Consider the following 56129-nt stretch of genomic DNA (forward strand, 5'->3'; position numbering starts at 1 on the left):
TTCAGAGGCCGCACGCCAAGCCTGCTACCCGGACTTCATCGAGCACTACAATCAACGCAGGCCACACACCGCACTCAAAGGCGCCTCACCCATCAGCCGCGTCACCAACCAACCGGGATAGTACACCTAGTGGCCCCGCAAGCACGCGAAAAAGGGACCGGTTCAGTTGAACCGGTCCCTTTTTGTGTGCAATCGCTCAACGCTCTCTCACTTCCCACCCCCTAAAACCCGGACGCTCTCTCACTTCCCACCCCCTAAAACCCGTACGCTCTCTCACTTCTTTCAGGCAAGTGAGAGAGGGAGCCGGGAATGGGGGTGGGATGTGAGAGAGGGAGTCGGGAATGGGGGTGGGATGTGAGAGAGGGAGCCGGGAATGGGGGTGGGATGTGAGAGAGGGTTACTTTTCGTCGGGTCCCAAGTCAGGCCCGACGGCGAAACTCACCTCGCGCGTCGCGCTTCCGTGCAGTTCCAGGATGGCGAGTTCGTTGGCGCCTTCCCGGATCAGCGGACCAGGAACGTAGAGGGTGCGCTGCGGACCACGGCTCCAGTAGCGGCCGAGGTTGAAGCCGTTGATAAACGCATTGCCTTTGGTCCAGCCATCCAGCCGGAGGAAGCGGTCTCCGGGGCCGTCGGCTTCGAAGGTAGCAAACGAGACTGATGGGCCAGCCACTCCCGCGGTGGTGCCGCCAACAGGCAGCCCGGTCGCCGCCTCCCGGAACGCCGCCAGAGAATCAAGGTCAACAGCACCGATTTCCCAGTCCAGGACCTCCACTCCGTTCAGCAGCGCGGGCCCCATCAGCCCCTTGGATTCGCCGATCCTCTGCCCATAGTTCACGCGGCCTTGGTCCTCGAGGAGAATTTGCAGGCGGCCCCCGGCGGGCACGGCGATGGTGCGCTCGCCCAGCTCCCGGCTCAGCGTCCCCAGGGGAAAGCCATCCAGGAAGAACTGCGCGCGGTCCCGTACCTCGGAGAAGGACAGGATACCGCCGGTCTCCAGTGACGTCTGGTACAAGGAGAATCCGCGGTAGCGCCCCGTCACTTCCACGGGCGGGATCGGCCCAGGAACCTGAGATGCAGCCACGGCAGCAGAGAGCAGGTGCACGGACTCGGAGACGGTCACCACAGAAGTTGGCAGGGGAACCCGCTCAGAGGGGACCTCCTCCGGTACCGGGAAGTGTTTGGCGATCACGTCCCGGAAGGCGAAGTACTTGGCTGTGGGGTGTCCGTCTTCGGACAGTGGGGCGTCATAGTCGTACGAGGTGATGGTGGGCTCGTAGATACCTTTGTCGTTGGCACCGTTGGTGAAGCCGAAGTTGGTTCCGCCGTGGAACATGTAAATGTTTACCGAAGCACCGGCGGTCAGCAGGGCGTCCAGTTCGGCGGCGGAAGCAGCGGCACCGGTGGTGTGGTGGTGGGTGCCCCAGTTATCGAACCAGCCGTTCCAGAACTCGGCGCACATCAACGGCCCGGTAGGCTGCCGCTCGCGCAGGAAGGCCAAGCGCTCCTCGGCGCGGGAACCAAATGTTCCGGTCTTGTGCAGTTCAGGCAGGGAGCCGTCCTCGATCATGGTCCCGAAGGGCTGGTCGCAGGTGAACAACGGAACGTCCACACCCGAGCGCTTGGACAGGTCCACCAGATGCTGGAGGTACTCCTTGTCCTTCCCGAAAGCGCCGTACTCGTTCTCAATCTGCAACAGGATGACCGGTCCACCATGGGTGATCTGCCGCGGCACCACCACTGCCAGGACGGCCTCCAGGTAGGAGGATACGGCCGCCAAGTAGCCCGGCTCGCTGCTGCGCACACCGACGGTCGGGTCGCTGAACAGCCAAGTCGGCAACCCTCCGTTGTCCCATTCGGCGCAAATGTAGGGGCCGGGACGAACGATCGCCCTCATGCCCTCGGCCGCCACCAGGTCCAGGAAACGGCCCAGGTCCAGTCCGTCGTCGGTATGGAAAGAACCGGGAACGGGTACGTGCTCATTCCAAGGCACATACGTTTCGATGGTGTTCAATCCCATGAGCCGGGCCTTATGGATACGGTCAGCCCACAGGTCCGGGTGCACACGGAAGTAGTGGATGGCTCCGGAGAGGACGCGGAAAGGTTCGTCGTTCAGGAGGAAGTCCTGATCGCCGATTGCGAAGGTGTCCAAGGAATGTCCTATCGGGGATTACGCGGAGCGGAGCACGGCGTGGAAGGCGTACGAAGCATTGCTCCAGATCACGAACAACAGCGGTGCGGGGGCCAGTGCGATGCCCAGGACCGGCTGCATCACGGCGGCGGACACGATGATTCCCAGCAACACCAGCATGGCCAGGCTCAAGTACCAGCGCTGCACAGCCAAGAACAGTGAGGCCTTCAGGATGCTTTTCATGCTCGCTTCGGGAAGGAGCACGACGCCGGCGATCGCCGTGACGGTGAGGCTCACCGTCACGGCGGCTACTACCACAATCAGCGGCACCAGAAGTGCAGCACCTGGAACGGTCTGGGCATTGCTCTGGAGCACGGCCAGGTCCACACCGAGGAATAGCAGCACGGCCACGGCACCTGCCCCGAGCAGTGCGGCTTTCGCGAAACTGCGCTTGTACCCCCGAAGGAAAGCGGCAACCGGCTTGACCGCGCCGCCGTCGTCGTTCAATGCGCGGAACGCGGCGAAGATGCCGGCGAGTGACGGCGCGATGGTGACCGACAGCGCCAGGAAGAACGGCCAGGCGGCCGCGGGGTCGGCCACCAAGGCAAGGCAGAGCACCAGCGGAGCATTGGCCACGGCAAGCAGGACGTTCCCGGCCAGGAAAGTGTAGATGAATCCGAAAATGCTCCCGAAGGTCTCGAATCCTGGCCCGGCCCACCGCCGCGGTTTAGCGCTCACGGAACTCATCCTTTCATTCCGCTCGTCGCGATGCCCTGGATGAAGTAGCGCTGGCCGATGAGGAAGATGATGAGGATCGGGATCACGGAGATTACCGAGCCGGTCATGATCATGGCGTACTCGGCGTCGAACTGCCCCACGAAGGACCGCAGGCCAAGCTGCACCGTCCAGAGGCGGTTGGACGTGAGGTAGATGAACGGACCCATGTAGTCGTTCCACGTGTTCACGAACGTGAGCAGTGCAAGGCTGGCGAGGGCCGGCTTGGACAGGGGCAGGATCACGCGGGCCCAGATGCCATACTCGCTGAGGCCGTCAATGCGGGCTGCTTCGCACAGCTCGTCGGGGATGGTCATGTAGTACTGGCGCATCAGGAACACACCGAACGCGCCAAACGCCTGCAGGAGTATCAACGCGTTGAAGCTGTTGGTCAGGCCAAGGTTCTGCATCATGATGTACTGCGGCACCATGTAGGCCTGCCACGGAACGGCGATGGTGCCGATGTACGCGAGGAACAGCACGTCACGGCCCGGGAAACGGACCTTGGAGAAACCATAGGCAGCCAGCGAGCCCGTGAGGACCTGCAGGCAGGTGATGATCACAGCGAGGTACAGGGAGTTCTGCAGGTAACCCATCATGGGGATACGGGTCCAGATGTCCGTGTAGTTGCTCCACACGAACTCCTGCGGAATCCACTGGATGGGAACCGTGAGGACCTGGTTGTTCTCCTTCAGCGATGAGGACAGCATCCAGATGAACGGCACCATGAGCGCCACCACCAGAACTACCAGGACACCGTAGATCACGATGTTCGCGGTGCGCTTCTTCTGCTCGCGCGGGGACCGCTTGCGGTCAGTACGACGGCGGTCTTCCGCGTTTGGTGCGCCGTTCGGGAGCGGGGCTGCGTCCCTCACATGAGTGGCTTTGAGGTCTTCGGCCATGTTGGTCATCAGCGTTCCCTCCGCTGTTGGATCTTGAACTGCAGGACGGTAACCGTCAGCACGATGATGAACAGGACCAGCGAGATGGCCGAGGAGTAGCCGAACTTACCCTCGCCGATGCCTTCCTGGTAAATCAGCTGGGACAGCACCGTAGTGGAGCGGCCGGGGCCACCGTTGGTCATGACCACAATCAGGTCGAACACCTTGAAACTGGAGACAGTCAGCATGACCACCACAAAGAACGTGGTGGGACGCAGCGACGGGATGGTGACGTTCCAGAAGCGCTGCCAGGCGCTGGCGCCGTCCACTTCAGCGGCCTCGTACAGCTCAGTGGGGATCGCCTGCAGGCCGGCCAAGTACAGGACCATGTAATAGCCCATGTCCCGCCACACACTGGTGATGATGACCGCCGGCATGGCCCAATCAGAGCTGGAGGTCCAGCCGGGCGGGTTGGCGATGCCAATGGCACCGAGGAACTGGTTGATGGGGCCGCTGTCCGGGCTGAACAGCATGTTCCAGACCACGGCGACAGCAACCAAGGACGTGATGTACGGGAAGAAGATGGCTACCCGGAAGAAGCCGATGCCCTTGAGGTTGCGGTTCAGGAGCATCGCAAGAATGAGGGCGAGGGCCATGGTGAGCGGGACGTGGCCAAGTGCGTAGACCACCGTGTTCCGCAGGGCGATCCAGAAGGAGTCGGACGCGAACATGCGCTCAAAGTTGGCCAGGCCTACCCACTTGGGGGCACTGAATGAGGTCCATTCCATGAAGGAGAGCGCGAAAGCGGCCACGACTGGAATGAGGGTGAAGGCCAGGAAACCAAGGAAGTTCGGAAGAATGAACGTCCAGCCGATCAGCGTATTACGCCGGGCTTGCTTCCTGTTGCCGCGGCTGTGCACGGGGGCAGGCGCCTGGGTGATTGTTTCTGTAGTCATGATTGACCGCTCCCGGGGCGGGGGCGTTCCTCCATTTCAGGATGAGGAGAGTTCAGGTCCGGTTCCGGTGCCGCATCCAGGACGCGGCACCGGAACCAGGGGAGCAGTGCCGGGCGGCTCTTACTTGCCCAGGACTTCGCCCGTGACGCGCTTGCCCATCTCAGCGATGCCATCGGTGACGGAGCGCTCGCCGACCATGATGAGGTCGTGCTCCTGGTTGAGGATCTTGTCCGTGGCGGCGGACTTGTCGCTGACAGGCATCTCCAGGGCTGTGGTATCCGGAGTGAAAGCCTTCTTGGAAAGCTCGTCGGTGGGCAGGCCGTCAAGCTTGAAGTACTCGGCGGTGACGGACTCGTTCTGCAGGGCGGGCACAACACCGATCTTGGAGATGGCCTTTGCGCCCTCTTCTCCGGCTGCCCATTCGATGAACTTCTTGGCCTCATCGGAGTGAGTTGCGTTCTTGTTCACGGCGAACGCCGTGGGCGAACCGAACGTGGTGACCTTGCCGTCGTCGTTCTTCTGCGGCAGGGGAGCCAAGCCCCAGTTGACGGTGGTCTTGCCGTCCTTCTTGGCCTGCAGGATACCTGCGGTGTACCAGGTCCCCATCGGCATCATGGCGGCCTGGCCGGTTTCAAACATGGTCCGGTAGCTGGTCTTTTGGCTCTTGGCCGTGCCGAAGTCCAACGTGGCGCCGGACTTCTGCAGATCCAAGGCGGTGTTGTATTGGTCCTCGAAGAAGCCGTAGTCGCCGCTGTTCTGGTCGGCGCCGTTCTGTGCAGCTGCGATGGCCTGGACCACCGAGCGCCAGATGTGGTGGTAGGTGCCGTAGACCTTCTTGCCGTCAGCTTCCTTTGTGAGCTTCTTGGCGAGCTCCGAGTACTTCTCCCATGTCAGGTCCTTGGGCTCTTCGATGCCGGCAGCCTTGAAGAGGTCCTTGTTGTAGTAAAGGAGCCAGAAGTCCTGACGGTACGGAGCCGCGAAATACTTGCCGTCCATGTCGAAAGCGTCCAGGCCGGCGAGGTTGTCCTTGCCCACCTTGTCCACCACGCTGTTGATCTCCTGCAACTGGCCGTTGTTGGCGTAGCGCGAGTAGTCAATGACGTTCTTCATGGTCAGGACGTCAGTGGTGTCTCCACCGGCCAGCATGGTGGTGACCTTCTGGGGATAGTCGTCAGCAAGGATGTCCACCGGTTCAATGTCCACGGTGGGGTTGGCGGCTTCGTAACCGTCAAAGAGGGCCTTGAACTCCGGGGTGCCCTCGTAGTTCCAGACCGAGACGGTCAGTTTGGTTTTGCCGTTGGCCGCCGGTTGTTCGGCGGGACCGGCTGCGCCTGCGCAGCCAGTGAGTCCAAGCCCGGCAGTCACCGCAAGGGCGATTGCGGCGAGGGTTGTGCGCTTCATTGCGTTCTCCTTTAGTACTGGGTTTCAAGTTTGCCGCAGGTGCGGCGTGTGACGTGGTGGACCTAGGCGCTGAGGCCAAGGTCCGCGTGGACTACCTGGGCCAGGAGGTCCTTGCCGGCGAGGTACCGTTCAAGGTCGTCCAATGCGGCATCGGACATCCGGCGGGTTTCGGTCCCAAGTGAGCCAGCGATGTGCGGGGTGAGGATCACGTTGGGAAGGTCGTACAGGGTAGATTCCGCCGGCAGCGGCTCGGGTTCCGTAACGTCCAGCAGGGCGGTGATCCGGCCGGTGGCGCATTCCTTCTCGAGTGCTGCCGTATCAACCAGCGAACCGCGTGCGGTGTTGATGAGCGTTGCGTGGTCCTTCATGGCGCTCAATTCAGCCGTACTGATCATGTTGCGGGTCTCAGGCAAGGCCGGGGCATGGATGGTGACGACGTCCGAGACCGGCAAAAGCTCTGGGAGCGTTACCAAGGTGCCGCCCGCAGCCGCCACTTCCAGCGGATCAGCGTATGGATCACTGACCAGGCACGTGACGTCCTGGAGTTGCTGGACCAGCTGGACCACGCGACGACCGATGCGGGAGAAGCCGATCACGCCCACAACGCGGCCGATGTTGCCGAGCTCGCCGCGATCACGGATGTAACTCCAGTCTTCGCGGAAGGTCCGGGAATCGTTGGCCAGGACGTGGGCCTTCTTTCCTGCCAGGACTATCGACGCGAAGGTGAACTCCGCTACCGGGATGGCGTTGGCATCGGCGCCGTTGGTAACGGTAATGCCGCGATCCCAGAGTTCTTCGCTGACGAAGCTGCGCACTGTTCCTGCGCAGTGGAACACTGCCCGAAGCTTGGGCATCCGCTCCAAACGCTCGGCGTTGAGCTGCGGAACTCCCCAACTGGTGAGGAGGATTTCCACCTCCTCCAAACGGTCGGCAAGCTCGGGGGCATCCAGGGAATCCGTCCACGGCTCGTCGCCGAGGTCGACCAGTCCAGCCAGCCGCTCCAGTCGCGTGGAATCGAACTGGTCAGCAAAGGTTCCGCTATTCATGACCAGCAGTGCCTGGGGCTTGAGCGACATTGAGGGGATCCTCCCTTCGGATTTTCGTCGGCCTGTTCGACCGTGATTTATGTGTTGCATCACATCTAATAATCAGTACATACTCATAAACAAGACAGTTCATTCAACTCAATCGAGCTTGATCTGAAACGTTCAAACTCGAACAAATGAGAGAAGAATCCCTATGGCTACCGGCACCGCCGCCGTTGAAGCGCCGCCCCTCTCCACCGCTTGGGGCGACAAGGCCCAGGCGTCCACGTTGACGGATTCGCTCCGCGGCTCCCGGGACCGCCTCACCGTTCGTCCAGCCTCCGACGCTGGATGGCGCCGCACCGCCGCCCGCCCCCTGTGCGCGTTGCGCACCCAAGCGGAAGAAGAGAAGGGGCACCCGTGGCCCCAACCGCTGGTCTCCCACTACGCGCGCTACTTCCGCGACGGCAACCGCACGGAGTACGAAGGACTGGTGGCGGGTCGGCAGCAGCGGCTGACGCGCGCCGTCGTGATGGCTGCCCTGGCCGAACGTGACCAAGAGGACTGGCTCGACGAAGTGGTCGACGGCGCCTACCTGCTGTGTGAGCAGAGCTCATGGAGTTGGGCCGCTCACGACGACGTGTTCACCCGCAGCGCCCACGTGGTTCCGGACCGTACGCATCCCTATGTGGACCTTGGCGCCGGGGAAGTCGCAGCGCAGCTTGCCTGGTTGGATTTGTTGCTGGGGGATGCCCTGGAGGAGAGGGCGCCCGGCCTCCGCAAACGGCTCCGCGAGGAAGCCCACCAACGCGTCATCCGGCCGTTCCTGGACCGACTCGACTGGCATTGGCTGGGCCTCAACGGGGACGTCCACAACTGGAATCCGTGGATCCACTCGAACATCATCGTGGCCGCGCTGTTGCTGGTTGATGATCCAGAAGTGCAGGCACAGACGATTGCCCGGTGCATCGAGGGCCTGGACCGGTTCCTGGACTCGATTCCGGCCGATGGCGCCATCGACGAAGGGTTCGCCTACTGGTGGAACGGGGCTGGCCGTGCGCTGGAAGGGCTTGCTCTCTTGGAGGAAGCCACTGGCGGTGAACTGAACGCCGACCTGCCGGTGATCCGCGCAATGGTGGCCTTCCCGCACCGCATGCACCTCGGCCACCGGTGGTTCCTCAACGTCGCCGATGGCCCTGCCCGAGCGCATGAGGGACTCCCGTGGAACATGCTCCACCGCTGGGCCGTCCGGCTGGGAGACTCCGAGGCAGCAGCGCATGCCGCAACCTTCATGGACGCCGAGCCCGATCCGGATTCCCGCTCCGGGCTGGGCCGTGTCCTCACCTCCCTCACCCAAGCAAGTAGCAGCACAGCGCGTTCTGAGCCCTCAAAACGCGTTCAGCTGCGACCTGGTTGGGGGACCTACCTGTCGTCGGTCCAGATCATGGTGGCGCGCCAGACCCCGGGTTCCACGAACGGGCTCACGCTGGCGGCCAAGGGCGGGCACAACGGCGAACACCACAACCACCGGGACGTCGGCTCCGTGGTGGTGGCCGTGGAGGGGGTACCGCTGCTGGTCGATGCCGGCCAGCCCACCTACACGGCGCAAACGTTCGGACCTGATCGCTACCAAATCCGGGCCATGCAGAGCGCCTGGCACAGTGTCCCTGCGCCGTTCGGCCTGGAACAGGGGACCGGTCCCGGGTTCACGGCGGTTGTTCTCCAAGAGCCCACTCCCGAAGAACCCACCCTCGCATTGGGGCTCGGGGACGCCTACGGCCTGGGCCACCCGGAGCAGTGGATCCGCACGTCGCTGCTGAACAGGGAACCGGGCAGCGTCGTGATTGATGACCGCTGGAACCTTCCAGCGCCCCCGCCCGAGGGAACGCCCGACGTCGACATCACCTACCTGGTTGCCGGCACCGTCAGTATCGGGCAGGATGCGACGGCGGCCATCACCTCTGCCGGAAGTCCGACCGTCAGCAGCCCTGTGGGACTGCGCCTGCGCTGGAAACCGACCACCGCCGTCGTTCTGGTGGACGAATGGCACCTCGACGATCCGCTCCTCAGCGATATCTGGGGCGACAAGCTCACCCGGCTCCGATTCCGTATGCCCGCAGAAAACCGCGCCTCCGGCGCGTTCACCCTCACAGTGGAGGCAACACCATGAGTTCCGAACAGACACCGGAAACGGGTGGCAAGTCGTTGTTTTCGCTGCAGCGTCGTGAGCGCCTCATGGAGGAGTTGCGGGCACACGGCGCCATCACCGTGCGCGACATTGCGGCGAAGCTGGGCGTCAGTGAGCTGACTATCAGGCGCGATGTGAATACCCTCGCCGACGAAGGCCTGGTGTCCCGTGTGCACGGCGGGGCGACGCTGCCCAGCCCGCTGGACCGCTCCGTGGCAGTGGGGAGGCCGTCACCACACAGCTACTCCATCGGCATGGTGGTTCCCTCGCTGGACTACTACTGGCCGCAAGTGATTTCGGGAGCCCGGGGCGAGGCGGAAGTTCAGAACCTCCGCATCCTGGTCCGTGGCTCCGCGTACGACGCCGCCGACAATCGCCGCCAAGTCCAGGCGCTGCTGGACACCCAGAACATTGATGGGCTCATCGTGGCTCCGGATATGGGGGGCGCGCACGGCAAGGAGCTGCTCCGCTGGCTCAACGCCCTGCCTATTCCAGTGGTTATGGCTGAACGTCGGGCACCGTTGGAGATCCCGTCGCACCGCCTTGAATGGGTGGCAACGGATCATTCTTTCGGCGCGGGCATGGCCGTGCGGCATCTCTGGCAGGAGGGGCACCGGATGATTGGCTGCCTCACGGATTCCACCAGTCCCACCAGCCCGCATGTGGTCCGCGGTTGGAAGCAGGCGCTTGCTGCGTTGAAGATTCCGTTGGACGCATCCATCCACGAGGACTCGGCCAAGCTGGACAACGGGGACCGCGCCAAACACTTCGACCATGTCCTGGAGCTATGCCGCGCATCGGGGACCACTGCCATGTTGGTGCACTCCGATACGCAGGCTGTTGCCTTCGTGCAGCACTGTGTGGACAAGGGCGTGGACGTTCCCGGCAGCATGGCGATTGTGGGCTACGACGACGAAGTCGCCTACCTGGCCGAGCCTGCCATCTCCGCCGTTCGGCCTCCCAAGAGCTACGTCGGCAAGGTAGCGGTTCAGCTCATGGCCGCCCGCCTGGCCGAAGGAAGGATGCGTCCCGTGCATCGCATTGACCTGAACCCTGAGTTGATTGTGCGTGACTCCTCGCTGGGTGCACCCGCTTTGCCCACCGACAGCGTCCTGGAGGAATCGCTCTGATGGCCCTCGTTTTGCCGCCGCTGGACTACACGTTGTCGCCCTACACAGGGATGGCCCGCGAGCACTGGTGCGCCTACGCCGATTACCTGCTGCGTTCCGCTCACCGGTTTGGCACGGAGGACCACGCCAACATCCACTTGCCGGGCGCCAACAGCCGTTACGGGCCCAGGAGTGATTCGCTGGAGGCCTTCGCCCGCACGTTCCTGTTGGCATCGTTCCGGATCGCGGGGGATCCCTCAGCTACGGGGTGGATCGCTGAGTGGTACGCCGACGGACTCGACGCCGGAACCAACCCCGCGAACCCGGACCGGTGGCCGACGCCAGGTGAGCTGGGGCAGGCGAAGGTGGAAGCGGCGTCGTTGGCTGTCGGGCTGGCACTGACCCGCGACGTGCTGTGGGAAAAGCTGCCCGGGCGTGTGCAGGAGCAGCTTATCGCGTGGTTCGAGACCGTGATCGGCGAGGAGTACCCGCCCATCAATTGGGTGTGGTTCCAGATTGTGGTGGAGACGTTCCTGGCATCCGTTGGGGGTCGGTCTTCGGACGAGGATATCGACGCCGGGCTTGCCGTCCACGATGCCTTGTACCGGGGCGGTGGCTGGTTTGCGGACGGTCCCGAACGCGCGTACGACCATTACGTCGGCTGGGCCTTCCAGGTCTACCCGCAGCTGTGGGCGCTGATGGCGCCGAACGATCCGCGTGTAGCGGCACGCAAGAAGCTCGACGGCGACCGGTTGGCTGAGTATCTGGACGACGCATCGCATCTTGTGGGTGCGAATGGTGCACCGCTCATTCAAGGGCGCAGCCTGATCTACAGGTTTGCGGCCGCAGCACCGTTCTGGGTGGGGGAACTGTCCGGGCATTCTCCTCTGTCGCCGGGCCTGAGTCGGCGTGCTGCTTCCGGGATGCTTGGCTACTTTGCCCGCTACGGCTCCATCACTGACGATGGGTTGCTGTCCATCGGCTGGCACGGCGAGTTCGCTGGGATGAAGCAGGCCTATTCCGGTGCCGGTTCCCCGTACTGGGCGGCGAAGGGCATGCTGGGCTTGGCACTGCCGGCGGATCACCCGGCGTGGACGGCTGTGGAGGCTCCATTGCCTGTTGAAGTCGCGGACACGCAGCGGCTGATCGCGGCTCCGGGGTGGCAGATTGACGGCACGGTCGCTGACGGGGTTGTCAGGATCCGGAACCATGCCACGGACCACGCTGTGGTTGGGGCCTTGGTGGCGGACTCGCCGTTGTACGCACGGATCGGGTACTCAACCCACACATTCCCCGACCTCTCACCGGAGTCTCGGGACAACGCGGTGGTCTTCGTTGATCCCTCCGGCCGGTTGACGCATCGGACGGGTTTTGAACACCTCGGTTCCTTCTCCGAAAGCGGTGTGCAGGTGGGCGCTTCCCGCTTCACTGCACACTGGATCGAGCCCGACCCCGACGCCGGTCCCGACCACGGCAGCGGGGTGTCCGGCACCGCGACACCTGGTCCCTCTGTGACGGTGGTGTCGATAACGCGCGGTGCCATTGAGCTGCGATTGGTCCGGGTCCGTTCTGAAGGCCCGGCCGCTCCACTCCGGATTGGTGGTTGGCCGGTTGATGCTTCCTCGTCCGTTGTCAGCTCGGTCCGGGCTGTTCCTGGGTTCGGCCGGCCCTTGGACACTTCCGGGACGTTCGTCCGCTCCGGTGCCCACCCCGTGGGTTCGGAGCTCACCATTCCATGGGTGGGAACCTCGGGAACCGCGCACGACGGCGACTACGCCGCCGTCGTGGTCCTCGCCGGTGACGGAGGTGCTTCGACGGACGCAGGTGTCACGTATGCCGATGGCCACTTCGAATTCCCCGACGGCACGTCAATATCACTGGAGCAGCTCGCTCGTTTCCACGGGTAGCTGAGGGGTGGACGGCAGTACCAGGCTGGGTGTGCTGTCCGGATCGGGGTCTTGCTGCGGAACGAGCCGTGCGCACGGCACATTGCGCAGCAAGCCATCGAATCGGGTGACTCCGGGGTTGAAGTAGGCTCGCGGGATGAGCCAAACCGAACGAGCACGCTTCCTCGCTGCCTACGACGAGAACCTCCGCACCGATGCCGAGACCCCAAGCGCACTCAAAGTGACCAGGCTCGGACCCCTGCGCTTGGTGACCTTCATGGAGGGGCGGGGCTTCGTCACCTACCAGAATCTCGGTGATGCGGACGCAGAGGGCATCCGCCGGCTTGTTGCCGAGGCAGTCGCCTACTTCCGCGCAGAACCCAACATCACCAGGGTCGAATGGAAATCCCGTGGCCATGACCACGCCCCGGGGTTGCATGGGGCCCTCATCGAAAACGGCTTCACCAAGGATCACCCCGAGTCGATCATGATTGGTGAAGCAAAGGCTTTGAGCACTCCGGTTCCGCTTCCCGACGGCGTGACGCTGCGGCAGGTGGAGGAGGAAACCGATGTGCGGGCGATGAGCGCGATGCAGGACGAGGTCTTTGGCGAGCCGGTCTCAGATGAGATGGCTGATGCCCTGCTGCGTCGGCTGTCGCTGGGTGACGGGATGCAACTCTGGGTGGCCGAAGCGGAAGGCCGGATTGTCAGCGCGGGACGCTTGGAACCAGTTCCCGGCACGATTTTTGCCGGCATCTGGGGCGGTGCCACAAGAGAAGAGTGGCGCGGCCGGGGGATTTACCGGGCGTTGACGGCACGTCGCGCGCACGTCGCGCTTGAGTTGGGGAAGACCCTCATCCACAGTGACTCCACCGAGTTCTCCCGCCCAATCCTGGAGCGGTCGGGATTACTCAAGGTTTCGACCACCACCCCGTACCGCTGGGTGCGGAGCTGAGAAGCTCAAGCGACTTTACCGGCCAGCCGCCGGTTGAGCCGACTTCGGTGAACAAGCGGCCTTCCCGTGGGGGCCGGCCCGAGGATTTCCATGCGCAGGCCAAGGTGGCGTGAGGCCCCTCGGGACGAATCCCAAGGGGCCTCACTAGCTCACAAAACCTCTACTTCCCTGCCGCGAAGTAGCTCACGCACTGTCCCTGGTTCTTGAACACGGGCTGCGGGCTGGTCTTCCAGCCGTCGTTCTTGCACGCGTCCTTCCCCGTGGACACCGCAACGCGGTACTCCTTGGTGGTGCCGTCCGGTGCGGTCACGGTGACTACCGCCGTCGGGTTTTCTGCCGTTGGCTGTTGAACCGTCACCTTGGCGTTCGCGTCCAGCGGGTAGCCGACGACGGCGGGACTCGCTGACGTTGACAACACCCGGTAGTCGGTGGTGGCCGGGGCGAACCCCACCACGGAGGACTGGTTCACGAGGAGCCTGCCGAGGTCGGCGAGGCCGGCATCAGCCAAACGTGACCCGGCAATGGCCACCTCCGCGATCTTGGTGTACGAAGCCGTGGTCGCAAACGAAACCCTGATGCCACGGGTCGTGACGGGGTCGAAGCGCACGGTGACCGGTGTCGCCGTCGAAAGTCCCGTGACGGTTCCCGCAGCGGTGTCCTTCCACGCGCCGGCGGCATCCTGGTACTGGACCTTGAGGCTCTGGGCAGCCTTCTCAGCGGATGTCACCGTCACCGAATCCACGGTGTAGTCGCGGCCGAAGGCGTAGCTCAGACTGTCGCCGGCACGGCCTCCACTCACCCAGTTGGACCAGCGTGTGGAGGTGTTGGCGTCGCAGGTGTTCTTTGCGATGTAGGAGCCCTCGGTGTAGCTGGCGGTGGCCGTGGTGGTGGGATCGTCCTTGCAGATGTTGGCTACGGGAACGCGGTCAACCACAATGACGGTCGTGTTGCCGGGAGTCCGTTGGCGGTTCCCTGCACCGTAACGGTGCCCGGAGTTTGCAGTGAGGAATCCGAGACTGAGGACCAGTCCCAGGTCACCGCGAGCGGGTTCCGGGCTGGGCCGTCCGCTATCTGGCCGGGAACGGTACCCGGAGCCGCAGCTTGTGCGGGAGCCACCGACGATCCAACGCCAACGGTCACTGAAGCCGGGTCTGTGGCGATGTAGGAGCCAACGGTGACTGTCAAAACGGCTTCGAATGTTTGGCCGTAGGGGTCAGCGCCGGAACCGTACACGGTTACTTTGCCGGCCTTTTGCCAGGAGGCAGGATCGACGGGAGTCCACGTTACAGCCAGTGGTTTGCCCGGACCGGCCTCGTAGACGGGGGTGACAGTCGCGGGCAGGGCCGGTGCCGTACCTACGGGGGTGCTCAGTTCAACGGGAGAGACTCCCAGGAGCTTCAGGTCTGCGATGTCTGTGAAAGCCCACGCCTGGTGCGGGTTGGCCGATGCCGTGGCCGTGGTTCCGGTGGAAGATGCCAAAGCCACGGACGTTCCAGTCGCGGTCTGGTTGCCCGAAACCTGCAGGGCAATGGCCGCGGCGGCGTTTACCAGGGTCCACTGCCTGCCGTTCTCGGTGGTCACTATCCACTGTGCAGAGGGAGTGGTCTTGGCCTGATCCAAGGTCATGGATGTCAAAGATGCCGCGCCCGACTGGCTCCCGTTGAGCACACCGCCGTTGCCGGTGAGCACTTTGCCGTCCTTGTTGCTCAGGACCCAGCGGCGATCGTTCGCGAATTCGTCCTTGCCGTTCACCGCAGTGAACGTCCACATCTGTGGAGCGACACCTGCCGCGTCCGTGCCCAGTTCTTCGATTGTCGCTGCACCATTCGTCCCGGCAGTCAGGTACTTGCCGCTGGCTTCACCTGTTAGGTGATAGCTGTGACCGTCCTCCACCGGTGCGGCATCGTCCGAAACTCCGCTGACGCCGTCGACGACGAATGTCACCACTGATGCGGCAGGAACGTCGAGGGTCGCGGACTTGGCCGCAGTGTCGACGGCGACCGGCGCACCTTTGACGAGGGCATTCTTCTCGATGTCCTCCAGCGGCGATTTGGTGGTGACCACAGGCGTGACCTTGGCGCCGGGGGCAATCTTGCCGAAGCGGCTGAGGTCGATCGTGACCTTTTCCGCCGTCGGGGTGTCATTGAAGTGGACCAGCGTGGCCCCGTTGCCGTCGGCTCGGAGGGCGCTGGCGGTCTTGGCGTTGTCGTTCTGGATGAGGAAGTCGCCCGGACGGATGTAGTGCGTGAAGTTCCGGGTGGTGTTGTACTTCTGGTTGGTCAGGACCTTGCATTTGGCCTGATCCTGCGTTGCGCCATCGTTGATTCGACGGTTGGAGAAGCCCTCACGTCCTTCGTAGTTGCAATCGAAGTCAACGTAGATGGAACCCCAACCCTTGTCGGCCTTCTCCTGCTTGTAGGTGTCCTCCACGGGCTGCCAAAACACCCAGGCGTTGGGGTCGAGTTCGCGGAGATCGTTGACCATGCGGCTGGCGATGCCCAGGCCGTTGGTGATGTTGGAGCGGTCCCAGCCACTGGTGGAATCACCGAACACCGGGTTGCCGGGCCAGAATCCGCCCACTTCGCTCATCCATAGCGGCTTGTCCGTGGAGCTGGCCAGGTCGCGGACCCGGCGGCGATCATTCGTGCCGTACGTGTGGACGTTGAGCTGCGCAACGGCGTCCTTGGCTGCCTGGCTGTAGCCATTCCAGTTGGTCATGAACTTGGTGGGATCGGTCTCGTCCATCGCGGAGATCACGGCGTCCGTGGTGCCTTTGGCGAGTTCCGCAGCCAACAGCTTGGTCACCCGGTCCTGGGCTGCCGGGTAGATCAGTGCGCCCTCCTGCTTCTGTGTGTACGTGGTGGGTGGCTTGCCGGTGGCGGTGTTGATGTCCGTGCCCCAGTAGCCGGAGTTGGGTTCGTTGAACGGATCGACGGTGTCCACCGTGATGCCGCTGCCCTTTTCGAGAAGCTCGACGGCGTTCCTCATGTACGCGGCGAACTTCGCCTCCGCTTCGGGCAGGAGGTTTTCGCCCTTGGCGGTGTTCACTTGGCCGGAAACATAGCCGCTCTTGGTCATGAACCAGGGCGGGGAGTTGCTGAACGCTTCCCAGTGGGTGATCTGCTGGTCGGCAGCGAGGCGCTCCACCCACCAGCGCTGGTTCTGGTCGGCGTCGGGATTGTAGGACGCGGGATCGTCAGGGTTCCAGGCGTTCAAGAACGCGAGCTTGTTGGCCTGCGTTTTATCGACGGTTCCGTCAGGGTTGTAGAGGTTCGACGCCGGTTGGCCGGGTCGCGCCTCGGTGACAGGTTTCCACCATCCCTCCACAGCGCTCCCGTCGTTGAGGTAGTCAGCAACATCCGACGCGTTGCCTCCGCCCACGTTGTAGCGGGCGATGTTGAGGTTGAGCCCATCCTCGCCGAAGACCTTCTGGTACAGCTCCTCACGCAGCTCGGGGGAGTATCCCGCCGTCGCATTCGCGAACCACACCAAACTGGTGCCCCAGCCTTCGAACGCTTCACCACGGCTGGCGGGGTTCGGAGTGATAGTGACGGCAGTTGCGTCAGCGGCGTTTGCTGGTGGGGTTGTTGCGGGCATGAGTGCCAGGCCGGCTGCGGCTGTGACAGCTGCTGCCAGCACGGCCACTGGCTTTCGGATTCTTCGCGCGGTAAACGCCATGGGTGGACCTCATCGTCGGGGTTCGGTGTGATGGTGCACGGTCTTCGCGGGAAGGCCCGAGCAAGCCGAGACTATGAGGCGGGTCAGGGTGTCACAAGGCACTCGAACAGGGTCGAACGGGCTTGGTCGTAAGTGGTCGCTGCCGTAACAAGATTGCCCGCCACTTCCGTAATCATGTATAGATGTATACAAGTACACCTTTTCTCGGCAGGGCGGCATCACATGGCAGATCCTCAATCACGCAACACCGGGGCTCACTTGGTCTATGGCGAGTTGAAACGCCGGATCCTCAGCCTCGAACTCAAGCCGGGTGAGCGTATCTACGAACCCGCCATGGCGACTGCACTGAAGGTCAGCCGCACTCCACTCCGTGAGGCCATCCGTCGCTTGGTTTCGGAGAGCCTGCTCGAACAGCAACCCACCGGGGGAGTGCTGGTACCGGCGCTGGATGAGAAGGTGATTTCAGAGCTGTACGACGTCCGGGCCGCCCTGGAATCCCTGATGGCTCGCGAAGCGTGCGCCAATGCCACCGCGGCAGATCTCGACGAACTGAACGGCATCGTGGCCCGCAACGCAGCGATGGTGGAGTTTGCCGACGAAGCCATGAAGTACGGGGTTGCCCTGCACGCCGCGATCGCCCGAATCGCCGGAAACTCTTGGGCCCACCGCTTCCATGAGCAGATCGCCAGCCAGGTGGAACGCTACCGATACTTCACCAATAACGCTCCCGAACGCCGCGACGAAGCACTCGCCAATCACCGGCTCCTGGTTGAGGCCATCGCTTCCAAGGATCCGGAAAAGGCAGCAAAGATTGCCTTTGACCACGTCATCGGTGCGCGGGATGAGACCCTGCGAGTCATCTCAGGCACCGGCCTCGTCATCGGATGATCGGCGAACTCGGACGGCGCTCGTCCACCGCACTCCTGGTCCACTCGGCGCTCATCCAGGCTGTGACGTTCCTGGTCCGGCCCGCCACCACATACCGCGCGCTGGAACTGGACGTCCCGGGATTCGCCCTTGGTCTGCTGGCAGCGAGCTACGCCGTGTTCCCGCTGCTGCTCGCGCTGCCCATCGGCGGACTGGTGGACCGCCTCGGTGAGCGTCGGCTCATGGCCTTCGGGGCCGCCGTCGTGCTGGGTTGTTCTGCGTTTCTGTTGTTCTGGGGAACGTCAGTCCCCGCCTTGGTGGCCGGTACAGCGCTCCTAGGCGCAGGGCAGCTGGCGTGCGTGGTGGGGCAGCAGGCTGTGGTGGCGAACAACGCTGCGTCATCGCGTCTGGACTCGGCTTTCGGGTACCTGACGTTCGCTGCGTCGCTGGGGCAAGCGCTCGGTCCGTTGGCGATTTCCTTGGTGGGTGGTGCTGCTGTACGCCCGAATACCCAAGCGATCTTCCTGCTCGCGACAGCAATGAGCTTGGTGCTTTTCCTGGCGACGTTTGTGATCTCCGGTCGGGTGAGCGGCCGGAGAAGCAAGGCCAACGCCAGCCCCAAGGGTGGCGCAATGTCGCTGCTGAGGACGCCCGGCGTCGTCCGCGCATTGGCTACGAGCGCTACCGTTCTCGCGGTGGTTGACCTGACCGTGGTCTACTTGCCGGCGCTCGGCGCCGAACGCGGACTTACCGCGGCAACCGTGGGTCTCTTGCTGACAGTCCGTGCGGTCTTCTCCATGATTTCCCGGCTGGGGCTCGGCAGCGTGTCCCGCAGGCTCGGGCGCATGAAACTGCTGATCCTAAGCCTGGCCATCTCCACAGTTGCCTTGGCTGTGGCCGCAGTTCCGATGCCGGAATGGTTGCTGTTCGTTGTGATGGCCTTCCTCGGCTTAGGGCTCGGAATCGGCCAACCACTGACCATGTCCTGGCTCTCAGCCCAAGCGCCTGAAGGACAACGTGGCCGCGCCCTGGCCCTGCGTCTGGCCGGAAACAGGGTGGGCCAGGTGGTGCTGCCCAGTGCCATCGGCGTGGTGGCCGTGGGGCTAGGTGCGGCGGGGGTGTTCCTGGCATCCGCGGTGGCTGTGGGCGGAACCATGCTCCTGCTGCGTGGAGTGCGGCTGGACGACTAATCGCCCCAACTGACTGGCAGTAGTGGTTGTTCCCAGCGCTGAGAACAACCACTAATGCGAGCTAGTTGGGCGTCCTGCTCCGCCAGGTGTGTTACTCGGAGAACAGCGCCGCCAAATCCTCCGCAGTCAACGAACCACCAGCCAACGCGTCGCCCTCCATCACATCCGCGAATAGCTGCGACTTCTTGGCCTTCAGCGCCATGACCTTCTCTTCGATGGTGTCCTTTGCCACCAATCGGTAGACCATCACGTTCCGGGCCTGCCCAATGCGGTGCGTACGGTCAACGGCCTGCGCCTCGGACGCCGGGTTCCACCACGGATCCAGCAGGAACACGTAGTCGGCCTCTGTCAGGTTGAGCCCAAAGCCGCCGGCCTTCAGGGAGATGAGGAACACCGGTGCTGAACCGTTCTTGAACTCGCTCACCACGTCGCCGCGGTTCCGGGTGCCGCCATCGAGGTAGCAGTACTCCACGCCCTCAGCATCCAACCGCTCCCGGACCTTGCCAAGGAAGCCGGTGAACTGGCTGAAGATCAGGGCGCGGTGGCCCTCGGACACCAGGTCCTCTAATTGCTCGAATAACACGTCGAGCTTGGATGACCGCACGCCAGACAACGAAGAGTCCACCAACGAAGCATCCAGGCTCAACTGCCGGAGCAACGTCAACGACTGGAAGATCGTGAAACGGTTCTTGTTGACGTCGTCGATCAGCCCGAGGATCTTCTGGCGCTCACGCTGCAAGTGCGTTTGGTAGACCTTCTGGTGCCGCGGGTTCAGCACCACTTCCAGGATCTGTTCCTGCTTGGGCGGCAGGTCCTTAATGACCTGCTCTTTGGTGCGACGCATCATGAGCGGACGGACACGACGGCGGAGCTTACCCAGCTGCGCGGAGTCACCGTTCTTTTCCACCGGCTTTTGGTAGTTCTCGGCGAACCGTTTGGGGCTGGGGAACAGTCCAGGCGCCACAATGGACGTCAGCGCCCAGAACTCCATGAGGTTGTTTTCCAGGGGCGTTCCCGTGATGGCCAGCTTGAACCGGGCAGGGAGCTTCCGCGCACACTGGTAGGCCTTGGACTGGTGGTTCTTCACGAACTGGGCCTCGTCCAGCATCAGCCCGGCCCACTGGAAGGACGCGTAGGCATCGTAGTCAATGCGGAACAGGGCGTAGGAAGTGATAACGACGTCGGCACCAGCCAACGCGTCGACGGGGGACAGCCCGCTCTTGGCGAAGGTTTCACCGACGGTCCGGACCACAAGCCCAGGGGCAAAGCGCTGCGCTTCCGCAGCCCAGTTGCTCACCACGCTGGTTGGCGCCACCACCAGGAAGGGAGCGCGCGGCGCCACCCCTGCCGAGGCGCCCTGTGCGGCGGCAGCAGTCTCAGCGGCCAGGTCCTTCGCGGCACAAATCAGGGCAATGGCCTGCACTGTCTTACCCAGGCCCATATCGTCAGCAAGCACGCCGCCAAGGCTGTGCTTATACAGGAAGCTCAGCCAGTTGAACCCCTCCAACTGATACGGACGCAGCTCAGCGTTAAGGCCGGCCGGAAGCGGCAGCCCGGTCACGCCGTCGTCGAGCAGTCCGCCCACAGCTTCGCGCCAGGCGGCGGCCTGTTCGTCCACGATCCCCAGCTGCGCCAACTCGTCCCAGAGCCCGGCCTGGAAGCGGCTGATCTGCAGAGTGCCGTCCGTGTTGTCCGGGTTGTCCTGGAGGGACCGGGCTTCGTCGATCAGCGCGCGCAGTTGGTGCAGCTCCGGCAGGTCCAGCGAGAAGTACGCGCCGCTGGGCAGGAGCATGCGGCTCATCCCGGCGGCCAGGGCAGAGAACACGGCTGCGAAGGAGACCGGTTCACCCTCAAGCGTGATGACGATGCCGAGGTCGAACCAGTCGCCGCTGGCCGTTTCCTTGGTGGAGATGGACACCACGGGTGCTTCGGCGGCCTCGCGGTAGTCGGCGATGTCGCCGGACGTTTCCACCACGACGTCGGGCAGGTCCTTGAGCGCGGGCAGCACCTCTTCTGTGAAGGCCAGGGTATCCAGGCCGCCGAGTTCCACCGAGGCAGCCAGCCGTGGGGCGCCCCAGCCGCCTGTAGCCGATTCGGCCAGCGCTGCAACAACATCCCATGGCCGTCCGAGCGACTCCAGGATGCGGGCTTCCTCGGGATCGTCGCGGTAGCCGCGGTCGTCCGGGTGCCGCCAGAGCGGTTGCGCTGTGACCAGTGTGCCGGACTTGTAATGCCACTCCCAGTGCAGCCGAACCTTGTGGTCGTTGCCGTAATTGGCCAGCAGGGACAACGTGGGGACAGCCAACGTGGGCAGCTCCACGGACTTATCCGCGGCCTGCACTGGCGTGGACTGCCGCAGTTTGGGGTAGAACGATGTCAGGAAGCGGCTCTCGTCCTCGGCCGGGATCTGCAGTGTTTGGCCGTCCATGACGAACTCCAGCAGCTCATCGGTGATACCGCCCTCGATCGGTGCCAGGGTAATGAGGTTCTTCTGCTGCGGCACGCCCGGCAGGGTTTCCCCGGAATGCGTGAAGAAGATCCCGTTGGCCGGCTTGCCCAGGAAGCCCACCGCCGCAGCATCAACCGGCTCCCCGCCCACGGTGACGGACGGAGCAAGCTGCAGGCCGGCGTCGGACGTTGTGTCTTCGGTTCCGTTCGCGTCCAGGCGCGCCAAACTCAGTCCGACGACGGCGGGTTGGGTCTCGACGCGGACCGGCTCGCTACCAGCCGAGTGGATGAGTGGGATGCCGGCCTTGGTGGCGTCGGAAAGGAGGGTCCACAGGTTCTTGGCCGCGAAGTCGTTGAGGCTCAGCCACATTGCCCCCGAGGGTTGCTGGCGTCCGTTGCTGGAACCGTGGGCCGCGAGGAACGTCTGAAGCCATTCAACGTGAACTTCGTTGAATTCGCGCCGGAAGCTGACGTAGCTGAGGTTGTTCCATGAGACGTCGCCGCGGATCCACTTGCCCTTGGCGCCCATCATGACGGGTCGGGCCTTGAGTTGGCGGACGCTCCGCATGGGGTCGCGGCGGCCTGTGTAGGAGAAGTGCGCGGCGGGCTCTTCCACCTCGAATTGAAGCGCTAGCGGGATGCCCGCAGTGGTCGGCGCGATGCCGGGCTTTGCGATCAGCCTATTGAGGGCTTGTTCCCAAGCAGGCCGTGCCGAGCCGCCTTGTTCGGTGGAACCAAGGCGGGACGTCTGGATTCCAGGCGCTTGCGACAAGAGCTGGGCACGGATGGTGGGGTGGTCTTCGGCGGTGAAGAGCAGCGCGGCCACATGCTTGCAGTCCTTGCGGACCGGGCAACTGCAGATACCCACAGTGCAGCTCCAGCCGCTGGACTTGCGGACCAGTTTTGCCGATGTCGAATACGGCTGCGCACCGGTTCCGCGGACCTTGCCCATCAGGAGGCCGGTGGCCGAATCGAAGGAAATCCCGCTCACGCGGCTGCCCATGGCATAGGCCAATCCGGCCGCCAGGGAGCGGTCGTTAATGGCAGGAGTCTGAATGGCCAGTTCCCAGGTTTCGTCTGTGTGGGACGGCATGCGTCGGGCTACTTTCGGCAGGAGGTTATCTGCTCAATCTTAGTCAGCAGAAAACGGCTCCCAAACTTCGCCCTCCGTTAACCTCTACCTCGATTGCCGCGCCGCTCCCACGCGTACGTTGAAAGTGTCCGGAGCACCATCAGCTTTCAGCAGTGAGGATTTCCCATGACTACCAACGAGTACCCCGTCGTCCTGAACAAGACCAGCTTCGAAGCCGGCAATGCGGATGTTGTGGATTCCAACGTCAACGTCGTGAACCAGATGTACCAGGAGCTCCTCAACAGCGACGAAATCGCAGGCGCTGCGCTCAACAGCTTCTTTGTGGACTTCTACCTCACCCAGGCGTTGGCCGGCGGTTTCGCCCAGTACGTCTTCACTGCACCGGAGCGTGAAGAAGTTGACGCCTACGTCCGCGCCGGCCTCGAAGGCATGGGCGCCGAACGGCACCTGGACCTCTTCAACCGCACGGCAGCTGCCTTCGATGCCCTGGCCGAGGACGAAGCGGAGGCCTACCTCGACGGCGAACTGGACGAGTCAGAGACTCCCCTTCCCGCTGTTGTTCTTTTGGACGAGCTGGATGGGGAGTTCGAAGCCTTGCTGGAAGAGGAGGACATCATCGACCTCAACGCCGCCTACCTTCGCGATCAGTCCGAGCTGCTGGTTCTCTCGGACGAGGAGATCGAAGCGCACATCGCCGAGCGCGTGGCCCTGATCCCGGACCTCGCCGAGCGCCAGGCAGAAGCCGACGAAGAAGCGCTGGCCAACGCCCCCGAGTTCGAGGTCATCATCCGCGAACTGTGCGACGTCGCCGGTTACGCCCTGGAGAAGATCACCATGGGTGACCCCAACTACGAACACGACGGCGTCAAGACCCTCGCCTGGCACTTCTCCACCGACCACGGCGACTACATCATGGTGGAAGACGACGACGAAGCCTTCATGATCCACCCGGAGACGAAGGAAATCATCGCTGCCGTGGAGTTCGAAGAGTCCGAGGAATTCGTGGACGCTTAAACCTATCGCCGAGATCGCCGGAGCGCTGCGGGATCGCCGTGGCAATCCGGCGATCTGGACGTGTTCCGGCGGCCTGGACGTGTTCCGGCGGCCTGGGGCTAGGTTGTCCTGGCCCGGCTGAGCTTGACGAAGCCCCAAACGATGGACGCCTGCCAGCAGACGAGCAGGGCAATCCAGATCCAGTCAAAGCCGCGGTTTGCTGCGTTGATGACCATTGCTATGACTCCCAAAGTCCAAGCGACCTCCTGCAATGCAAGGAATCCCAGGTTTGGCGGTCTCTTAGCAGTGTCTTTCAATGCCATCTCCCCTCCCCAATGAGTAACTGGCAGTCTAACGGACGGGCGAAACCGCGCCGGCCTCAGTATCCGGAGGCCGCAGCGCCTTTGATCATCTCCCCAGACGGGCTCACGAGGTACCAGACGCCGCCCACGCCCTGACCGGTGACATCGCCGGGGGCCTTGTCCTTGGCGTAGTAGTACAGGGGCAGGCCGTTGAGCGTCACCTGCTTCTTCCCGTCCGGGGAAGCGATGGTTCCCACAGTTCCGGTGACGCCTTCAACGGCGGGTGCGTCCGACGTCGTGGTAAAAATCGGCCAAGCGTCCAGGCAGGCGTCGACGCAGGCGCTGGTCCCCGAGTCCTTGACGTCCTTGGTGAAGAAGTAGAGGCTCATCCCTTTGCTGTCTACTGCGATCTGTCCGGCGCTGGACGAGGCAACCTTCATCTCGGCACCTGCGGCGGTGCTGGCCGCGACACTGGGCGTGGTGGTTGTGGGTGCTGCCGAGGAGTTAGTGGCAGGGCTCCCGCCACATCCCGCCAGGGTGGCCGCGAGGACCAGTGCACCGAATCCAACACTCAATGGCTTCTTCATGTCTAGCTCCTTTGACGAGCCGGCCGGAACGGACCGGCGCTAACCCGTACGACGCCGGCAGGGGAAGAATGGTTCATACAGCTGAACCTTTTACCGGCGCCCGTCGTCGTATAGGCGAAGGGCCGCGGAAAGAGTACGAGGGAGGTGGCTATGCCGTTGGACGAAGACGTGGTGGCAGCGATCTACCGCGATCACGGCACGGCCCTGAAGCGTTTCGTGCTGAGCTGCACTTCGGATGCCCACCAAGCAGACGACGTCGTGCAGGAGACCATCCTCAAGGTGTGGCAGCACGCTCCGCAGATCACGGGAAGTTTGCGCAGCTACCTCTTCAGGACGGCCCGGAATGTCATTATCGACAACTACCGGAAGGCTCAACGGCGCCCCACGGAGTCAGGTGAGCACGACCTCCCGGACCACGCAGCAAAGGAACGCGTTGACGAACTCCTGAACCGGGTCCTTATGGAAGAAGCGCTGCTCCGGCTTAGCCACGAACACCGACAAGTGCTGGTGGCCCTGCATTACCAGCGGTTTACCGTCGCGGAGGCGGCGCTGCATTTGAACATCCCCGTCGGCACAGTTAAATCCCGGGCTTTCTACGCTGTGAAAGCCCTCCGAACAATCCTCGATGAAATGGGGGTGGAACGATGAACGGCAACTCCGTCCACCAATTGCTGGGCGCCTACTTGCTGGGTGGGCTGGAACCGGACGAAGAGCGCGCCTTCGAGGACCACCTCGCCGGCTGCGCGGAATGCCGCAGGGAACTTGAGGAACTCGAAAGCCTGCCGGCCTTACTCGACGCGGTTCCGCCGGCCGATGCCGTCGCCCTGGCGGTCGCCGGCGGCGCGGAAGCCCTCTCACCACTGGAGTCAAAGGCGGACGCGCTCCCGAAGAAGGTCCTGGTGGACTTGTCTGCCCGCAGGCGGAAATCACGACGGCGCTGGGCGGCTTTGGTGGGTGCGGTGGCCGCTGCTTGCCTGGCTCTGGGCTTCCTCGCCGGGCCGTTGGTGAACCAGCCGCCGAAACCGGACGCCAGCTATTCAGTGCAGTCGGACAACGGTTTGCAACTGACCGTAGGAATGGTGAAGAAGAACTGGGGAACTGAGCTCGAGGTTGAGGGGCGCAGCATGCCGCTCCAGGGCACTCTCTACCTGTGGGTGAAGGGCCGTGACGGTGCCGAGGAACGGACCTGCGGTTGGACAGCTACGGCGAGTGGCCGGATCAAGATCACCGGCGCCACTCCGGTGCAATTAGCGGGCATTGCAGGCGTTGAGCTTCGCGACGAGTCGGAGAAAACGGTGGCATCGATTTCGGTGCCGTAGGGGTTAGTGCTCCGTGACGCCCGTGTCCTGCGCCTTGAGTTCGGCCACCAACGCAGGGTCCTCACAGGCCCGGGCGAACGCTTCGATCCGTCGCTCGATCTCGCGGCCCAGCAGCAAGCTCCCCATCCGCTCTGCCACGGGCTTCAGGAAAGCCGGGCGACAGGAAAAGGTGTACTTCCAGACTGCCCGGGTGCCGCCGTCGTCGGGAGTGAATCGCCAACCGCCGCCGAAATTCTCAAAGAACCACGGACCGGACACCATGGTCATGCCCACATTTTTCGGTGGCACGTAAGAGACGTATTCGCTGACCATCTTCAGTCCCAGGCGCGAGACCGTGCGGGTGCGAACACCCTTGCCAGCGGCCCGGGCGCCATCCAGGAAACCTTGGGATGAGATGAACGGGTCCCACTTGAGCCGGAACTCTCCCGTGGTTTGGGACAACGCGAAGGCGGTGGCTGGGTCGAGCCGAATGAAACGCTCCGCGCGGACTTGCGGCATCAGAACCCTTGTCCGGAGCCGAGCACCAGGAACACCATGAAGACGATCCCAAAGATGTTGACCGCCATGATGGCCAGTCCGATAATGCCCGTGATGCGCCCCGCATTCATGCGCCCGGCACGAAATACAGCAATCAGTCCGCAGACCACAGCGACGATGGCCAGCAATACTGCGACTCCTGCCAGCACCAGGGCGCCAATCCACCAGGCGTCGTTGCCCTGGTTGTAACGGCTCATGGCCGAAGCGACGGCAGCGATGCCTAAGGGAATGCTGACCACTGCCGCTATTGGTGACAGGACGGCGGCCACGATGCTCGTGATACCAGCGCCCAGGCCACGGTTCCCTGATCGCTGAGGCTGCTGGTAGTAGGCCGGTGGCTGGTAGCTCATGGTTCCCCCAAAAAGTCCTTAGCTAAATCTTGCGGTAGGTGAGGTCGAAGATCATGCGCCCGGCCTCGTGGGCTTTGTTCTCGAAGCTGGTCCGGATGCGGCCCTCGAAGCGGGGTGCCCATCCGCCTTCTTGGTCCACGCCTTCGTTCGGTCCTGTGTGCTCCGTGCTGACGGGGGCGCGGCCTTCCCTGACCGGCGCACCGCCCACAACGGATTCGACGCCGGACTGCCACACTTGCGTCAGCGGGCTCTCCTCGCCGCTGCGCTCGCCGTCGTGCATGTTCTCGAACTCGGTGGAACCTGCCAGGACTTCGCGGACGTGGACAGCGTAGTTGGACCAGTCGGTGGCGATGCGCCAGTAGCCGCCCTTTTCCAGTGCCTTCGCGGCAACGGATGCGAAGGCCGGCTGAATGAGCCGCCGCTTGTGGTGCCGGGCCTTGTGCCACGGATCCGGGAAGAAGACCCAGAGTTCGCTGACCGAACCCTCGGGAAGCATCGACTCAAGAACTTCAGGGGCGTTGGCTTCCACCACGCGCACGTTGGTCAGCCCACGGCTGTTGATCTTGATGATGGTGTTGGCCAGTCCGGGGGTGTAGACCTCCACTGCAAGGAAGTCCTTGTCCGGGTTCTGCTCGGCAGCGTGAACTACGGCGTCGCCCAAGCCGGAGCCGATCTCGACGATCAAGGGAGCCTTGCGCCCGAACACTGCCTCGGCGTCGAACGTGTAGTCCGGGTGCACGGAGGTGTTGGCCACATGCCGTGGGACCTGGATAGCCCAGCGCTCGGCGTGCTCCTCCCAGGCAGCCTGCCGGCGTCCCTGCAGGCGGGTGCCGCGGCGCACGAAGCTGACCGGCCTGCCACCGTAGGTTCCGAAGGAAGCCTGGGTGCCGGGCGTGACTGGGCGCGGGGAATCTGGGTTTTCACTCATCACTTCCAGAATACTTTGGTTCGCTGTGGCGCAGGCTCCCGGAAAAACAGCGCCAGTCTGACAGGTCTTCAAAGGATGACGCCGCCCGACGCGGACGTCGGCAACTCCAGATGGTGCTCCGGCACCGGGGACGGTTCAGGCTTTTGGTTCATGCTTTCAACGGTATGGAGCGCGATACGGCGTCGGCAGGGGGAACCAGGCGTATGTGGATAATCCGAGGCACGAGGCGGGGTCACATCCTGCCCAGGATGGGCTTCCAGGACCCGGCTGACAGAATAGGACGTGTGACCTCCTCCAAGACGCCCGGCTACCAAGAGAAATCAGTCCTCCCCGAAATAGCAGTCGACGCCGAGATCGACGATGAACCGGCGGCGGACCCCACGCAGCTGAGGGGCAAGAGGGGCCTGGTCTACCTCGCCATTTGCCTGGTGCTGATCGGCTTGAACCTCCGCACGGTCTTCTCCAGCTTCTCCGCAGTCCTGCCGGAAATAACGTCCGACGCCGGTCTGCCGGGCTGGTCGCTGGTGGTCCTCACCACCGTGCCGGTCACTTTGCTGGGTGTCTTCGCGCCGCTTGCTCCCATCCTGGCCCGCAGGTTCGGCGCGGAACGGGTTCTCCTCGGGGCCATGGCCGTCCTCACCGCAGGTTTGCTGCTGCGGCCCCTGGAGGTCGCCGGAGCGGGACACCTTCCCACGCTTCTCGCCGGAACGGCAGCCTGCGGTGCTGCCATAGCTCTTTGCAACGTGCTCCTGCCGGGCGTGGTTAAGAGGGATTTCCCGCACCGCCTTGGCTTGATGGGTGGTCTCTACACCACCGCGATCTGTGCATCAGCGGCCTTGGGAGCAGGCTTTACGTATCCGGTCTTTACGGCAACCGGCCACTGGACCTCGGCTCTGTGGTTCTGGGCGGTGCCTGCCGCCGTCGTACTTTTGCTTTTCCTGCCGCTGGCAATCCGCCAGCCATCTGTGAAGCATCAGGCCGTCCATGGTGGCGCGAATGTGTGGCGGTCAGCCGTCGCCTGGCAAGTGACGATGTTCATGGTGCTGCAGGCGATGATGTCGTTCAGTGTGTTCGCCTGGATGGCCCCGATCCTGCGCGACCGGGGGATTGATGGCAGCACGGCCGGGCTGATCGTGTCGGTGTCGATCGTGCTGCAGATGCTGGGTTCGCTGTTTGCCCCGGCGCTGGCCACGCGTTTCAAGGACCAGCGGATCATCAACATGGTGGTGGCCTTGATGACGGGCGGCGGTTTCGCGTTGACGATCTTTGGCCCCACCGAGCTGATCTGGATCTGGACCGGGCTCAACGGGTTGGGACAGGGATCGCTCACCGCGGTGGCCCTCACCATGATCATGGTCCGCACGCGCGACTCCCACACGGCCGCGCACCTGTCGGGAATGATGCAGGGCGTCGGGTACGGAGTTGGGTCGGTGGGCACGTTGTTGGTGGGTCAACTGCACCAAGCCACCGGCGGGTTCGAGGCAGCCGGAATCCTGTTCCTGGTGGTCGGCTCGCTCGCAGCGTTCTTCGGGTACCGGGCCGGCCGCGACCGCTTCGTTTAACGTTGTGAGGCCCACTCTGCGTCCCAAAAACCCAGGGAAGAGCGCAGAGCGGGCCTCGCAACGAGATAGCTAGACCGTCAGGTCCTTGCCCTTGGTCTCCGGGATGGAGAAGGCGAACGCGATGCCCACCAGCAGCAGGATCACTGCGTACACGTTGAACAGTTGAGCCTGCCCAATGCTGCCCAGCCACGTTTGCAGGTACGGAGCCGTGCCACCGAAGACCGCGACACAGATGGAGTACGGGACGCCGACACCAATGGTGCGGATGTGCGTCGGGAAGAGTTCCGCGTAAACGGCCGGAACGATTGCAGCGCTGCCGGCGATGAAGAACAGCATCACGGACATGGACACGGCGAGCTGCCATGGTGAGTCCCTGAGCAGCCACGTCATGGGGAAGTGCAGCAGGGCGGCGCCCGCAGCTGACACGATGATCACGGGCCTGCGGCCGATGCGGTCGGACAGCTTGCCCCAGAACGGCAGGGCGGCGATGAACACCACGTTGGCGATCACACCTGCCCAGAGCGCCTCGCCCCGGTCCATCTTCAGCGAGGTTGCTGCGTAGCTCGGAGCCACCACACCCCAGATGTAGTACACAACGGTCAGGCCAACGGTGAGGCCAATGACCTGCAGGGCCTGCTTGCGGTACTTGACGATCTGCGGCCAGATGGGCAGGCGCTTCTCGTTGGGGGCTTCGGCCTCGAAGGCTTCGGTTTCCTTCATTTTGGCCCGCATGAACAGGGCGTAGATACCCAAGGCGCCGCCAATCAGGAACGGGATCCGCCAGCCCCAGGCGTTCATTTCCTCCTTGCTCAGGACCCCCGTGAGGATGGCGCCCAGCAACGTACCGGCCAGGATTCCGGCGGTGCCGGAGGTGTAAATGAGGGTCGCCCAGAAGCCGCGGTGTTCCTTGGGTGCCATCTCGGACAAATACGTTTGCGACGACGGCAACTCACCACCGTGCGCAAGGCCCTGGATGAGGCGTGCCACCAGCAGCATCACCGAGGCAAAGGCGCCCACAGCGGCGAACGTCGGCGCGATACCGATGAGGAGGCTGCCCACGGCGCCCAGTGCCACGGCTACGGTCATGGACGTCTTGCGCCCGATCCGGTCGCCAATCCAGCCGAACACGAACCCGCCGAACGGACGGGCAACGAACCCGACGGCGAAGATCGCCAAGGTGGACAGCACGGCGGACGTGGGGTCGGCCTGGCTGAACAGGGCGCTCGCGATGAAGGGCGAGAACGTTGCGTAAATCGCCCAGTCGTACCATTCAACGGCGTTGCCGATGCCGGTGCCAACCAGCGTGCGCATGTGGGACTTATGGACCTTGACGTCGGGTGACGTTCCTACGGTGGCGGTCATGTGTTTCTCCAAGGTGGGGCGGGCTGGGAGGGGTCTAGTTGCCGGCGAGGGCGGCGATACGGGACACGGCGAGTTCGGCGTAGAGCGCGGCCCCGTCGGTGAGGACGCCGTCGTCGAACATTGCGTATGGCGAGTGGTTGAACGGCGACGTCGTGTGGTCGGCGCCGGGGGCAACGGCGCTGAGCCCAACAAAGGTGCCGGGGACTTCGGCGAGGACCCGCGAGAAGTCCTCCGAGCCGCTGAGGGGAGTGGCCATCCGGGTGTGCCTGGACTCGCCGAACATTCCGGCGATGACCTTTTCCGCGGTGGTGGTCTGGTCTTCGTCGTTGATGGTGAGGGGGTATTCCTCTTGGTAATGCACGTCCGCCTCCAGACCGTGGGCTGCCGCGATCCCGTGGAGAAGCCTGGGTACTGCTTCCATCATCTTCCGCCGGGACTCTTCGGAGAAGGTCCGGATGGTGGCTTCGATGCGGGCAGTTTCGGGGATGACGTTTCGCTTGGTTCCGGCGTGCAGCACACCGACAGTCAGGACTACGGGATCGAACATGTTGAACTGTCGGGTGACCATCACCTGGAGTGCGGTGACCATCTCGGCGGCGGCCGTGACGGGGTCCTTGGCGGAGTGCGGGGCCGAGCCGTGGCCTCCGGCACCGAGCACGGTGACCACGAGTCCGTCGGAAGAGCTGAGCATGACGCCCGGCTTGGTGACGAACTGGCCATGCGGTTCCAACGAGGAGAACACGTGCATCCCGTAGGCGGTATCGGCGCGACGGCCGGCGGCATCCAGGACACCTTCCTTGATCATGTAGCTCGCGCCGTCGAAGCCTTCTTCTCCGGGCTGGAACATGAGGATGACATCACCGGCCAGCTGATTGCGACGTTCAGCAAGGAGGGTGGCGGCGCCGGCCAACATGGACGTGTGGAGGTCGTGGCCGCAGGCATGCATAGCGCCGTCCACACGGGAGGTGTAGTCCACGCCGGTGCTTTCCTGCACGGGGAGTCCATCCATGTCCGCCCGCAACAACACCACGGGCTTCTCAGCCGAAGCGTGAGCGGCACCGCCGCGCAGAACCGCGGTGACCGACGTCGTTTCCTTGCCAAGGGTGATCTCGTACGGAAGCCCGTCCAGCGCCTGGAGCACCTTCTCCTGGGTGCGGGGGAGCTGCAGCCCGATCTCCGGTTCGCGGTGGAGGTCGTGGCGGAGGCGGACGATGTCGTCCCGCAGTTCCTTGGCGTCGGCAGCGATGGTCATGGGTTCTCCTGGTCTTTCCGGGAATGGGTTCCTCATGCCATTCTGGGGTGATGTGATTCACATGCCCGGAAACATCTTGAAATATGCATTTTTTTCTCTCAGGCGCACGATTCATGCACTGTTCTGAGATAATCGGCTCATGGAGCTCAGCGAAGAGGACTTGCGCCTGGTCAACGCCCTGCAGATTTCGCCCCGGATCAGCTGGTCCGATGCCGGGGAAGTCTTGGGCGTCCATGCCACCACTCTGGCGTCGCGGTGGGAGCGGTTGAGGGGTGCAGGAGCTGCCTGGACCACCGCCCACCTCATGGGCGATCCGAAGGACATGTGCCTGGCCATGGTGGATATCGACTGCGAAATGCACCTCAGGCCAGATGTCACAGCCGCAGTGGCGGAACTCCCCGAAGTCATCACCGTGGAGGAAGCCGCCAGCAATCGTGATCTCACCCTGACGGTCATCACCCAGGACCTGGAGCAGTTCAGTACGCACTTGCTGCCGCAGCTCAAGGAAATCCGCGGGCTCACCAAGTACCACACAGCACTCTGCACACGCATCCATACGAGCGGTTTTGCGTGGCGGCTCAACGTTCTCAGCAAGGCCGAACAGCAGGCACTCCGGGCGCTCGCAGGTCCGGAATCGGCTAACCCCTCAGCGCCGGACGCGATCGTGGTCCCGCTCCCGGAAAGCCACTTGGCGCTGATACCTTTCCTCGCCCGGGACGGCCGCGCCACGGCGGCGGAAATTGCCCGGGCACTGGGCAGGAATCCTGCCACGGTCCAGCGCCAACTCGGGCGGGTCCTGAACAGTCGGATGTTGTCCTTCCGCTGCGAAATCGCCCAGCAGTTCTCCGGTTTCCCCATCACCGTGCAATGGTTCGCCAACGTTCCCGCCGGCCAGCACGAGGCCGCCGCCACGGAACTGAGGGCCATCCGGAACGTCCGCTTCTCCGCGTCCACCACGGGCCGGACCAACTTCACCATGATCATGTGGCTGAGGTCGCTGGCCGACGTCATGGAAATGGAGCTGACCATCCAGCAGCGGATTCCGGGCATCGAACTGGTGGAAAGCGTGGTCATGCTCAACACGGCCAAGCGCGTTGGGTGGATGCTGAACCCGGACTCCACGGCTACGGGAACAGTGGTGCCGCCCTACGGAGAGTTGCTGCCGGCTGGAATCTAGGCGTGCTTGGTTGCCCTTAAGACGGTGTCCAGAATCTTGGACTGCTCACCATCGGGTCCAGTGACGGTGCGCTCCCGGTCGGTCAGGACGTCCACGAACCACGGTTCGCGATCCAACCGGAGGGCGCCCGCCAGCTGCTCCGGGCTGAAGAACATGCCGGTGTCGTGGTGGTGGCTCCATGACGGCAGGCCGTGGGGGTGGTGCCCGACCACCAGCAGGGTCCCGCCCGGAGCAACCGCTGCTGCCGCCGAGGCCACGGAATCCCGCCACGGCAGGAGTGGGGAGTGCAGGAACTGTGCAGAGACCAGGTCGAACACCGGCTCAGGCGTCCACTCAGTGAGGTCCTGCTGCTGCCAGGTGATGCGGTCACCGTGGTTGGTTTCCGCTGCGTGCGCAGCGGCCCGTTCAAGCGCGACGGCGGACACGTCCATGGCGGTGACCGTCCAGCCCTGCTCGGCGAGCCACAGGGCGTCGGCGCCTTCGCCGCACCCCAGGTCCAAGGCGGTGCCGGGCTTCAAGCCGGCGGCCTCCGCGACGAGTTGGGGGTTTGGGTTACCGCTCCACACCTTGGGACGCTCCCGGTACATCCCGTCCCACATGTCCACGGCGTTGTCTGCGTCTTCGTGGAGGTTGAGCCCGCGCTGCTGCGCCCCTTCAGGGGTGTGTTGACCGTGCTGGTGAGTTACGCCGTCGTGCGTGTGTTCAGTCATAACACCAGCGTGCCGCGGGCGGGCTATCAGGGGCAATACCTGTTGCTGTTTCGGCAAATTTTCGGGCAGCAGCAGGGGTCTGGTTTTTCCAATCGATGGTGGTTAGCCTGAGGTTCACAGCGCCCCTGACGGTCTCGCGGCGCCTGAAATTGGGGGATTCATGGTGTTCCTGTTGCGAAAAATCAGTCTGAAGGCATGTCTGGCCGGAGCAGCGGCCGCGCTCATGGTGCTGGTGGCGGTGCCGCCGTCGCATGCGGTGTCCGACGCCGGTGCCACCCGCCTGCCGGCCGTCACCACGGCAGCCGTCCAAGGCAGCCCCAAGAAGATCGACATAGCCAATCCCCGCTTTGTGGAACGCAACAGGGATGGCTCCAAGCTCTTCGTGGCCAGTCCCGAAGGGCTGGTATCCGTCATCGATACCGCGCAGGAATCCGTGACCAAGAGCGTGCAGGTGGGGCCCGCCACGGCCATGTCGCTCAGCCCGAATGGACTAAAAGCCTTCCTTGCAACGGGGACTTCCGTCACGATCGTCGATACTTCGACGACGACCGTGGCGTCCGTCGTTGCGATGGGGGATGAGGTAGCCAGTATGGTGACCAGCCCTGGCGGAACGGCGCTGTACGTGGCGCTCAAGACCGCTGGCGTGAAGGTTGTCGATGTTGCCTCAGCCAAAGTGACAGCTCAGATAGCCGCGGGCAGCAACATCTCCAGACTGCTCGCCACGCCGGACGGGTCAAAGCTCTATGCCCTCAAGGGTGCGTCTGTAGCGGTCATTGACACCAGGACGAAAGCCGTCCTCAGCACCGGTCCGTTGACCGGGGATGACGGCACCATCTCGCCGGATGGAACGCGGTTGATCACGGTCTACGGGTGGGGGTTATCGGTTATTGACACCACCACAGATAAGGTTCTCGCTTCATTTTCAACGTTCCTGACGCCATCCCGGCCCGTTTTCAGCCCTGACGGCAAGCGTGCCTTCTTCGCGGACCACGGGCAGCCCTACTACCCGAAGCCGGGCGTGCGGGTCATCAACAATCCGATGCTGTCCCAAATCAACCTCGAAACCCTGATGGTCGGCCAGGCCACTCCGGACAGGCAGGACTACTTCCACACAGGCGACGTCACGGTCAGTCCGGACGGAACCCGGCTCTACAAGTCAGCTAGAACCAACATTCAGGTGTGGGGCGCCAGGTCAGCCGACTTCGACCTTCCACTCGTTGAAACCATCAAGTTCGACACCTATGTTTACGTCGCGGCGATGGCCCCGGACGGGTCCAAGCTCTACGCAGCAGCCTTTGATGCCAACGCCATTTGGGTGGTGGACACCTCGAGTCAGCCAAGGAACGTCTGGAAGGACTACAACTCCGACGCCACTACCGATCTGCTCGCGCGGGACACGTCGGGCACACTGTGGCTCTACCCCGGCGATGGGAGAAAGGGGTGGCTTCCAAGGTCAGCAGTGGGTTCAGGATGGAATGGCATGAACCTTATCCTTTCTGCCGGCGACTTCAACGGAGACACCAATGCTGATGTCCTTGCACGCGACGTTGCCGGGGACCTCTGGCTCTATCCCGGGAACGGCCGTTCAGGTTGGCTGCCGAGGATCAAAGTGGGCGTGGGCTGGAACGCCATGACCGCCGTCGTAACCCCCGGCGATTTCAACGGAGACGGCAAAGCGGACGTCCTGGCCCGTGACGCTGCCGGGGACCTCTGGCTCTACCCGGGCAACGGTGCCGGTGGCTGGCTTCCGCGCTCCAAGGCAGGAATCGGATGGAACCAGATGACGACGATTCTGGGGCCGGGGGAGTTCGGGGCTTCCGGAGGGGACATTATGGCCACAGACGCAGCCGGCACCATGTGGCTCTACGAAGGAAATGGCAACGGTGGGTGGCTGCCGCGCAAACAGATCGGTATCGGATGGAACGTCATGACGGCGATCGTGACCCCCGGCGACATCGACGGCGACGGGCTTCCCGATGTTCTGGCGCGCGATGCCAATGGAAACCTCAAGCTCTACCGCGGAACGGCGTCCGGCGGCCTGCAACCGGACCTGCAGGTGGGGGCCGGCTGGAACGTCATGACCGCCATCCTCTGACGCTGCTAGTTCGGCAGTGTCCAGCGTTGGGCGCCCGCCCCGGAGGCGCCGAGTTCATCAGCGGGATTCTGCAGCGTGCACGACTTCAAGCTCAGGCAGCCACAGCCAATGCACCCGTCGAGGTCGTTGCGCAGGTGTTGCAGCGCGGCGATCCGCTCATCAAGTTCCTTGCGCCACCGAAGAGACAACTTGGCCCAGTCATGCTTGGTGGGCGTCCGGCCGTCCGGCAAAGAGTCCAACGCCTCCCGGATGTCCTTGAGCGGCAGGCCCACCCGCTGCGACGTCTTGATGAACGCGACCCGCCGCAGGGTGTCGCGCCGGTACCGCCGCTGGTTGCCGGCCGTGCGCTCGGCTTCGATGAGCCCGTTGCGTTCGTAGAAATGAAGGGCCGACGGCGATACTCCACTGCGCTCGGACAGCTCACCGATGGTGAGGGGCCGGTGGGCGGCGACGTGCGTCATGGCTTTGCTCCAAGGCTGGGCGTGGTGGATTGACCTCAACATTAGTTGAGGTTCTAGGGTTGCGTCCATGACCTCTGACACCTCAACGGCCGGGATACTGAGCCGCCCATACCTGCTTGCCACCGTGGGGGCATGCGCACTCGTGTTCCTGAGCGCGTTCGAGTCCCTCGCGGTGACCACCATCATGCCGCTTGTGAGCCGCGACCTCGACGGAGCCAGCCTCTACGCGCTGGCCTTCGCAGGTCCGCTGGCTACTGGCGTGATGGGCATGGTGGCGGCCGGTAACTGGTCCGACCGTCGGGGTCCGGCGGCGCCGCTGTACTCCTCAGTGGTGCTGTTCGTCGCTGGCCTGCTGATCGCGGGCATGGCCGGAACCATGGAAATGCTGGTGCTGGGACGCCTGGTGCAGGGCCTTGGCGGCGGTGCCATGACTGTTGCACTGTATGTTCTGGTGGCACGCGTGTACCCGCCTGCGCTGCACCCCAAGATCTTCGCGGCCTTCGCCGCGTCCTGGGTGGTCCCTTCCTTGGTAGGCCCGTTCGCCGCAGGTGTCGTGGCCCAGCTGAGCAGTTGGCACTGGGTGTTCCTCGGTGTTGTGGGGCTGGTTGTTCCGGCGTTGCTCATGGTGGTGCCGGCCGTCCGGGGCATGGCGTCCGAACCCGCCACCGAATCCGTCCCGTGGGCCTTCGGGCGTATGGGGTGGGCGGCGTTGGCGGCCGTTGCCGTCCTTGGCCTGAACCTGTCCGCAGAGGTGCCGGGAGTGGGCGGGGTGATTGCCGTCGTCGCACTTGTCATTGCCTTGATCGCGGTGAAGCCGCTGGTTCCGCGGGGGACCCTCACCGCCCGGCGGGGTCTGCCCAGCGTCATCCTGGTCCGTGGGCTCGCCTCGGCCGCGTTCTTCGGAGCCGAGGTTTACCTGCCGTACTTGTTGACTGAGCGGTACTCGTTCACGCCGACGTTCGCCGGGCTGACGCTCACGGGTGCCGCGCTCGCGTGGGCCGGGGCCTCGGCCATCCAGGGGAAGCTGGGCGCCAAGCTGGCCGACGATCTCGCCGTGAAGATCGGCGCCTTGCTGGTATTGGTGGCTGTGGTCTCGACGCTGGTAACAGCGGCCCTGGCCCTGCCCGCGGCTGTGGCTATTGGCGGCTGGATCCTGGCCGGTGGCGGCATGGGGCTCATGTACCCGCGGCTGAGCGTCATGACCCTGGCCCTGTCCACGCCCGAGAACCAGGGGTTCAACAGCGCGGCCATGTCCATCTCGGACTCCCTCGGCGGCGCATTGTCCCTCGCCGCGACGGGACTCGTCTTCGCGGCCTTCACGACGACGAACTCGTTTGCGGGCGTCTTCGCACTGACCGCTGTCATCGCCGTCGCCGGGGTTCTGATCGCGCCGAGGGTCGCCACCCGCGCTGGCGCATCCGAAACCCGCGACGCCGAACCCGAGCTCTCGCACCACGCCTGACCAGTTGTGGGGCCCGCTTTGCGCGCTTCGCGAGCCCGGAGACGCGCAAAGCGGGCCCCACAACGCATGCCTGACCTGCCCCGATGCAGGTCTCTGCCCCGATCACTGCTAGACTGGAAACACTTGATGTGCGGTGACGCCCTGAAGCAGGCGGCCTGAAAGGCTGCGCGACGGGGCATTTTTCATGTGAGAGGCACATCCTGCGTCGATGAACGCGTTCTATTTGGTCCCGGCCACCGCTGCTGCAGCGAATCGGTAGACCACCTGACTTTTCCTCGGCGAACCCCTGGCCCAACCGGCGTCGGGGGCCGATGTCCGCAATTGGACACCGCCCGAAAGACATGAAGTTTATGACTACTTTTGCTGCCCTTGGCACGCCCAAGGCCATTGCTGATTCCCTCGCCGCAGACGGCATCGAAGAGGCATTCCCCATCCAGGTGAAGACCCTCCCTGACACCCTCGCAGGCCGCGACGTCCTGGGCCGTGGCCGCACCGGCTCCGGCAAGACCATCGCTTTCGCCATCCCGCTCGTGGCCCGCTTGGCCGAGCGCGAAGCAAAGCACTTCCGCAAGCCGGGCCGCCCCATGGGCCTGGTCCTTGCGCCGACGCGTGAACTGGCAACCCAGATCAACGCCACCATCGAGCCGCTGGCCAAGGCCATGGGCCTGAACACCACGGTCATCTACGGCGGCATCTCCCAGGCACGCCAGGAAAAGGCGCTGCGCGCCGGCGTCGACATCGTCATCGCCTGCCCGGGCCGCCTGGAAGACCTGATCCGCCAGCGCATCCTGACCCTCGAAGCCGTTGAGGTCACTGTGCTGGACGAGGCCGACCACATGGCAGACCTCGGCTTCCTCCCGGTGGTCAAGAAGCTCATGGACATGACCCCCACCCAGGGTCAGCGCCTGCTCTTCTCCGCGACGTTGGACAACGGTGTTGACAAGCTGGTCAACCGTTACCTGTCCAACCCGCTGACGCACTCCGTGGACGATCCCCAGGCCGCTGTCACCACCATGGAACACCACGTCCTGGTGGTCAACGACCAGACCGTCAAGAAGCAGCTCATCGTTGAACTGGCCTCCGGAGCCGGCCGCCGCGTCCTGTTCATGCGGACAAAGCACCACGCCCGCAAGCTTGCCAAGACCCTCACGGACGCCGGCATCCCCGCCGTCGACCTCCACGGCAACCTGTCGCAGAACGCCCGCGACCGCAACCTTGCCGAGTTCTCCAACGGTGACGTCCGCGTCCTGGTGGCTACCGACGTCGCAGCCCGCGGCGTGCACGTTGACGACGTCGAACTGGTTATCCACGTGGACCCGCCCACAGAGCACAAGGCATACCTGCACCGCTCAGGCCGTACAGCCCGCGCAGGTTCCGATGGCACCGTGGTCACCCTGACGCTCCCCGAGCAGCAGAGCGACGTCAAGAAGCTCATGAAAGCTGCCGGCGTTGACGTTTCGTTCGAGCGCGTCACTGCCAACTCGCCGTTGGTTGCCGACCTCGTTGGCGACATCGCCGACAAGGTTGATCCCCGCACCCGTGCAGCCCTCCTCGCGGCGAAAGCCCCGCAGGGTGGCGGCACGTCCACCGGCGCCAACGCCCAGCGCAAGCGTGCACGGCGTTCCACGCAGGCTGCTCCCACGGCCGGCGGCCGTGGTGGTCGCAACGGACGTGGCAAGGTCGCGGCTGAGCCGGTTCGCACCGACGTCAACCGCGCCGAGCGTCGCGCAGCAATGAACGACGACGTCGCCCGCAGCTCACGTGGCCGCGGCAAGTCCGGTGCCACTCACAGCAACGACGTGCCCGGCTCGCAGGGCCAGAACGGCCGCAGTGGTCGTCCGGCCACTGGACAGCGCTCAGCTTCGGCTCCGCGCACGCCATCCACCACCTCGACGCGTACCGGCGGAAACAAGGCCGTATGGTCCTCCGCTACGGGCGCTACGTCCGGTGGATCATACGGTTCGGGTTCCGGCAACTCCGGTCGCGGTGGATCCGGCGCAGGCCGTCCGGCACGCAGCGGTCCCCGCCGCGCGTCGGCTCCCGCGTCAAACGAGCGCCGCGGCCGCTAACCTCCCGTTGTGAGGCCCGCTTTACGCGCTTTCCGGAAGGAATGGAGCGCAGAGCAGGCCCCGCAACTCCAGGTGCTACCAGCCCCGCGCGCGCCACTCCTCAAGGTGTGGCCGCTCGGCTCCGAGGGTCGTGGGCAATCCATGGCCCGGGTGCACCAGGGTATCGTCCGGATAGGCGTCGAACAGTCGTTCCGACACGTCGTTCAACAGAGAAGTGAAGCGTGCAGGATCTTTCTGTGTGTTGCCGACGCCTCCCGGAAACAGCGAGTCTCCACTGAAAATGTGGGCCGGCCCGTCCGGATCCTGGTACACGAAGGCGATCGAGCCAGGGGTGTGTCCACGCAGGTGGACCGCCGTGAGCTCGATGTCGTCGAAGCGCTCAACGTCGCCGTGACCAAGCCGGACGTCCACCGGAACCGGCAACGCATCGGCGTCGTCCGCTCCTGCTGACGTGGTGGCCCCGGTGACTTCCACCAGCTCCGCCAGCGCACGGACGTGGTCCCAGTGCTGGTGGGTGGTGGCGATCCTGACCAGCTTGGTGGGATTGCTCGAATCGCCGGCGGACTCCGAGAGAAGCTGCTGGATGGCCGGAAGGTCGTCAGCGGCATCGAACAACACCTGCGCACCCGTGGACTTTGACGTCAACAGGTACACGTTGTTGTTCATCTCGCTGACCGAAATGCTGCGAATGGTGACGTCACGTAGTGAGTGAATAAGCGAATCCATGCGTTCAGCCTACGTTCTTGGCTTCGCGGCCCTGCGAGACCCAGTTGGGGTCGGCGGAGCGTGAACCCACGACGGCGGCAGCGGCTTGGTGGAGCACCTCAAGTTGTGCTGGCCCCAGTTGCAGGGACAGCGCCCCCAGGTTCTCGTCGATCCGGTGCGTCTTGCGCGTGCCGGGGATGGGGACTACCGAAATCCCGAGGCGCTGACCTTGGGCGAACAGCCAAGCCAGGGCTACCTGGGCAGGAGTTGCATCCAGCTCACTGGCTACCTCGCGAACTGCGGCCACCACGGCTTGGTTTGCATCAAGTGCCTCGTCGCCAAAACGGGGGATCTTATGGCGGAAGTCATTTTCGCCAAGGTCGCCCGCGCTGACGGTTCCGGTGAGGAACCCGCGGCCCAGCGGCGAATACGGCACAAACCCTACGCCAAGCTCCTTGGCTGCAGGAACAACGTTGAGTTCAACATCCCTGCTCCAGATTGACCATTCACTCTGGACCGCGGCAATGGGATGGACGGCGTTGGCCTGCCTAAGCTCCTCGGCTGTCACTTCAGACAAGCCGAGGTGCCGGACCTTGCCCTCACGGACCAGCTCCGCCATGGCCTCCACGGTTTCCACTATCGGAACGCGGAGGTCGCGGCGGTGCAGGTAGTAGAGGTCAATCACGTCAGCGTCCAGGCGGCGGAGGCTCGCTTCCGCTGCTTGCCTGACGTAGGGCGCATCCCCGCGGACTCCCGTGTATCCGTCCGCGGGGTTGCCCTCAATTCCAAACTTCGTGGCTACCTGGATCTCGTCGCGGCGCTCTTTCAGGAGCCTGCCCACGAGTTCCTCGTTGCTGCCGGCGCCGTACACATCTGCGGTGTCGATGAACGTGATGCCCGCGTCCACCGCATGCCTGAGCGTGGTCAGGCCTTCTGCTGGGTCGATCCCGCCATAGACCGGGGTCAGGGCCATTCCGCCGAAACCGAGGGGGCTGACCGTGAGGCCATCTCCGAGCTGAACTGCAGTCATGAACGTCTCCAATGCGTGTTTGGGTGCTCTTGAAGGCGTGAACCCGATGGCGCGCTGGGGTATTCCTGCGTGGCGTGCGTGGCGTGGCCGATTCGATGGATCGCTGCGTACCGTGCCGTGCGAGCGGCATGGTCTGCAGCGATCCATCGAAATGGAGCGCAGGGACCCGCCGCTATTCGGTCTTGGCTACGGGTTTCTCTGCGGGCAACGCCTTCAAACCGGCGGCACAGCCCACGATTCCGGCGATGAAGAGGAGTTTCAGCGGGCTCGCCGATTCCACGCCCGTGATCATGGCCCAACCAACAGTCAGGGCCGCACCGATACCCACCCATACCGCGTAAGCAGTACCGAGGGGGATGCGCTTCACTGCGATACCCAGTCCCAGCATGCTCAATACTGCGGTGACCGCGAAGACCAGTGTGGGCATGAGTTGCGTGAAGCCATTGGAGAGCCCCAAAGCGGTGGCCCACACGGCTTCGAGGAGCGCCGACGCCAGGAGGATGGCCCAGAAGATTCCGTTACCGGTGTTCTTAGTGTTCGTTGTCATGGCTATGCCACCACCTTCAGGCCGACCACGCACGCCCCGATGCCGGCAAGCAGAAGCAGCCGGGCCGTCGTCGCACGTTCAACTTTGGTGACCATCGCGTACGTCGCAGTCAGCACTACGCCGACTCCAACCCACACGGCGTAGGCCGTGCCCGTGGGGATGGATTGCATGGCGATTGCCAGCCCGCCCATGCTGGCGATCACGGATACCAGGAAAACCACTGTGGGGACGGGTTTACGGAAGCCCTTGGAACGATGCAGAGCTGCGGCCCAAACGGCTTCGAGTGCTCCGGAAAGAATGAGAATTATCCACGACATGACATTTCCTTTGGCCAGTCTTGTCGCGTGCCGGGTACTGAACCGTCGTCCGGAGGTTCCAGAGGGGAACCTTCATTTCAGGCTAGCAACTCCCGCGCGGGGTGGCCACTTCTGGTGGTTAACGTCACCAACTCAGGCGTGAGTGGGTTCCACGTGGTCGATTGAGATCACTGCAACAAAACCGCGGCCGGAGATCTCGGGGCTGCGGGTGTCCGAGCCGACCACGGCGTCGTACCGTGACAACTCAACAGGTTCCCCGGGGCTGGTTGGGGAGACGCCGCCGTCGGACTTTTCCTCAGCAGCCGACTCTTCCTCGACTGCGGCGCCAGGCGCAACAGTCGCCTTTCCCTCCAGCAGGATGGCAAGTTGGCCTTCGAAAACGGGGTGCGCGCGCTTTTTGGAGATCTCAACGATGGACGTGTAGCCCTTGAAGGCGCCTGCGCGGGCGATGACGTTCAAGTCCCGGATGTCCCCTGTGGGAAGCGTGGCCGACGATGCGGCCTCGCCGGAGAACCGGAACGGACGGTATTTCTCCAGCGGATGCTCAGAGCCGTCCACGGTGAGGAGTAACAGTTCGCCGTCGATGATGGTGATGACCCGCTCCATGCCCGGGAAGGTGGAGAATTCTCCGGCTTTGGAGACGTCGGCGATGCTGACACGCCAATCCCATGCGCCGTCCTGCGCCGACGCGGCCTTGGGATGGCTGGCGAGTTCGCGGGTCACCCCGCCCCCGTTGCGCCACGGTTCGGGATGGATGTCGGCAAAGCGGATGATCTCCATCCGACCAGCCTAGTGGTGGACGCCGCTTCTGCGTTGGCAACGTGGCTTGCTAACGTCATATGTGGAAAACGTTGTTCGGGTAGTGAGGGAGGGGCTGGATGTTCGTCAAAGTGTGCGGCTTGAGCACGCCCGAATCAGTGCGTGAGGCCGTCGACGCCGGTGCGGACGCCGTCGGTTTCGTCCTCACCACCAGCCCCCGGGAGGTCAGCCCCGACCAGGTTCGCATCCTGCTCCCGCTGGTGCCCGCCGGGGTTCGTGCCGTGGGTGTTTTCCGGCATGAAGCCGCCGCCGATGCCGTGGTTGTGGCGCGGGTCGCTGGGCTTGGGTGGGTGCAGTTGCACGGACACCGGACCGCTGACGACGTCAAAACAGTGCACGACGCCGGGATGCGGCTTATCCGGGCCGTCACCATGGGTGCCTCCCTGGACGAGTTCGCGGATCTGGGTGAAGACGTGTTCCTGATCGACGCCGCAGTGCCGGGGTCGGGAGAGTCCTGGGACTACGCCTCTGTGCGGGAGAAGGGGCTCGACAACCGGGAGTGGCTGCTCGCCGGTGGCCTGGAACCCGGCAATGTGGCCTTCGCCGCAGCCGCTGCCGGGGCTTGGGGAGTGGACGTTTCCTCCGGCGTCGAGTCCTCGCGGGGTGTGAAGGACCTGGCCAAGATCCGCGCGTTCGTCCAAGCCGCCAAAGCCTGACCCTCTCTCACGTCCCGTTGGTTTTGTGGCGGCCCTTTCTCACGTCCCGTCGGTTTTGTGGCGGCCCTCTCTCACGTCCCGTTGGTTTTGTGGCGGCCCTCTCTCACGTCCCGTTGGTTTTGTGGCGGCCCTCTCTCACGTCCCGTATCCGGGTGCCCGCCGTTTGGTTTTCTGAGACAGCTTGATGGGAGACGGTGTATCGGATGGCCACGCCCAGAGAAGTGATGTGAGAGAGGGGTGGTGGGGACTGGTGGGGATGTGAGAGAGGGTTGGTGGGGACTGATGGTGATGTGAGAGAGGGTTGGTGGGGATGTGAGAGAGGGTTGGTGGAAACGTGCGATTTAGTGAGAGAGCGTCGGGCTGTCAGCGGCACCCCATAGAATCGCTCCCAACAGCACGATTCGCCCGAAACCACGGAATCCATGGAATCCACCGAACCACGGAAACCACCGAAACCATGGAATCAACCGAAACCACGGAAACCACGGAAAACAGGAGTCAAGCAATGAGCACGGAACAGTACACCCTGACCATGACCCGCGAGTTTGACGCACCCCGCGAGACGGTTTTCGAAGCGTGGATGAACCCGGATCTGCTCACGCAGTGGTTTGGGCCGGCAGACATGGACGCTCCCCGGGACAAGATCATCATCGAGCCCCGGGTGGGTGGAGTGTGGCAGGTGGTGATGGGGTGGACCGACGAGAATGGCCGGCAGGAAGCGCCGATCGAGGCCGTCATCAAGGAGTTGGACGCTCCCGCCCTTCTGGTGTCCACCGCGAAGGCCGCACCTGACGCCGATCACGAGTTTGAAGAGATGCGCCTCGAATTCGAAGATCTCAACGGCCGCACGCGCATGCATCTGACGCAGAGCCCGTTCGCTTCAGAGGACTGGGTTGAGATGACGCGCGATGGCTGGGGAACATCGTTCGACAAGCTGGACGCCCTCCTGGCCTAAGCCTGTGGCCGCGCAACGCGTGTAAGTCAGGGAAGATTCAGGGCAGACCCTTAGGCTTTCTGTCAGACCCACAAGGGAGAATGAAGACTATGAAAACGATCCTTAACGTCATCTGGCTTGTCTTCGGTGGGTTCTGGTTGGCCTTGGGTTACTTCGCGGCCGGCATCATCTGCTGCGTGCTCATCGTGACCATCCCTTGGGGCATCGCTTCGTTCCGGATCGGCGCGTACTGCTTGTGGCCCTTCGGCCGGATGGTGGTCGAGAAGCCGGGCGGCACGGGCGTGTTCGCGCTCTTGGGTAACGTCATTTGGTTGCTGGTGGCCGGAATTTGGATTGCCATCGGCCACGTGGTCACGGCGTTTGCCATGGCGATCACCATCATTGGCATCCCGTTGGCCATCGCCAACCTGAAGCTGATTCCGGTTTCGCTCATGCCGCTGGGCAAGCAGATCGTGCCTACCAACCAGCCGTTCGTCAGCACGTACCGCTAGGACGCAGCAACCACTCCGGTGCGCAGATTGAAAAGGAACGTCCGCTCCACACGCACGCTTCCGCCGTCGGCCTCCGCCGCGAAGGTAAGTTTCAGCGCACCGTGCTCCAGGTCCGACGCCGTGATGGTGTAGGTCGGCGTGAAGTAGAGTGCATGCTCGCCGGGCAGTAGGTCCGCGGGTGGGAAATCGCCCGCGTTCTGGTGCGGTCCGAGAAGTACGACGCCGGTAGCCGGCTCAGTGCCTGCGTTGCGGACGCGCCCGGTGAAGGCGAGGATGTCCCCGGCTTTGTAGCCCGGGATGATGGGTCCGTAGTTGAGGTCCTGGGCTTCCCGGGTGCCGAGAACCTGGTCACCGGCGTAGCCCTGCCCGATTTCCTTCCATGTTTGGACATCCCATTGACCGTGGCTGTTGGACGGGATCACGTGGAACTCTCCGGCGTTTTGCCACACCGTGGGCCTGCCTGGGGTTACGGAGCGCAGCTCCATGTCGAAGACCAGGCCCGTGGGCCCGGGAGCAACCAGAGGCTGCGCGGAAAGCTGCCCTGTCAGCTGCTCGGCCGGGATCGAAGCAAACACGATCTCCGTGTAACCCTGCCGTTCGTAGAGCACTCCGATGTTCCCGTCGGGGAGCCGTGTCACCGTCGAATAGGCCGAGCTTCCCGGGCAGACGAGCAGCTTTGACGGCCAGGTGGCGCCGTTGTTGGGGGAGAGGCTCAGCACGGTGTTACGACGCAGATGAGGGTCCTGGTTGTTGCTCGCGAGAAGCCAGGATGTAGTCTCCGGCGCTGCGAACGCAACATGCGGCACTCCGTCGAAGCGCGTCAGGGATCCGTTGTCGCTGGGATCGGGCAGGTCCGGAACAGGCTGCAACGGGCTCCACGTTTGGCCGCCGTCCTCGGACACGGCGGCCAATCGGCACGGTGTGCCCCTCGAATGCAGGAGCAACCGGCCATCGTCCAAGCACGCCACTTTGTTCTCGTTTGGCCCCACCCCTGAGGTGCCCGGACCGATCAGCTCGCCCAACTGCCACGTCTCGCCGTGGTCATCGCTGAACGCCGAAGCGGCCATGATGGCACCATCCACCAGCAGCACATACTGTTGCACCAGCCGGCCCTCAAATGGTCCGGTGTGGATGTGAATGCCCTGTCCGGCGGCGGCGAAGAGGCCGGTGATTCCGCCGGTCTTGAGCTGTGGGGTGAGCCGGCGGTGCTGCCAGGTGTCGCCGTCGTCGTCGGAGAAGCTGACGTCCGCATGCTGCACGTCGTTGTCCGGCTCCAATCCGGCAACGGCCTCGAAGAAGCCTGCGTGGGTCCCGGCTGCGTGGAACATAAAGATGCGGCCGGTGTCGGCGTCAACCAGCAGGCTTGGATCGCCGAAGCCGTGGAGTCCCGCACCGGTACGCACAAGCTGCTGCGGCTCCCAGGTGATCCCGTTGTCGTAGCTGCGACGAAGCAGGAGGTCGATGGGGTTGGGAAGGTCGTCCAAGTTGGGCCGTCCGTCATAGGCAGCCAGGATTGTTCCCCGCATGGTGACGGCCAAGGCTGGGATGCGGTACTGCCGGTAACCGCCCACGCCGCGCGCCGCCAGGACGTGTTCCACATCGGGGACGGCAAGGGGAACGGCAGAGTGGGAGGAACCCAAGAGGTAGGAGGTCACACCTCTATGCTAGCTGGCCGCCAACACCCCCCGATAGGCACCGTCCTGCACAAGAGCAATTGCGGAACCTGCGTCCAGCTCCGCTGCCATGACGACATCGTCCGCATAGCCGGCGTCGATCAGTTCCCGGCCGCTGGAACATCCCCGCAAAACGGCCGCAAGATGAGGTTCCGCAGCGTCAAACGCCGCAGCAGCAGCTGCCGCCTCCGGGGAAAAGTTGTGACGCCCGGCCGCCGCGAGGCCGGCAATGAACGCGCCGGCTCCAAGTTCGTCCTCCAGTGCCGGGCGCAGGCTACCGTTGCCCCACTTCTCACCCGCGGCGATGACGGCAATAACGGCACCATGAGGCAGTGTGGCGTGCACCCAGTCTGCCGTGGCAGCGGCGTTGCGCAGTGAAACCGCGACCACCTGACGGGCTGAACCGGCCAATTCATGGCTGATGGTGGACCCGTTGGGGGAGGGCAGAACCACCCGCTCAAGTACCGGCGCAGCACGGAGGCTCACGGGCGACAAGCTCAGCCCTTCCGAGCCCCGCGGTCCGGCCAGCGAGGCACGATGGTGGGCCGCGAATTCACTCGCCCCCGCATCCCTCAATGGATACGGAAACACCACCGCCCCGCGATCCACGGCAACGCTCACGCACGTGGTGAATGAGAGGACATCAACCACCACCGCAAGGTCAGCGCCCGGCACCACCGCCCGGGCGCCGTCGAGCCCCCATTCGAACCGGACCGAGTACGGGAGCTGCCTCTGCGGCGCCCCGGGTTCGCTGAGGACACCGCTCACGCGAGTTCGCCGGCAAGGTTGCGGCGGGCGGCGTCGAGCCACAGAGCCTTGGCGCGTTCGCCATGGAACAGTGGGTCCAGGCCCAGCAAATGACGCACGACGGCGGCGCGCCCCTTCGCGAAGTCGTCGTCGCTGACGTGGGCGTAGTCTTCGCGGACGGCGGCCAGATACCGCGCGTAGGACTGCTCGTCACCTCCCAGCACGGAGAGGTCAGCGTCGCAGAGGAGGGCCCCGGCGTGGTCACCTGGCTCGGGACTATGGGTGGCCGTGAGCCGCACCAAGCGGGCTACTTCGGCTACGTCTGCGGGAGCCAAACCGGCAGCCGTGAGCCGGTTCTCTGCCAGTTGTGCGGACTCTTCCTCGTCCTGTCCGGCCACTCCTTCATACACGGCGTCGTGGAACCAGGCCGCCAGGGCAACGGTCCGTGCGGGCAGGGCGGGTTCGGTCAGGATGTCCAGGGCTTCCACTACAGCCAAGAGATGCGTGCGGCTGTGGTACTTCCTGCCATCTTCACCCCAGCGTTCCAGCAGCTCGAGGCCTAATTCCTCGTGCCCGGGATAGGTGCTGTTCCAGCGTTCCATTAACGGGACAGTCAGGGCCTTGCTCCGTTCCCGAGCAGGGATCCGGAGCCCGCTGGCGATGAGTTTGCGGACCAGGATACGGGCTTCCACGGGGATGGCGCCGGCGAGGACAAGGTCGTCGTAGCGGCGTTCCGGGACATCATAGTGGTCTCCGTCGAAGGCCCTCTCCGGTACTCCGGCAGCGGCCGCGAAGGCGTGCAGCTCGTCCAGCGACGTGTCCGAAACGAGGTGCGAAAACACGGTTCCGTGCGCTGGCCACAAAGGGGGATCGACGTAGATGGCCATGGCCAAAGTGTAGTCCCGGACGATCCTTCCCAGTTGCCGGCCATCGGGACGTCTACCGCCGTGCTGCCGCCCCGGAAACCCGGGCTTCACTGCCCGCGCTGTCCACGGCAACTGGGAAGGAGTGTGGGGAAACTCAGCGCTCCGCCGGCAGGATGTTCTGGTTGCCGCGGAACACGTTGTCAGGATCGAACTCGCCTTTTACCAAGGACAGCCGGCGGTAGTTCTGCTCTCCGTAGGCGGCCATGATCCTGTCCTGGCCCTCGTCGCCGATGAAGTTCAGCCACACGCCGCCCGTGGTGTAGGGGGCGATGTCCTGGCGGAACTGCTTGACCCAGGCTTTGGCTTCCTGCCCGCCCTCCCGGGTCTCCGACAAGCCGAACGGGTGGCTGACCCATGCTGCGCCGCGGTGCTGTAACGGAGTGTTCGCGGCAGCAGGTCCGGAAACGGCTCCGCCCCACCGCGCCACCAACTGTTGCGAGTGGGCTCCGGGAAGCCGGTGGGCAGAGTCCACCAGAAGGTCCAGCGCGTCATCGTTGAGCTCATCGTGGTAGTCGGCGCTCCAATAGTTGTAATGGTCTGGAGGGTCGTCGATCATGCACTGGAAATCCGCGTATCCCATGGGCGAGACCAGATCCACGGAGGGGCCAAGGTCGCGGAACGGCTTCGCGTGCTCTTCGCCGGCCTCCACATCACCCGCGTAAAGGTAGGCCATGCCGACAGCGAGCTTTCCCACCATGTCCTCCGGGACGAACTCTTCCGGCGGAGCGGTGAGGTACACGAGGGCTGTTCCGACGGCGTCGGGAGCTTCCAATGCGATCCCGCGGAAGGCACGGGAGAGCTCCGCCGCGTCGTCTCCGGGGAACAACATGAGTCCGGCCATGATGGTGGGCCCGAGATCGTGCAATTGGAACGTCAAGGAGGTGGCGACGCCGAAGTTTCCGCCCCCGCCGTGGAGGGCCCAGAACAGCTCCGGATTCTCATCCCGGCTTGCGGTGACCCGGTCGCCGGCGGCCGTGACCAGGTCAACGGAGAGGAGGTTGTCGCACGCGAAACCGTAGGAACGCTCCAGCCACCCCGAGCCGCCGCCCAGGGTGAATCCCGAGACTCCCGTGGTGGAGGCGCGCCCACCCGTGACGGCCAGTCCATACTGTTGGGTGGCGCGGTCGAACTCGCCCCAGGTGAGTCCGGCGCCGGCCGTGGCGGTCTTTGCCTCCGGATCCACGCTGATGGACTTCATGGGGCGGACATCAACCACCAGGCCGTCGTCATTGGTGGACATGCCGGCCACCGAGTGCCCGCCGGACCTTACTGCCACGTCCAGATTGTGGTTGTGGGCGTAGCTGAGGGCCTCGGCAACCTCCCCGGGATCAGAACATTTGGCGATGACAGCCGGCCTGCGATCGATCATCGCGTTGAAGAGTTTCCGGGCCTCGTGGTAGTTCGGGCTGTCCGGACGAATCCATTCCATGGGACGCTCCTTCGCGCCTAAGACTCTCCCCTAGATCAGGGTACGGCTCCACCTTCCCGGGGACCATGGGTAGCGCAAAGAAGTACGACGGCGGGCGCACCCCTCCGCGGCCGGCGCACCACTGCGTACGGTCGCGTCTGGCGGGACCGGGCGCGGCTGGTCCTGAGGGAGTCACATTTCGTCTGCGGATCATTCGATGCCAATAAACCGCATTTACGGAACTACAATCATTCCATGCCGCAAATACGAATTTCAGAAGCCGCTCGCTTCCTGGGTGTCAGTGACGACACCGTAAGGCGTTGGACGGAAAATGGGACGCTGACCGCGCAGAAGGACGGAGCGGGCCGGCTTGCCGTGGACGGGCTGGAACTGGCCACGCTTGCCCGCGACCAATCCCACCTCCCGGACGACCCCTCCCGATCCGGAAGTTCGGCGCGGAACCGCTTCGTCGGCCTGGTTACGGGAATCACCGCGGACAAAGTCATGGCCCAGGTGGAGCTTCAATGTGGCCCGTTTCGGGTGGTGTCGCTCATGAGCAGTGAAGCCGTCAGGGAGCTGGGACTGGAACTCGGCTCAGTGGCCACCGCCGTGGTCAAGGCCACCACCGTCATCATCGAAACACCGCAGGGAAAGAGCATCATATGAGGACCCTTCACCTGAAGACGAGCATTGTGGGCATCTCCGTGGCGGTGGGCTTGGCCGGCGTCCTCGCTGCTTGCGGCACCACGGCCCCCGCCGCGGCACCATCGGGCACCAGCGGCAGCGCCCAGTTGAGCGGGACAGTGACCGTCTTTGCCGCAGCCTCGCTCAAGGCCACCTTCACCCAACTGGCCAAGGATTTTGAAGCCAAGAACCCCGGCACCAAGGTCGCGCTGAGCTTCGCAGGCTCCTCGGACCTGGTCACGCAGATCAGCCAAGGTGCCCCAGCCGACGTTTTCGCTTCCGCCGACACCAAGAACATGACCAAGCTGGCCGACGCCAAACTCGTGGAGGGTACCGCGACAAATTTCGCCACGAACGTCCTGGAGATTGCCGTCCCACCCAGCAACCCGGCGTCGATCTCTTCCCTTGCGGACCTCGCCAAGCCAGGCGTCAAAGTAGTCACCTGCGCCAGCCAGGTCCCCTGCGGCGCGGCAACGGACACGGTTGAGAAGGCCAGCGGCATCTCCTTGACCCCGGTCAGCGAGGAATCCTCGGTGACCGATGTCCTCGGCAAGGTCACCTCGGGCGAGGCCGATGCTGGCCTGGTCTACGTCACGGACGTGAAGGGGGCCGGCGACAACGTCAAGGGCATCCCCTTCCCGGAGTCGGACAGGGCCGTGAACGTCTATCCCATCGCCACGGTCGGTACCAGCAAGAACAAGGAACTGGCGGCGGCGTTCATCGCGGCGGTCACCAGCGAGGCTGGCAGCCAGGTCCTCAGCGACGCTGGTTTTGGCGCACCGTAGGACGTCCATGAACAGGCAGAGCACCTCCGGCTACCACGGCATCCCGCGATGGGTCTATGCCGTGGCGGTCGTGGGCGGCCTCTTGGTGATTCTTCCATTGGTGGCGATGGTGGCGAAGGTCAACTGGCCGCAATTCATTCCCCTCATCACGTCCGAATCCTCGGTGGCCGCGTTGGGCCTGAGCCTGCGAACCTCCGCGGCCAGCACAATCCTCTGCATTGTGCTGGGCGTTCCGCTGGCGCTGGTTCTTGCCCGCGGCGAGTTCCCCGGACAGCGGCTCCTCCGCTCGTTGGTCCTGTTGCCGCTGGTGCTGCCACCCGTCGTCGGCGGTATTGCGCTGCTGTATACGTTCGGGCGCCAAGGCCTCCTGGGGAAGTCCCTGGAGTTGGCGGGTATCCAGATCGCGTTTTCCACAACTGCCGTCATCCTCGCGCAGACCTTCGTGGCCTTGCCGTTCCTGGTGGTCAGTTTGGAGGGTGCCCTGCGATCGGCCGGAAACAGGTACGAGGCCGTCGCGGCGACCCTCGGTGCGCGACCCACCACCGTGCTTCGCCGCGTGACGCTCCCGCTGGTACTGCCAGGGCTGGCGTCGGGCGCCGTGTTGTCCTTTGCCCGCAGCCTGGGGGAATTTGGCGCCACCCTGACGTTCGCGGGCAGCCTGGAGGGAGTTACTCGGACCCTTCCGCTGGAGATCTACCTGCAGCGTGAGAGTGATGCTGACGCCGCCGTCGCACTGTCCCTGGTACTGGTGGCGGTCGCCGTGGCCGTGGTGGGGCTCAGTTATGGTCGCCGACGCAACAGTGCGGAGGTCCAGGCATGAGCTTCGAGCTGCGGGCCAGCCTCCGTGCCCGGAACTTCGACGTGTCGCTCAGCCTCGCTGACGGTGAGACCGTGGCCATTCTCGGTCCCAACGGCGCGGGCAAGTCCACGCTGCTGGGTGTGATCGCCGGGCTGCTCCGGCCGGATTCCGGCACGGCGAAAATCGGAGGGAGACCGCTGTTCAACCTCGACGGCGGGACTCGCCTGTGGAGCGCGCCGCACCTGCGTGGCACGGCTTTGCTGGCCCAGGAGGCGCTGCTGTTTCCGCACCTGAATGCCCTGGACAACGTGGCGTTTGGTCCGCGCAGTGCCGGTGTTTCGAAAGCGGCCGCGCGGGAGTCGGCAGGTCATTGGCTGGCCGAAGTTGACGCACTGCCCCTGGCGCACCGCAAGCCATCCCAGCTCTCCGGCGGGCAGGCTCAGCGCGTTGCCGTGGCTCGTGCCCTGGCGGCCCAACCGGAATTGCTGCTCCTCGATGAACCTATGGCAGCCCTCGACATCCATGCAGCACCGTTGCTCCGCCGTGTCCTCAAACGGGTGCTCAAGGACCGGAAGGCCATCATCGTCACGCACGATGTCTTGGATGCCTACATGCTCGCGGACCGCGTGATCGTGGTGGAGCAGGGCCGGATTGCCGAGGCCGGACCCACCCGTCAGGTCCTGGAGCGCCCCCGGAGCCAGTTCGCCGCCGGACTGGCGGGGCTCAACCTCGTCACGGGGGTCATCTCGGGCGAGGGAATAACGACGCCGGATGGCCGGGTTTTCGCCGGCCAGCACGATCCTGAGTGGTCACCTGTGTCCGGCCAGGCGGGCGTGGCCGCGTTCCCGCCGTCGGCTGTTTCCGTCTTCCTGGGCGATGTGCACGGAAGCCCGCGGAATTCCTTCGCGGCGACCGTTACGGACCTTGAACCGCACGGCGACCAGATCCGGGTGCGTGCCAGCACGGGTTCATCGGCACCGGCCCTCTCCGCCGACATCACGCCCGCGGCATCGGCCGATCTTGGCCTTGTTCCCGGGATGGACGTGCGGTTCGTGGTCAAGGCAGCGCTGGTGTCGGTCTACCCGGCCTGACGCCTACTCGCGGTACATCCGCTCGGCGTACGACCGTCCGTAGTAGTCCTCGAGGTCTGCCAGCGGGGTTTCGGGCTGCGTGTAGGCCTGGGCGAGCTTTGCGATGCTGGGCAGGTCGCCGGGGTTCCACGTCTCGGGCTGCCACAGCCCACTGCGCATGAAGGCCTTGCCGCAGTGCGTGAACACTTCCTCCACGGAAACCACCACAGCTGCGCGCGGACGGTGCCCCTTGACCACCATGAGTTCGAAGAAGTCGGCATCGCGGACAATACGTGCCGTGCCGTTGATCCTCAGTGTGTCCGTGCGTCCGGGGACCACCGAGAGGATGCCGACATTCGGGTTCTCCAGGATGTTGCGGAAGCCGAACGCGAGTTTGTTGCCGGGCCGTTCGGGGATGGCGATGGTGTGGTCGTCAAGGACTTGGATGAAGCCGGCCGGGTCCCCCTTGGGCGAGGCGTCCACGTGACCCTGCGCGTCCGTCGTCGAGATCACGCAAAAGGGGCTCGCTGCCAGCCATTGCCGGTCGAAATCACTGAGCGAGTTCCGCACCTTTCGGCGCACGCGGTCCAGGGGAAGGCCGATCAGTTCTTCAAGTTCGTCCACGGTGGAGATTGAGTCCATGGCCCCAGCCTAAGCTGCGTTGCTACCCGGCAGCTCTGGACACTGGTTTCGCCGTGGGCAAACATGGAACACAGTGGGCCAAAAATCAAAGTTGAGCGTAGTAGACTCAACTTTGAAAGTATTGGTTCAACTCCAGAAAGGGAGCACTCTTTGGACGTCAAATTCACCACCAAAAGCCAGGAGGCCCTTTCTGCGGCCGCCATGAACGCCTCAACTGCCGGCAACCCGCAGCTTGAGCCAGCCCACCTGCTCAAAGCCCTCATGGACCAGCGCGAAGGCGTGGCCGTGGCACTCCTGCGAGCTACGGGGGCCGATCCGGATGCCGTCAGCGTGCAGGCCAGCTCTGCCATCAAGGCGCTTCCGTCGTCGTCGGGCAGTTCGGTCCAGCAGGCGCAGCTGTCCCGCCAGTCCATGCAGGCCATCCAGGCTGCCCAGAACGAGGCCGACAAACTTGGCGACTCCTTCGTCTCCACCGAGCACCTGCTGCTGGGCCTCTCTGCCGGAAGTGACGCCGTCGGAAAGTTAATGCGCGACGCCGGTGCCTCCCACGAAGCGCTGCTCGCCGCCCTGCCTGGTGTCCGAGGCGACAGGAACGTCAACTCGCCAGACCCGGAAAACACCTTCCAAGCACTGGAGAAGTTTGGCACCGACCTCACCGCGGTGGCCCGCTCGGGCAAGCTGGACCCCGTCATCGGGCGTGACAGCGAGATCCGCCGCGTCGTCCAGGTCCTGAGCCGCCGCACCAAGAACAACCCCGTGCTGATCGGCGAGCCCGGCGTCGGCAAGACGGCCGTCGTCGAAGGCCTCGCCCAGCGCATGGTGGCCGGCGACGTCCCGGAAAGTTTGCGCGGCAAAACGCTGATCGCGCTCGATCTTGCGTCCATGGTGGCCGGCGCCAAGTACCGTGGCGAGTTCGAGGAACGCCTGAAGGCAGTCCTTGAAGAGATCAAGAACTCCAATGGACAGATCGTCACGTTCATCGATGAAATCCACACGGTAGTGGGTGCCGGTGCCACCGGCGACAGTGCCATGGATGCGGGCAACATGCTCAAGCCCATGCTGGCTCGTGGCGAGCTGCGCCTCATCGGTGCCACCACGTTGGACGAGTACCGCGAAAACATTGAGAAGGACCCTGCGTTGGAGCGCCGCTTCCAGCAGGTGTACGTTGGCGAGCCCAGCGTCGAAGACACCATCGGCATTCTCCGAGGCCTCAAGGAACGCTACGAGGCGCACCACAAGGTAGCCATCGCCGACTCTGCCTTGGTGGCGGCGGCAACGCTCTCCAACCGCTACATCTCGGGCCGCCAGCTGCCGGATAAGGCCATCGACCTCGTGGACGAGGCCGCGTCACGGCTCCGGATGGAAATCGATTCCGCCCCTGAAGAGATCGACCAGCTCCGCCGCGCCGTCGACCGCTTGACCATGGAGGAACTTGCCCTCCAGGGCGAGACCGATCCTGCGTCGGTGGAACGGCTGGCTGCGCTCCGCGCGGACAAGGCCGACAAGAACGAAGAACTCAGCGCACTGAACGCGCGCTGGGAAGCTGAGAAAGCAGGCCTCAACCGTGTGGGTGAGCTGAAAGCCAAGATCGATGAACTCCGCTCGGCAGCGGACAAGTCCCAGCGTGAAGGCGACCTTGAGTCGGCGTCGCGGATTCTTTACGGTGAACTGCCCGCCCTGGAGCGGGAGCTGAGCGCCGCTGCTGAGGAAGAGTCCGCCCGGAGCGAGTCGAAGCCTGAACTGATGGTCGCGGAAGACGTGACCGCTGACGACATCGCCGAGGTCATTTCAGCGTGGACGGGCATCCCTGCCGGCCGCATGCTTCAAGGCGAGTCGCAGAAGCTGCTGCATATGGAAGAGGAACTCGGCAAGCGCCTGATCGGCCAGAGCAAGGCCGTGCAGGCTGTCTCCGACGCCGTTCGCCGTGCCCGTGCAGGCATCAGCGATCCCAACCGGCCCACGGGTTCGTTCCTGTTCCTTGGTCCTACCGGCGTGGGCAAGACCGAGCTGGCCAAGGCCCTGGCCGACTTCCTCTTTGACGACGAACGCGCCATGATCCGGATCGACATGTCCGAATACAGCGAGAAGCACGCCGTCGCCCGCCTGGTGGGTGCCCCTCCGGGATACGTC

At 64.1% G+C, this 56129-nt stretch carries 51 protein-coding genes and 1 riboswitch (1 of these 52 running past the window's edge); of the genes, 23 read left to right on the plus strand and 28 right to left on the minus strand.

The window, feature by feature from the left end; genetic code table 11:
• The coding region (locus ACR30Z_RS17655; RefSeq protein WP_434372152.1) for an integrase core domain-containing protein at positions 1–121 on the plus strand (121 nt) is incomplete at its 5' end.
• A gap of 276 nt (positions 122–397) precedes the next feature.
• Here ACR30Z_RS17655 and ACR30Z_RS17660 read toward each other — a convergent pair.
• The 6 genes from ACR30Z_RS17660 to ACR30Z_RS17685 form a co-directional block, all read right to left on the minus strand.
• On the minus strand, positions 398–2149 hold the full coding sequence (locus ACR30Z_RS17660; protein WP_434373890.1) for a glycoside hydrolase family 35 protein: 1752 nt from the start codon (positions 2147–2149) through the stop codon (positions 398–400).
• 18 nt (positions 2150–2167) lie between these two features.
• Complete coding sequence (locus ACR30Z_RS17665) at positions 2168–2866, minus strand: DUF624 domain-containing protein (RefSeq protein WP_434373891.1); 699 nt, start codon at positions 2864–2866, stop codon at positions 2168–2170.
• 5 nt (positions 2867–2871) lie between these two features.
• Positions 2872–3813 (minus strand): carbohydrate ABC transporter permease, encoded by a 942-nt coding sequence (locus ACR30Z_RS17670; RefSeq protein WP_434373892.1) that lies wholly within the window; start codon positions 3811–3813, stop codon positions 2872–2874.
• The gene (locus ACR30Z_RS17675) at positions 3813–4739 is read right to left on the minus strand and encodes a carbohydrate ABC transporter permease (RefSeq protein WP_434373894.1); all 927 of its coding nucleotides are present in this window, start codon (positions 4737–4739) and stop codon (positions 3813–3815) included. Before ACR30Z_RS17675 ends, ACR30Z_RS17670 begins: the two co-directional genes overlap by 1 nt.
• Before the next feature lie 120 nt (positions 4740–4859).
• Positions 4860–6140, minus strand: coding sequence for an ABC transporter substrate-binding protein (locus ACR30Z_RS17680; protein WP_144649292.1), 1281 nt, complete (start codon positions 6138–6140; stop codon positions 4860–4862).
• A 62-nt stretch (positions 6141–6202) separates the two neighbouring features.
• Positions 6203–7216: a hydroxyacid dehydrogenase gene (locus ACR30Z_RS17685; RefSeq protein WP_144649293.1), complete on the minus strand. Its 1014-nt coding sequence runs from the start codon at positions 7214–7216 to the stop codon at positions 6203–6205.
• 163 nt (positions 7217–7379) lie between these two features.
• Here ACR30Z_RS17685 and ACR30Z_RS17690 point away from each other — a divergent pair, with 163 nt between their 5' ends.
• The 4 genes from ACR30Z_RS17690 (at position 7380) to ACR30Z_RS17705 (ending at position 13303) form a co-directional block, all read left to right on the plus strand.
• Positions 7380–9335: a heparinase gene (locus tag ACR30Z_RS17690; protein ID WP_434373896.1), complete on the plus strand. Its 1956-nt coding sequence runs from the start codon at positions 7380–7382 to the stop codon at positions 9333–9335.
• Positions 9332–10483 (plus strand): LacI family DNA-binding transcriptional regulator, encoded by a 1152-nt coding sequence (locus ACR30Z_RS17695; RefSeq protein ID WP_434373898.1) that lies wholly within the window; start codon positions 9332–9334, stop codon positions 10481–10483. Before ACR30Z_RS17690 ends, ACR30Z_RS17695 begins: the two co-directional genes overlap by 4 nt.
• A complete protein-coding gene (locus ACR30Z_RS17700) occupies positions 10483–12369 on the plus strand; it encodes a DUF2264 domain-containing protein (protein WP_434373899.1) in 1887 nt (628 codons plus the stop codon). Before ACR30Z_RS17695 ends, ACR30Z_RS17700 begins: the two co-directional genes overlap by 1 nt.
• Before the next feature lie 136 nt (positions 12370–12505).
• Positions 12506–13303, plus strand: coding sequence for a GNAT family N-acetyltransferase (locus tag ACR30Z_RS17705; protein WP_434373901.1), 798 nt, complete (start codon positions 12506–12508; stop codon positions 13301–13303).
• Between the two features lie 160 nt (positions 13304–13463).
• Here ACR30Z_RS17705 and ACR30Z_RS17710 read toward each other — a convergent pair whose 3' ends face one another.
• Together ACR30Z_RS17710 and ACR30Z_RS17715 are read right to left on the minus strand one after the other, a co-directional pair.
• A complete protein-coding gene (locus ACR30Z_RS17710) occupies positions 13464–14237 on the minus strand; it encodes a discoidin domain-containing protein (protein ID WP_434373903.1) in 774 nt (257 codons plus the stop codon).
• The gene (locus ACR30Z_RS17715) at positions 14216–16981 is read right to left on the minus strand and encodes an Ig-like domain-containing protein (RefSeq protein ID WP_434373905.1); all 2766 of its coding nucleotides are present in this window, start codon (positions 16979–16981) and stop codon (positions 14216–14218) included. Before ACR30Z_RS17715 ends, ACR30Z_RS17710 begins: the two co-directional genes overlap by 22 nt.
• Positions 16982–17203: 222 nt before the next feature.
• Between ACR30Z_RS17715 and ACR30Z_RS17720 the strand changes: the two genes are divergently transcribed.
• Positions 17204–17869 (plus strand): GntR family transcriptional regulator, encoded by a 666-nt coding sequence (locus ACR30Z_RS17720; protein ID WP_434373906.1) that lies wholly within the window; start codon positions 17204–17206, stop codon positions 17867–17869.
• Positions 17866–19038: an MFS transporter gene (locus ACR30Z_RS17725; protein ID WP_434373908.1), complete on the plus strand. Its 1173-nt coding sequence runs from the start codon at positions 17866–17868 to the stop codon at positions 19036–19038. Before ACR30Z_RS17720 ends, ACR30Z_RS17725 begins: the two co-directional genes overlap by 4 nt.
• A 91-nt stretch (positions 19039–19129) precedes the next feature.
• On the opposite strand, the gene ACR30Z_RS17730 is transcribed toward ACR30Z_RS17725, so the two are convergent.
• Positions 19130–22579, minus strand: a complete 3450-nt coding sequence (locus ACR30Z_RS17730) for an SNF2-related protein (RefSeq protein ID WP_434373909.1) — start codon at positions 22577–22579, stop codon at positions 19130–19132.
• A 165-nt stretch (positions 22580–22744) separates the two neighbouring features.
• On the opposite strand from ACR30Z_RS17730, the gene ACR30Z_RS17735 reads away from it, so the two are divergent.
• Positions 22745–23593 (plus strand): DMP19 family protein, encoded by an 849-nt coding sequence (locus ACR30Z_RS17735; RefSeq protein WP_144649302.1) that lies wholly within the window; start codon positions 22745–22747, stop codon positions 23591–23593.
• Positions 23594–23691: 98 nt separating this feature from the next.
• Here ACR30Z_RS17735 and ACR30Z_RS17740 read toward each other — a convergent pair whose 3' ends face one another.
• Entirely contained in the window at positions 23692–23895 is a 204-nt protein-coding gene (locus ACR30Z_RS17740) for a hypothetical protein (protein WP_434373911.1), read from the minus strand.
• A 56-nt stretch (positions 23896–23951) separates the two neighbouring features.
• Positions 23952–24461, minus strand: coding sequence for a hypothetical protein (locus tag ACR30Z_RS17745; RefSeq protein WP_434373913.1), 510 nt, complete (start codon positions 24459–24461; stop codon positions 23952–23954).
• Positions 24462–24611: 150 nt separating this feature from the next.
• Between ACR30Z_RS17745 and ACR30Z_RS17750 the strand changes: the two genes are divergently transcribed.
• Both ACR30Z_RS17750 and ACR30Z_RS17755 read left to right on the plus strand, forming a co-directional pair.
• Positions 24612–25109: a sigma-70 family RNA polymerase sigma factor gene (locus ACR30Z_RS17750; protein ID WP_434373915.1), complete on the plus strand. Its 498-nt coding sequence runs from the start codon at positions 24612–24614 to the stop codon at positions 25107–25109.
• Complete coding sequence (locus ACR30Z_RS17755) at positions 25106–25780, plus strand: zf-HC2 domain-containing protein (protein ID WP_144649305.1); 675 nt, start codon at positions 25106–25108, stop codon at positions 25778–25780. Before ACR30Z_RS17750 ends, ACR30Z_RS17755 begins: the two co-directional genes overlap by 4 nt.
• A 3-nt stretch (positions 25781–25783) precedes the next feature.
• On the opposite strand, the gene ACR30Z_RS17760 is transcribed toward ACR30Z_RS17755, so the two are convergent.
• The 3 genes from ACR30Z_RS17760 to trmB are packed head-to-tail and all read right to left on the minus strand — an operon-like array spanning position 25784 to position 27595.
• Positions 25784–26278 (minus strand): type II toxin-antitoxin system RatA family toxin, encoded by a 495-nt coding sequence (locus ACR30Z_RS17760; protein WP_434373917.1) that lies wholly within the window; start codon positions 26276–26278, stop codon positions 25784–25786.
• Positions 26278–26667 carry a hypothetical protein gene (locus ACR30Z_RS17765; protein ID WP_434373919.1) on the minus strand — a complete coding sequence of 130 codons (390 nt, stop codon included), beginning with the start codon at positions 26665–26667 and terminating at the stop codon, positions 26278–26280. Before ACR30Z_RS17765 ends, ACR30Z_RS17760 begins: the two co-directional genes overlap by 1 nt.
• A 22-nt stretch (positions 26668–26689) precedes the next feature.
• A complete protein-coding gene (gene trmB / locus ACR30Z_RS17770) occupies positions 26690–27595 on the minus strand; it encodes a tRNA (guanosine(46)-N7)-methyltransferase TrmB (protein ID WP_144649308.1) in 906 nt (301 codons plus the stop codon).
• A 284-nt stretch (positions 27596–27879) separates the two neighbouring features.
• Between trmB and ACR30Z_RS17775 the strand changes: the two genes are divergently transcribed.
• On the plus strand, positions 27880–29157 hold the full coding sequence (locus ACR30Z_RS17775; RefSeq protein WP_144649309.1) for a CynX/NimT family MFS transporter: 1278 nt from the start codon (positions 27880–27882) through the stop codon (positions 29155–29157).
• Between the two features lie 69 nt (positions 29158–29226).
• Here ACR30Z_RS17775 and ACR30Z_RS17780 read toward each other — a convergent pair whose 3' ends face one another.
• On the minus strand, positions 29227–30519 hold the full coding sequence (locus ACR30Z_RS17780) for an MFS transporter (RefSeq protein ID WP_434373922.1): 1293 nt from the start codon (positions 30517–30519) through the stop codon (positions 29227–29229).
• 34 nt (positions 30520–30553) lie between these two features.
• Positions 30554–31771: a M20 metallopeptidase family protein gene (locus tag ACR30Z_RS17785; RefSeq protein ID WP_144649311.1), complete on the minus strand. Its 1218-nt coding sequence runs from the start codon at positions 31769–31771 to the stop codon at positions 30554–30556.
• Positions 31772–31910: 139 nt separating this feature from the next.
• Between ACR30Z_RS17785 and ACR30Z_RS17790 the strand changes: the two genes are divergently transcribed.
• Positions 31911–32948 carry an Lrp/AsnC family transcriptional regulator gene (locus ACR30Z_RS17790; protein WP_434373923.1) on the plus strand — a complete coding sequence of 346 codons (1038 nt, stop codon included), beginning with the start codon at positions 31911–31913 and terminating at the stop codon, positions 32946–32948.
• Here ACR30Z_RS17790 and ACR30Z_RS17795 read toward each other — a convergent pair.
• Complete coding sequence (locus ACR30Z_RS17795; RefSeq protein WP_434373924.1) at positions 32945–33658, minus strand: SAM-dependent methyltransferase; 714 nt, start codon at positions 33656–33658, stop codon at positions 32945–32947. The genes ACR30Z_RS17790 and ACR30Z_RS17795 overlap by 4 nt on opposite strands.
• Positions 33659–33830: 172 nt before the next feature.
• Here ACR30Z_RS17795 and ACR30Z_RS17800 point away from each other — a divergent pair, with 172 nt between their 5' ends.
• Positions 33831–35753 carry an FG-GAP-like repeat-containing protein gene (locus ACR30Z_RS17800; protein ID WP_434373925.1) on the plus strand — a complete coding sequence of 641 codons (1923 nt, stop codon included), beginning with the start codon at positions 33831–33833 and terminating at the stop codon, positions 35751–35753.
• 5 nt (positions 35754–35758) lie between these two features.
• On the opposite strand, the gene soxR is transcribed toward ACR30Z_RS17800, so the two are convergent.
• Complete coding sequence (soxR, locus tag ACR30Z_RS17805; protein ID WP_434373927.1) at positions 35759–36283, minus strand: redox-sensitive transcriptional activator SoxR; 525 nt, start codon at positions 36281–36283, stop codon at positions 35759–35761.
• On the opposite strand from soxR, the gene ACR30Z_RS17810 reads away from it, so the two are divergent.
• Both ACR30Z_RS17810 and ACR30Z_RS17815 read left to right on the plus strand, forming a co-directional pair.
• On the plus strand, positions 36282–37676 hold the full coding sequence (locus tag ACR30Z_RS17810) for an MFS transporter (RefSeq protein ID WP_434373928.1): 1395 nt from the start codon (positions 36282–36284) through the stop codon (positions 37674–37676). The genes soxR and ACR30Z_RS17810 overlap by 2 nt on opposite strands.
• 350 nt (positions 37677–38026) lie before the next feature.
• A complete protein-coding gene (locus tag ACR30Z_RS17815; protein WP_434373929.1) occupies positions 38027–39745 on the plus strand; it encodes a DEAD/DEAH box helicase in 1719 nt (572 codons plus the stop codon).
• A gap of 75 nt (positions 39746–39820) precedes the next feature.
• Here the strand turns inward: ACR30Z_RS17815 and ACR30Z_RS17820 are convergent, their stop codons facing one another.
• The 5 genes from ACR30Z_RS17820 to ACR30Z_RS17840 form a co-directional block, all read right to left on the minus strand.
• Positions 39821–40471, minus strand: a complete 651-nt coding sequence (locus ACR30Z_RS17820) for an MBL fold metallo-hydrolase (RefSeq protein WP_434373930.1) — start codon at positions 40469–40471, stop codon at positions 39821–39823.
• A gap of 4 nt (positions 40472–40475) precedes the next feature.
• Positions 40476–41480 (minus strand): aldo/keto reductase, encoded by a 1005-nt coding sequence (locus ACR30Z_RS17825; protein ID WP_434373931.1) that lies wholly within the window; start codon positions 41478–41480, stop codon positions 40476–40478.
• Positions 41481–41652: 172 nt separating this feature from the next.
• Positions 41653–42027 carry a DMT family transporter gene (locus tag ACR30Z_RS17830; protein ID WP_434373932.1) on the minus strand — a complete coding sequence of 125 codons (375 nt, stop codon included), beginning with the start codon at positions 42025–42027 and terminating at the stop codon, positions 41653–41655.
• 2 nt (positions 42028–42029) lie between these two features.
• Positions 42030–42344: a DMT family transporter gene (locus ACR30Z_RS17835; protein WP_091552225.1), complete on the minus strand. Its 315-nt coding sequence runs from the start codon at positions 42342–42344 to the stop codon at positions 42030–42032.
• 9 nt (positions 42345–42353) lie between these two features.
• Positions 42354–42419: riboswitch (guanidine-III (ykkC-III) riboswitch) on the minus strand.
• Positions 42420–42476: 57 nt separating this feature from the next.
• Positions 42477–43124 (minus strand): HutD/Ves family protein, encoded by a 648-nt coding sequence (locus tag ACR30Z_RS17840; RefSeq protein ID WP_434373933.1) that lies wholly within the window; start codon positions 43122–43124, stop codon positions 42477–42479.
• 98 nt (positions 43125–43222) lie between these two features.
• Here ACR30Z_RS17840 and ACR30Z_RS17845 point away from each other — a divergent pair, with 98 nt between their 5' ends.
• From ACR30Z_RS17845 to ACR30Z_RS17855, 3 genes are all read left to right on the plus strand, one after another.
• Positions 43223–43819, plus strand: a complete 597-nt coding sequence (locus ACR30Z_RS17845; protein WP_434373934.1) for a phosphoribosylanthranilate isomerase — start codon at positions 43223–43225, stop codon at positions 43817–43819.
• Positions 43820–44324: 505 nt separating this feature from the next.
• Positions 44325–44774 (plus strand): SRPBCC family protein, encoded by a 450-nt coding sequence (locus tag ACR30Z_RS17850; RefSeq protein WP_434373936.1) that lies wholly within the window; start codon positions 44325–44327, stop codon positions 44772–44774.
• Between the two features lie 89 nt (positions 44775–44863).
• Positions 44864–45265, plus strand: coding sequence for a YccF domain-containing protein (locus ACR30Z_RS17855; RefSeq protein ID WP_018778312.1), 402 nt, complete (start codon positions 44864–44866; stop codon positions 45263–45265).
• Here the strand turns inward: ACR30Z_RS17855 and ACR30Z_RS17860 are convergent.
• The 4 genes from ACR30Z_RS17860 to ACR30Z_RS17875 all read right to left on the minus strand — a co-directional run bounded on the left by ACR30Z_RS17860 (position 45262) and on the right by ACR30Z_RS17875 (position 50040).
• A complete protein-coding gene (locus tag ACR30Z_RS17860) occupies positions 45262–46920 on the minus strand; it encodes a sialidase family protein (RefSeq protein ID WP_434373938.1) in 1659 nt (552 codons plus the stop codon). The genes ACR30Z_RS17855 and ACR30Z_RS17860 overlap by 4 nt on opposite strands.
• Before the next feature lie 9 nt (positions 46921–46929).
• Positions 46930–47706, minus strand: a complete 777-nt coding sequence (locus tag ACR30Z_RS17865) for a 2-phosphosulfolactate phosphatase (protein ID WP_434373940.1) — start codon at positions 47704–47706, stop codon at positions 46930–46932.
• Positions 47703–48572 (minus strand): DUF4031 domain-containing protein, encoded by an 870-nt coding sequence (locus ACR30Z_RS17870; RefSeq protein ID WP_434373942.1) that lies wholly within the window; start codon positions 48570–48572, stop codon positions 47703–47705. The genes ACR30Z_RS17865 and ACR30Z_RS17870 overlap by 4 nt, the downstream gene beginning before the upstream one ends.
• Positions 48573–48705: 133 nt before the next feature.
• The gene (locus ACR30Z_RS17875; RefSeq protein WP_434373944.1) at positions 48706–50040 is read right to left on the minus strand and encodes an FAD-binding oxidoreductase; all 1335 of its coding nucleotides are present in this window, start codon (positions 50038–50040) and stop codon (positions 48706–48708) included.
• A 234-nt stretch (positions 50041–50274) separates the two neighbouring features.
• Between ACR30Z_RS17875 and ACR30Z_RS17880 the strand changes: the two genes are divergently transcribed.
• From ACR30Z_RS17880 to ACR30Z_RS17895, 4 genes are read left to right on the plus strand one after another with little or no spacing between them, the layout of a single operon-like run.
• The gene (locus tag ACR30Z_RS17880; RefSeq protein ID WP_090823153.1) at positions 50275–50685 is read left to right on the plus strand and encodes a TOBE domain-containing protein; all 411 of its coding nucleotides are present in this window, start codon (positions 50275–50277) and stop codon (positions 50683–50685) included.
• On the plus strand, positions 50682–51488 hold the full coding sequence (gene modA, locus ACR30Z_RS17885) for a molybdate ABC transporter substrate-binding protein (protein WP_434373945.1): 807 nt from the start codon (positions 50682–50684) through the stop codon (positions 51486–51488). Before ACR30Z_RS17880 ends, modA begins: the two co-directional genes overlap by 4 nt.
• A gap of 7 nt (positions 51489–51495) precedes the next feature.
• On the plus strand, positions 51496–52308 hold the full coding sequence (locus ACR30Z_RS17890; protein ID WP_434373946.1) for an ABC transporter permease: 813 nt from the start codon (positions 51496–51498) through the stop codon (positions 52306–52308).
• A complete protein-coding gene (locus ACR30Z_RS17895; protein WP_434373948.1) occupies positions 52305–53378 on the plus strand; it encodes a sulfate/molybdate ABC transporter ATP-binding protein in 1074 nt (357 codons plus the stop codon). The genes ACR30Z_RS17890 and ACR30Z_RS17895 overlap by 4 nt, the downstream gene beginning before the upstream one ends.
• Before the next feature lie 3 nt (positions 53379–53381).
• On the opposite strand, the gene ACR30Z_RS17900 is transcribed toward ACR30Z_RS17895, so the two are convergent.
• On the minus strand, positions 53382–53999 hold the full coding sequence (locus ACR30Z_RS17900) for a pyridoxamine 5'-phosphate oxidase family protein (RefSeq protein WP_434373950.1): 618 nt from the start codon (positions 53997–53999) through the stop codon (positions 53382–53384).
• A gap of 150 nt (positions 54000–54149) precedes the next feature.
• Between ACR30Z_RS17900 and clpB the strand changes: the two genes are divergently transcribed.
• Positions 54150–56129: the 5' portion of an ATP-dependent chaperone ClpB gene (clpB, locus tag ACR30Z_RS17905; protein ID WP_434373952.1), read on the plus strand. The gene runs 678 nt beyond the window's last position; only the first 1980 of its 2658 coding nucleotides appear in the window; it begins with the start codon at positions 54150–54152; the stop codon falls past the right edge of the window.

It is taken from the genome of Paenarthrobacter sp. FR1 (genome assembly GCF_051106045.1).
GTDB classification, from domain to species: domain Bacteria; phylum Actinomycetota; class Actinomycetes; order Actinomycetales; family Micrococcaceae; genus Arthrobacter; species Arthrobacter nitroguajacolicus_A.

What these genes read in the sequence shown, in the direction of transcription:
- ACR30Z_RS17670 (WP_434373892.1), bottom strand. Translation starts at nt 3,813, where the DNA reads ATGACCAACATGGCCGAAGACCTCAAAGCCACTCATGTGAGGGACGCA.
- ACR30Z_RS17815 (WP_434373929.1), top strand. Translation starts at nt 38,027, where the DNA reads ATGACTACTTTTGCTGCCCTTGGCACGCCCAAGGCCATTGCTGATTCC.
- trmB (WP_144649308.1), bottom strand. Translation starts at nt 27,595, where the DNA reads ATGAGTGAAAACCCAGATTCCCCGCGCCCAGTCACGCCCGGCACCCAG.
- ACR30Z_RS17855 (WP_018778312.1), top strand. Translation starts at nt 44,864, where the DNA reads ATGAAAACGATCCTTAACGTCATCTGGCTTGTCTTCGGTGGGTTCTGG.
- ACR30Z_RS17740 (WP_434373911.1), bottom strand. Translation starts at nt 23,895, where the DNA reads ATGGCATTGAAAGACACTGCTAAGAGACCGCCAAACCTGGGATTCCTT.
- ACR30Z_RS17895 (WP_434373948.1), top strand. Translation starts at nt 52,305, where the DNA reads ATGAGCTTCGAGCTGCGGGCCAGCCTCCGTGCCCGGAACTTCGACGTG.
- ACR30Z_RS17795 (WP_434373924.1), bottom strand. Translation starts at nt 33,658, where the DNA reads ATGACTGAACACACGCACGACGGCGTAACTCACCAGCACGGTCAACAC.
- ACR30Z_RS17720 (WP_434373906.1), top strand. Translation starts at nt 17,204, where the DNA reads ATGGCAGATCCTCAATCACGCAACACCGGGGCTCACTTGGTCTATGGC.
- ACR30Z_RS17750 (WP_434373915.1), top strand. Translation starts at nt 24,612, where the DNA reads ATGCCGTTGGACGAAGACGTGGTGGCAGCGATCTACCGCGATCACGGC.
- ACR30Z_RS17880 (WP_090823153.1), top strand. Translation starts at nt 50,275, where the DNA reads ATGCCGCAAATACGAATTTCAGAAGCCGCTCGCTTCCTGGGTGTCAGT.
- ACR30Z_RS17725 (WP_434373908.1), top strand. Translation starts at nt 17,866, where the DNA reads ATGATCGGCGAACTCGGACGGCGCTCGTCCACCGCACTCCTGGTCCAC.
- modA (WP_434373945.1), top strand. Translation starts at nt 50,682, where the DNA reads ATGAGGACCCTTCACCTGAAGACGAGCATTGTGGGCATCTCCGTGGCG.
- ACR30Z_RS17675 (WP_434373894.1), bottom strand. Translation starts at nt 4,739, where the DNA reads ATGACTACAGAAACAATCACCCAGGCGCCTGCCCCCGTGCACAGCCGC.
- ACR30Z_RS17835 (WP_091552225.1), bottom strand. Translation starts at nt 42,344, where the DNA reads ATGTCGTGGATAATTCTCATTCTTTCCGGAGCACTCGAAGCCGTTTGG.
- ACR30Z_RS17825 (WP_434373931.1), bottom strand. Translation starts at nt 41,480, where the DNA reads ATGACTGCAGTTCAGCTCGGAGATGGCCTCACGGTCAGCCCCCTCGGT.
- ACR30Z_RS17900 (WP_434373950.1), bottom strand. Translation starts at nt 53,999, where the DNA reads ATGGACTCAATCTCCACCGTGGACGAACTTGAAGAACTGATCGGCCTT.
- ACR30Z_RS17730 (WP_434373909.1), bottom strand. Translation starts at nt 22,579, where the DNA reads ATGCCGTCCCACACAGACGAAACCTGGGAACTGGCCATTCAGACTCCT.
- ACR30Z_RS17735 (WP_144649302.1), top strand. Translation starts at nt 22,745, where the DNA reads ATGACTACCAACGAGTACCCCGTCGTCCTGAACAAGACCAGCTTCGAA.
- ACR30Z_RS17755 (WP_144649305.1), top strand. Translation starts at nt 25,106, where the DNA reads ATGAACGGCAACTCCGTCCACCAATTGCTGGGCGCCTACTTGCTGGGT.
- ACR30Z_RS17715 (WP_434373905.1), bottom strand. Translation starts at nt 16,981, where the DNA reads ATGGCGTTTACCGCGCGAAGAATCCGAAAGCCAGTGGCCGTGCTGGCA.
- ACR30Z_RS17830 (WP_434373932.1), bottom strand. Translation starts at nt 42,027, where the DNA reads ATGACAACGAACACTAAGAACACCGGTAACGGAATCTTCTGGGCCATC.
- ACR30Z_RS17700 (WP_434373899.1), top strand. Translation starts at nt 10,483, where the DNA reads ATGGCCCTCGTTTTGCCGCCGCTGGACTACACGTTGTCGCCCTACACA.
- ACR30Z_RS17890 (WP_434373946.1), top strand. Translation starts at nt 51,496, where the DNA reads ATGAACAGGCAGAGCACCTCCGGCTACCACGGCATCCCGCGATGGGTC.
- soxR (WP_434373927.1), bottom strand. Translation starts at nt 36,283, where the DNA reads ATGGACGCAACCCTAGAACCTCAACTAATGTTGAGGTCAATCCACCAC.
- ACR30Z_RS17820 (WP_434373930.1), bottom strand. Translation starts at nt 40,471, where the DNA reads ATGGATTCGCTTATTCACTCACTACGTGACGTCACCATTCGCAGCATT.
- ACR30Z_RS17680 (WP_144649292.1), bottom strand. Translation starts at nt 6,140, where the DNA reads ATGAAGCGCACAACCCTCGCCGCAATCGCCCTTGCGGTGACTGCCGGG.
- ACR30Z_RS17850 (WP_434373936.1), top strand. Translation starts at nt 44,325, where the DNA reads ATGAGCACGGAACAGTACACCCTGACCATGACCCGCGAGTTTGACGCA.
- ACR30Z_RS17875 (WP_434373944.1), bottom strand. Translation starts at nt 50,040, where the DNA reads ATGGAATGGATTCGTCCGGACAGCCCGAACTACCACGAGGCCCGGAAA.
- ACR30Z_RS17765 (WP_434373919.1), bottom strand. Translation starts at nt 26,667, where the DNA reads ATGAGCTACCAGCCACCGGCCTACTACCAGCAGCCTCAGCGATCAGGG.
- ACR30Z_RS17705 (WP_434373901.1), top strand. Translation starts at nt 12,506, where the DNA reads ATGAGCCAAACCGAACGAGCACGCTTCCTCGCTGCCTACGACGAGAAC.
- ACR30Z_RS17690 (WP_434373896.1), top strand. Translation starts at nt 7,380, where the DNA reads ATGGCTACCGGCACCGCCGCCGTTGAAGCGCCGCCCCTCTCCACCGCT.
- ACR30Z_RS17780 (WP_434373922.1), bottom strand. Translation starts at nt 30,519, where the DNA reads ATGACCGCCACCGTAGGAACGTCACCCGACGTCAAGGTCCATAAGTCC.
- ACR30Z_RS17695 (WP_434373898.1), top strand. Translation starts at nt 9,332, where the DNA reads ATGAGTTCCGAACAGACACCGGAAACGGGTGGCAAGTCGTTGTTTTCG.
- ACR30Z_RS17760 (WP_434373917.1), bottom strand. Translation starts at nt 26,278, where the DNA reads ATGCCGCAAGTCCGCGCGGAGCGTTTCATTCGGCTCGACCCAGCCACC.
- ACR30Z_RS17810 (WP_434373928.1), top strand. Translation starts at nt 36,282, where the DNA reads ATGACCTCTGACACCTCAACGGCCGGGATACTGAGCCGCCCATACCTG.
- ACR30Z_RS17840 (WP_434373933.1), bottom strand. Translation starts at nt 43,124, where the DNA reads ATGGAGATCATCCGCTTTGCCGACATCCATCCCGAACCGTGGCGCAAC.
- ACR30Z_RS17845 (WP_434373934.1), top strand. Translation starts at nt 43,223, where the DNA reads ATGTTCGTCAAAGTGTGCGGCTTGAGCACGCCCGAATCAGTGCGTGAG.
- ACR30Z_RS17685 (WP_144649293.1), bottom strand. Translation starts at nt 7,216, where the DNA reads ATGTCGCTCAAGCCCCAGGCACTGCTGGTCATGAATAGCGGAACCTTT.
- ACR30Z_RS17790 (WP_434373923.1), top strand. Translation starts at nt 31,911, where the DNA reads ATGGAGCTCAGCGAAGAGGACTTGCGCCTGGTCAACGCCCTGCAGATT.
- ACR30Z_RS17870 (WP_434373942.1), bottom strand. Translation starts at nt 48,572, where the DNA reads ATGGCCATCTACGTCGATCCCCCTTTGTGGCCAGCGCACGGAACCGTG.
- ACR30Z_RS17745 (WP_434373913.1), bottom strand. Translation starts at nt 24,461, where the DNA reads ATGAAGAAGCCATTGAGTGTTGGATTCGGTGCACTGGTCCTCGCGGCC.
- ACR30Z_RS17785 (WP_144649311.1), bottom strand. Translation starts at nt 31,771, where the DNA reads ATGACCATCGCTGCCGACGCCAAGGAACTGCGGGACGACATCGTCCGC.